The organism is Ruegeria sp. TASC047 (genome assembly GCF_059612445.1).
In genome coordinates this window covers 228,346-270,708 of the sequence record NZ_JBXWQP010000040.1, presented here as the reverse complement: position 1 = coordinate 270,708, position 42,363 = coordinate 228,346, and the positions used below count along the sequence as shown (strand labels likewise).

The window sequence follows — 42,363 nt, the reverse complement described above, 5'->3', positions numbered from 1 at the left end:
CTTCGGTCTCTTGTTTGCCATTCGTGGTCCTCCGTTTCCTAAACATAACGGTGGACCAGTTCAGTTGGGGAGGCTCACCCGCACGTTCGAGTGGCGGTGGCGTTGATTATGAATACCGGCCTTGATCCGTCCGATGCGCTTAAGCTGACCCGTCGCCAGATAGACGGCGACACGATCTGGGGCGTCAGGGGCAAGACGGGCCAGGAAGTTGCCGTTCCAATCGGTCCGACGCTGCAAGCGGCTCTGGATGCTGCGCCCACGCACGACGCCGTGACCGTCCTTGCCTCATCAAACAGAAAGCCTTGGACCTACAACGGCTTTTCGACGGTCTGGTACCGCTTCAAGAAAAAGCTGGAAGCTGAGGGCGCTGTGCAACCCGGCCTGACACTCAAGGGGCTGCGGCATACCGTGGCCACGACACTGCGAGAAGCAGGGCTTGAGGAACGCCAGATTGCGGACCTGCTGGGGCAAAAAACCCCATCGATGGCTCGCCATTATTCCCGATCCGCCAACTTGGCAGAGCGTAACCGGATAACGATGGAAACTCTGGAGAAGGAGAACGAACGCCGATCAAAAATTGTCAAACCCTTCAAGAAAACTGTCAAACCCTGAATGGTTCAAGGATGAATATTGAGCATTATCAAGAGTTTGAATGGTGCCCGGGGGCGGAATCGAACCACCGACACGAGGATTTTCAATCCACTGCTCTACCCCTGAGCTACCCGGGCACGGGAACGACGTTTGTCGTTGGGTGGAGGCGTTCTATGACTTGCTACCGGCAGTGTCCAGAGGCTTTTTTACATTTTTTCAGTGCGGTCGCATTGTATTGCGTTCGTCCGCATCGGCCTCGGTCTCAGGGTCGTCTTCGCGCTGAGACGGAACCGCGTAAGAGCCGTTCAGCCACTTGGCCAGATCAATGTCTGCGCAGCGTTTCGAACAGAACGGGCGGAACTTCCTTTGCGTTTCTTCTCCGCAGATCGGACAGCTCATTTCAGGACCTCAGCGACAGGTAACCGGCTGCGTTTGCGCTGCAACTCGAAATGCCCCAGAGGTGTCCATCCCGCCAGTATCGTCTCGTCCGGATCCGACTTGAAGGCCGCACGCAGGGCGGATTCGAACCCTCGTCGGTCTTTCTTGGGCATCGGAGCCAGATCCAGTGTGATCTGCCCCGCCAGCCCGCGCACACGCAATGCACGTGGCAGAGCTTTGGCACAAGCGAAGTTGGCTTTTGTTCCTGCCGCCAGCGACGTATCCGCGCCTGTGTTCACGTCAACGGCCACCAATGCGCGGGTCGGTTCGATAAAAAGATATCCGCCTCCGGGGAGAAGTTCGGAAATGCCACGGGCGACATCCAGCGCGTCCAGCACACCATGGGTTTCAAAACTGCCGGTTTTCGTCACAACCTCGGCAGGATCGGTCCAGTCGCGCCATGCCAGGATATGCGGGCTGTCACCTTCGCTCAGCAGTTCGACGTCGAACCCTTCGTCCGTCATCACTTGTTCAGCTTGCGCAAGCATGGCCGAAATGTCGTCGGCAATATCACCGGCATCCGCATCCATGCAGCAGGAGCGGAGGATCAACCCGTAGGGGCTGTCGCCCATTTGTTCATGAGCGATTTCAAGCAGTTGATCCCGCTTGTCTTCATCCTTGATGCTGCGCGAGATGTTCAGGCCCGGTGCGTCGGGTGTGACAATGGCAAAGCGGCTTTTGAACAGGATACGGTTGGTTACAGGAATGGCCTTGCCGGGCTCGGCATATCCGCCCACCTGCACCAAAAGCGTGGAACCCGGCGCCAACCCTTTGACTTGTCGCAGAAAAGCCGGGCCGTCGGGTGTGGTCAGGAACATACCGCCCTGCCCCTTTACCGGTCGATCGGCACGGGCGCGATAAATGGTGCCCGGTGCCGGCGCGTCGGCGGCGATCAGGAGATCATCAAGCTTTCCGTCGACCATCAATGCCGCGGCCTCGCGGCCTTGGATATGGTCCAGAACGATGGTGCGACCCTTCATGATGCCTCGCGATATAGTGGGTAGCCGATCCCTTGCAGCAAGGCGGCGGTCTCGGACAAGGGCAGCCCTACGATGCCAGTGAACGAGCCCGAAATCCATGGGATGAATGCGCCAGCAGGGCCCTGGATCGCGTAGGCTCCGGCTTTGCCCCGCCAATCACCGGTCGCCAGATAAGCGTTGATTTCAACGTCAGACAGGCGTTTGACCTTGACCTGCGAGACGACATCGCGTTGCAGGATGCGATCCCCGCGCCGAACGGCGACCGAAGTGATCACCCGGTGGCGGCGACCGGACAAAGCGTACAGGAACTCTGCGGCCTGACCTTCGTCCTCTGGCTTGCCCAGAATACGCCGCCCCAGTGCAACTGTCGTGTCCGCGCAAAGCGTGATGTCATCGCTATCCGATTGAACTGCCTTTACTTTTTCACGCGTAATGCGACTGCAATATGGAACCGGCAGCTCACCCTTCAGCGGTGTTTCGTCGATGTCAGGGGGGCGGATGGCATCGGGCTGCACGCCAAGCTGCGCCAGCAGGTCCAGCCGCCTTGGGCTGCCCGATCCCAAGATAAACGCCATCTCGGCAGGCGTTATTTGAAGCGGTAGTTGATCCGACCCTTGGTCAGATCATAGGGGGTCATCTCGACCTGAACCTTGTCGCCGGCCAGAACACGGATGCGGTTCTTGCGCATCTTTCCTGCCGTATGTGCGATGATTTCATGGCCGTTTTCCAGCTCGACCCGAAACGTCGCATTAGGCAGGAGTTCCTTCACGACACCGGGAAATTCGAGCGTATCTTCCTTGGCCATGTTGTCTCCATCATTAGGTTGCGCCCGCAGAATCTGCGGGGATGTGCGCTTAAATGAGCCTATTTTTCCCTTATTTCAAGGGCGGATTCATCTAAAGGATGGATAATGTGACCGTTTCGACTCGGGCGTCCTGCTCTGGCCAATGGGTCCGGTTCAGCACGTGGCCATCGGCGCGGACCTCGGCGATGGCGGACAGGTCGACATCCGCATAGGTCCAGCCGGGTTGGTTCAGAGTGCCTTCGGCCAGCACTCCGGTGGCCGGAAACCCCTTGTCCGGCGGGCCGAAAACGCCGCCCATGCCGGTGTTCATGTCCACAGCTTCGGACCAGCCGTTGGCTCCGACCAGTGACGACATGACCGTAACGCATTGATTTTCCAAGGCTCTTGACATCGCCCCGATGCGAACACGCCAATATCCCGACAGCGCTTCGGTGCAGGACGGAACAAGGATCATATCCGCTTGGCTAAGTGCGCGGCCCAGCAGGGGAAACTCGCTGTCATAACAGATCAGAACACCGATTTTACCCAGCGCGGTGTCGAACAGCTTGAGCGGACCACCCGGCGCAATGTCCCAGTCCTCGCGTTCAAAGCGGGTCATGATCTGCTTGTCCTGATGGTCGCGGCCACCGTCCGGGGCGTAGAACGCAGCGCGGTTCACCGGGCGGCCGGACCCATCCACAACCGGGGCCGATGCGCCCAGAATGTACGTTTTGTACGTGCTTGCGAGACGCGAGTGCAAATTTTGTACATCCTCGAACCGGTCCGAAACCGCGCGGATCGAGCGTTCAAGATCACCCGCCACCTCGGCACCATCGAGCGTCGACACCTCCATCGCGCCGTATTCGGGGAACACCAGCACCCCGGCCCCCTGCCCGGCAGCCTCGGCAACCCAACGGTCCAGCTTGTCCTCGTACTGCGCCCAGCTGTCGAGCCAGTCGAGATCATATGCGGCAGTTGCGACTTTCATTGATGGGATCCCCTGAGCCGATGTGTCGAGGCACTAAACCGTGAGAGCCGCCGCGTGTACAGATCAATCTGGTGTGGGGGATGGGTGAGAGGGGGATGGAGGAGCCCTAGGCAGCCGTCGCCACTAGAACAGGATGCTGCAAGTGCGTTTGACAGCACCGAGCCCGAAGGGGCCAAAGCCTCCTTGGTCGTTCTCGATCTCTAGGCACTTATTGCATTTGAACTGAACGCTAGAGACTGGCCAACGAAACAGGCGCCCAGTCGTCCCACCACGGCTTCGCCTGTTCGATTTCATAGGCCAGAGCGAAAAGCGTGTCCTCTCGACCGGTTGGTGCAACGAAATGGCTGCCAACGGGCAGACCTTCGTTGGTCAGCCCTGCGGGCACAGACATGCCAGGCAATCCAAGTGCGTTCTGGATCGGGGTGTAGGAGGTGAACCTTCCAACGCGCGCGAACATCTCCTCGAAAGGGACGCTCTCATCGAAAAGCGTGCCAATCGCCGGCGCAGGGCCTGGGTTAACCGGTGACAGGAACACATCAAACTCCGACAGCCATGCATCATATCTGGCGCCCAGATCACGCATGTACGCGTCAGCAGCTTCCTGGTCTTCAGGCGTGAACTTGCGTGCGAAGGCAGCCCATTCGCGGACGAATACGTCTAGCAGTTCCGTTTCTTCTGGCGGCCGGCCCGCCTTGGCCGTCGCAGCGTCGGCGAGGCCCACCATGCGGAAGCCGAAGATCTGGTTGAAGCGAAGCTCGAACTCGTCGTCCACGGGGCTTTGCGTGTCAATCACGCTATGACCGAGGTCTTCGCAGAGTTGCGCCATGTCTTCGATGATGCGCTGCACCTCGGGATCGGGCAGGTCGCCGTGATAATTGCGGAGGTCGAAGCCGATCCTGAGCCGGTCGGTGGACGGACCCGAGACGAAAGGGATCGGCGTGTGCGGCGCGGTCGGCGACCGATCCTGCCCTAACGCGAAGAGCATCGCGCTGTCGCGCACCGAACGGCTGACGCAATTGTCGGCCGCATAGGTCGTCTGGTCGCTGGAGCCCCACAGCATGCGCCGCCGGCTCGGCTTCAACCCGAAGACACCGCAGCAGGATGCAGGCATCCGGATGGACCCGCCGCCGTCGCTGGCATGAGCGAGCGGCACGATACCCGCCGCGACCGCAGCCGCGGACCCCCCGCTGGAGCCTCCGGAGGAATGGCCGAGGTTCCACGGATTGCGGCACGGTCCGAGCAGTTGTCCGTTCGTGACGGGAAGTGCTCCGACCTCTGGCATATTGCTCTTGCCGATCAGGTTCAGCCCGGCGGCCTCCTGGGCCAGCGCCAGCGGCGCAGACCTTTGCTGATAATTGTCGCGATACACGCGCGAGCCACTGGTCGTGTATTGCCCTGCAATATCGAGGTTGTCCTTCACCACAAACGGAACCCCTGCGAAAGGGCCCTGGGGGCGCATGTCCGCAGCCTTGTTTCGTGCTGCTTCGTACATCGGGGTCGTTATCGCATTGATACGCCCATCGAGCGCGAGAGCGGCGTCGACTGCGGCTTCGCAAAGCTCCGAAGGTTGCACTTCTCTTGATTTGACGAGGGCGGCGAGACCCAGCCCGTCCGTCGTCAAGAGCAGTTGCCGGATGTCCGAAACCTGCGCTGCAGCTTGTTTTCCGACAGTCGCGCACACGAGGCTCGCCGTCGTCGAGCCCAGAAAATCCCGTCTTGAAAGCATGATTTTCTCCGAATTTTCACGCCAGCCAGTATATCAATTACGCACAGACATGACCATTTTCCTGCTTGGCGATCAACAGGCAGCTAACCCCGTCGCACGGGAAACCTCGGATGACCGCAATGTCCCGCACTGCTGTCAATTAAGATGATCAACATTGCACCAGCAGCGAAGGACCGCTTGGTGGCCTCACTTCTTGCAACACACAGAAAAACCCTGCTCCCCCAACCCGAACCCTACAAATCCCTGATCCAGAACTGCAACGGCTTCAGCGTTTCTCCCTCTTCCCCGATATCCTTCCACGAGAATTGGGCGATTGCGCCGGGTAAGGGCTTGTATCCGCGGGCGCGCCAGAAGGTATCCAGCGGGCGGTAGTGGTCGGGGCGCAGCGGGTGGTCGGTAGGGCGTTGCACGCTGCAAAAGGCGCATTTGGCAAAGCCCAGAGCGCGGGCGTGCCCCTCGCGCGTGTCGAAGAATTTGTGGCCGACGCCCTGCCCGCGATAGTCCGGCAGCAGGACGGATTCAGCGCAATAGAAGATCTGCGACAGGTCCAGCCCGGTGTCTGCGAAGGCCGCGGCGAAATCGTCGGCGTGGTCGGTCAGCGGCGCACCGGTCGAGGCGCCGATCAGGCGGTCGCCATCGAAGGCGCCGACCACGATGGCCTGGTCGCTGTCGCGGTAGGATTGCAGGTATTTGCGTTCGTATTCCAGATCGCCGTCATAGAGATAGGGCCAGGCGTGAAATACCCTGATCCGCAGGCGGGCGACATCATCCAGAGCGGCCCCGAGTGCCGCTCCGGTCAGGGGGCGGACGTCACTGACGTCAGCCATTCGAGACCTGTTTGGTCCAGTCTGCAAGGTTATAGAAAGTGGTGACGCGGGTGATCTTGCCGTCCCTGAGATCAAAGAACGATCCGGCAGGCAGGCGGTAGGTCTGGCCGTGGGCGTCGGGCAGGCCCTCGTCGGTTTCCAGATAGGTGCCGTTGACGATGAACTCGGCCGCGGCGCGGGTGCCGCCCTGAGCCTCGAACACGACGATGTCGGTCAGGTTTTCGCGGTAGCAGCGGTTCATATGGGCGCAAAAGGCCGCGAACTTGTCCTTGCCGACGCGAATCTGGCCTTCGTTCACGTGATGGGCCACGTCATCGGAAAGGCAGGCCAGCATGCCATCGACGTCACCGGCGTTGAAGGCATCGAAATAGGTTTTGACGGTCTGGTTCATGTCCCCTCCGTTGGCTCGCCCCAGCGGTCTTTCAGATGCTGAATGATCTGGTCGCGGGTCTGTCGGTAGTGATGTAGCTTTTGTTCGCGGGTCTCGCCCATCCCGGTAGGGTCCATTATTGGCCAATAATCGACATCGAGGTGAAAAACACGGGTCAGTTCCAGCGCCTGACGCTGGCTGGCGGGTGAAAGCGCCACGACCAGATCGAACGAGCTGAGGTCGTCGCCCCATTCCTGCATCTCGTCGAAGGAGCGCGAGCGGTGGCGGGACAGTTCCACGCCGACCTCGTGGCAGACCGCGATGCTGAAGCCGTCGATTTCCAGATCGTTATGCACACCGGCGGACTGGACATAGGTGCCGGTGCCATAGAATTTCTTCATCAGCCCCTCGGCCATCGGGGACCGAACCGCGTTGTGGTCGCAACAGAACAAGACCGACTGCGGCAGAGGCTTCACGCGTCAGCCCCCAAAATGCAGAACGCAGATCAGCGTGAACAGGCGACGGGCAGTGTCGGTGTCGACATCTGCCTTGCCTTCCAGCCGTTCCTGCAACACGCGGCTGCCTTCGTTGTGGATACCCCGGCGGGCCATGTCGATGGTTTCGATCTGGCTGGGCGGCAGCGATTTCACCGCATCGAAATAGCTTTCGCAGATCTGGAAGTAATCCTTGACCACCTGCCGGAAGGGACCGAGCGACAGGTGAAACTCGGCCGCTTTTTCGTTGGCCTCGGTTTCAATGTCGAAGACAAGCCGTTTGTCGCGGATCGAAAGCTGGAGGCGATAGGGGCCCTCGGGCACAACGCGGTCGTCGCGTTTGGGCAGCGAGAAGCTGTTTTCTTCCAGCAGATCATAGATGGCGACCTTGCGCTCCTGCTCGATCTCAGGCGTGGGCGGCGGCAGATTTCTATCATCCAGTTCGATATGCGAGATGCGGGTCATCTTTACAGTCACATTCCTTGCGTCAGCACAGACCTATAGCAATGATATTCAACGGGCAACGCACAGAAACGCCATATGCGCCCGGTCTTTGCGTCATTTCAGCCATTCAGGCGGTTCAGGCGCGCGGTGACCGAGAGGCCATGCGCCTCGAGGCTTTCCGAGCGCGCCAGCTGTTCGGCAGCAGGGCCGATGGCACGCAGGGCTTCGGGGGTCATCTGGCTGAGCGTGGTGCGTTTGAGGAAATCCATCACGCTGAGGCCAGACGAAAACCGCGCCGAACGCGCGGTGGGCAACACGTGGTTGGGGCCGCCGACGTAGTCACCGATGGCTTCGGGTGTGTACTGACCCAGAAAGATGGCCCCGGCGTGGATGGTTTTTTCGCTCAGCGCGCGCGGGTCGGCCACGCACAGTTCCAGATGTTCCGGGGCAATGCGGTTGGACAAGGCTGCGGCCTCGTCCAAGTTGCGCACGGTAATCACCGCGCCGTAGTCGCGCCAGCTGGCCCCGGCGATGGCGCGGCGTTGCAGGGTTTCCAGCCGTTTTTCGACCGCCTGCGCGACGGACTGGCCGAATGCCGCGTCGTCAGTGATCAGGATCGACTGCGCGCTTTCGTCATGTTCGGCCTGGCTGAGCAGGTCCAGCGCGATCCAGTCGGGGTCATTGTCCTTGTCGGCGATGACCAGAATTTCCGAGGGGCCGGCGATCATGTCGATACCGACCTTGCCAAACACGCGCCGCTTGGCGGCGGCGACAAAGGCGTTGCCCGGCCCGGTGATCTTGTTGACCGGCGCGATGGTGTCGGTACCATAGGCCAGCGCCGCCACGGCCTGCGCGCCGCCGATGCGATAAACCTCGTCCACACCCGACAGCTGTGCCGCCAGCAGTACCAGCGGGTTCACTTGCCCGTCGGGCGTGGGCACCACGATGGCCAGCCGTTCCACACCCGCCACCTTGGCCGGGATGGCGTTCATCAGCACCGATGACGGGTATGACGCCAGCCCACCCGGCACATAAAGCCCTGCGGCCGAGACGGCAGACCAGCGCCAGCCGAGTGTTGCGCCCGTTGCATCCGTCCATTCCTGATCCTCGGGCATCTGCCTTTCGTGATAGGCCCGGATGCGGGAAGCCGCCAGTTCCAACGCCGTGCGATCTTCGTCCGAGACCTGCGCCACCGCATCCGCGATGTCCTGTGCGCTGAAGGCCAACGTTTCGGGCGTCAGCGTCAGCCGATCGAATTTGGCCGTCAGTTCGATCACCGCCGCATCGCCCCGGTTGCGCACATCGTCGATGATCTGCGCCACGACCGCATCCACATCCGCGCTGTCCTCGCGCTTGGCCGAGAGCAGAGTCCGGAAGGCGGGTTCGAAATCGGGCGATGTGGTATCTAGGAAAACGGGCATGATCTGGCACTCCGGGCGTTGCGCATTGGGACATATCGCCCGGAGCGCGCCGCCTCAACCCTCAGTCACCGGGGTGCAGCGATTTGCGCATCGGGTATTGCGGGATGCCGTGCCAGTCACCGGGCGGGCCTGCCGGTTGCCACCCCTGTTTCAGATAGAACGCGCGCGCCGTTTTGGTGGCATCCAGATGCGCCTCGGCACAGCCGTACACGGCCAGTTGCCGTTCCAGCCGGTTGAGCAGCGCACGCCCCACCCCCTGCCCCGTATGATCCGGATCGACATAGAGCAAAGTGACCGTCCCGGTTTCAAAAAGCCCCCCGGCAGCGGCCACATGCCCCCGGTGTTCGGCCAGCCAGATCTGCGATCCGGGCCTGAACCAGCCCCGGATCGTGGCGGGGTCCTTGTTATCGGTCCATTGCGCGATGGCCTGTGGGTCACCCTTATGATCGACCCCGCAGAGCTGCGTGATTGAGCGGATCAGAACCCGGCTGAGGTCGAACACGTCGAACACAGTGGCGGGGCGCAGTGCAATGCCTTCGGGCGTCGTTGAAAACGCCTGAGAAATCCCGCGCTTGTTCTGCATCTATTCGGGGTGATGCGGGGCCTGACCGGAGGGGGCCTGATAAGGGCGCGTCACGTCCTTGAGGGTGGCATCCAGCGCCTCGACCGTCAGGCGGATTGCGCCATCACCGGCCAGCGTCAGCAGGACATGGCCCGCGCCATCCTCGCCGGGTTCGAAAACGACCGACATCAGCGACATGATCATGTCGGTGTCACCGCGATCAATGCCCTGACTGGACACCGAGAGAACCGAACCGAAGACCAGCATCGATTGCACCCGTTCAAACGGGCGGTCGCGGCGGGCGGCGGCATCCTTGTCTTCCCAGCGAAAGCGGTTCAGCAGCAGGCCAAAGCGGCGCTGCGACGGTTGCCACTTCATCTCGGTCACCGGAAACACGGCATCCTGCGCGAGGGTCGAGATCACCTGAAGGTCATCTGCATCCTCGGCCCCAAGATTTAGCGGCGCCTCGCGCCCGTCTTCAAAACTTGCGTCTGTCATTGGCCCTTGATCCGTTCAATCTTTGCACCCACGCCTTCCAGCTTGCGCACCACATGTTCATATCCGCGGTCCAGATGATAGACCCGGCTGACCGTTGTTTCCCCTTCTGCCGCCAATCCGGCAAGGATCAGAGAGACCGAAGCCCGCAGGTCGGTCGCCATCACCGGCGCGCCTTTCAGACGCTCGACCCCGGTCACCGTGGCGGTGCCGCCATGCACCTCGATCTGCGCGCCCATGCGCACCAGTTCGGGGGCGTGCATGAAGCGGTTTTCGAAAATGCGTTCTTCGAGAACCGAGGTGCCTTCGGCCGTACACATCAGCGCCATCATCTGCGCTTGCAGGTCGGTTGGGAAGCCGGGGAAAGGTTCGGTCACCACATCCACCGCGCGCACGCGCCCGTTTTTGCGGGCCACTTTCAGACCGCCTTCGGTTTCTGAAACGCTGACGCCTGCCGCATCCAGCTTGGCCGCAAAGGAATCGACCAGCGACATGCGACCGCCCAGCAATTCCACCTCGCCACCGCAAATCGCCGGGGCCAGCATATAGGTGCCCAGCTCGATCCGGTCGGTGACAACCTGATGTGTGGCCCCGTGCAGGCGATCGACGCCCTGAATTTCGATGGTTGGGGTGCCTTCGCCAGAGATCTGCGCCCCCATCTTGCGCAGGCATTCGACCAGATCGACGATCTCGGGCTCGCGCGCGGCGTTTTTCAGAACCGTGGTGCCCTTGGCCAGCGTCGCCGCCATGACGATGTTTTCGGTGGCCCCGACCGAGGCAAAGCGCATCTGGTGCACGGCGCCTTTCAGACCGCCCGGAGCCTTGGCGTGCAGATAGCCGTCCTTCAGCTCGATCTCGGCGCCCAGCGCCTCGAGCCCTTCGACATGCAGGTCCATCGGCCGTGCGCCGATCGCGCACCCGCCGGGCAGAGAAACAACCGCCTGCCCGAACCGCGCCAGCAAGGGGCCCAGCACAAGGTTCGAGGCGCGCATCTTGCGTACGATGTCATAATCGGCGGTCTGGCTGGTCAGGCTGTGGCTGGACATTGCAATCACCTGACCGTCTTGCAACGACGACACCTCGGCCCCCAGCGATTGCAGCAGCGCGGTCATGGTCTTGATGTCGCTCAGCCGCGGCGCATTGGTCAGCGTCAGCGGTTCTTCGCTCAGCAATGTTGCGGGCATCAGTGTCAGGCACGCATTCTTGGCCCCCGCAATCGGTATCTGACCGTTCAGCGGGCCATTGCCCGTTACCAGAATCGAATCCATCTGCTCTTATCCCTCGTCCTTGTCAGGCTTGTCCCCTGCTGCCGCACGCGCCTTGGCCTGCGCCTTGCGACGCGCCATGTTGGCCTTCAGCGCCGCCTTCAGCCGCGCCTCGCGCGCATCGCCGGGTTTACCTTGTTTTTTGGGTGAATTTTTATCCGTCATGATCTTTCTCTACAGGAGGCGAAAAAAACCGTCCAGACACCCTTGCGCCGCGTTTCGTTTGAGTCTAATCACCCGCCCACAGCGCTGCTGTAGCTCAGAGGTAGAGCACTCCCTTGGTAAGGGAGAGGTCGAGAGTTCAATTCTCTCCAGCAGCACCATCCTTCATTTTCCTGTGAAAAAGCACGCTTTCATCCGGAAGGGTTTGGGTGTTCCGGCGTCTTTGGCTATTGGCGTGTCAGAGACTTTTGTGGTGTGCGTTTGGTTTATGGGCGGTTCGATACAGCACGGAGGCGTCGAGCGCTGTGCGTGGTAGTACCATGCGCTTGGCAAGGGGAGCCGCTGCGCGCCCGTTGCATCCCCCCGGCCAGTGGCTCTTTCAGGGCATTGAACCCTTTCCAGAGCCATAGATCGTTTCGTGGCGGTCGGGCTTAGTTCATGCCCAGCGCTTCTTTGTACATTTCGATGACGGCCTCTTGCTCGGCGATGTCATCCTTGTCCCTTTTTCTGAGGGAAATGATGCTGCGCAGGGCCTTTACGTCATAGCCGCGCGACTTGCTTTCGGCGTAGACCTCTTTGATCTGGTCGGCGATGTCTTTCTTTTCCATCTCCAGGCGCTCGATACGTTCCACAAACTGGCGCAGCTCGCCCGCGGTGACCTTGTAATTTGCTTCTGCTTCTTCAGACATGCTCATCTTTTTTGTTCCCGGTTATGGACCTGCAACCAGAAGAGGTCAGCCTGCGGCTGGCGGTGAACGGCGGTGACCCGATCATCGGGGGCACCTTCGAAGCACGCCTGTCCCAGAGGCTGAAACCCTGGTGTGGAATGCCGGATACAGTGCTGCCGCCCGGGTCGCAAGCACCCATTGGGCCGGCGCACTTGTATGACCCCAACCGATCCGTTAAGCGCGTGATCAGGTCACGAGGATATGCGGGGAACCATGTTCGAAATCATCACCTGGGGCGGTGCGGCCCTGTCTGTGGCCGGGCTTGCCGGTCTGGTCTGGTGCATTCTTCGCGTGATGCGGGCGCGCAAGGCCGGTCTGTCGGATGACGAGCTGCGCGCGGTGGTTCAGGGGGTTCTGCCCTGGAACCTGGCCTCGCTGTTTCTGTCGGTGCTTGGATTGATGCTGGTCATCCTCGGGATTTCCCTTGGATGACCATCCGGTTCACACCGGCAAGTTATCAAACTGCGCTTCAATCGCATCTTCGCACAAGGCCGCATCCAGACGACGCAGGCGCGAAGGCACCTCCATCCCCTGCTGCCGCATCCGGTCAACAATCTTACTCACACTCGGCTGAAGCGCCAAACGCGTTTCCAGACCCGCGTTCACAAGCTTACGTTCAAGCTGCTCGGCTTCGGAATAAAGACCAGTCGGTGTCATAACCATCCTCCCAAGTGGCGCCAGTATCCCCAATATACGTAACGGGATTACGACCCGCAGATAATATCGTAGCCTTGTGCGGGAAATTGCCTGCCATGGTCGAAGTTTCGGCAATCTGACGCGGATAGGTTAAAGATTAAGCCAGGATTTCAGCGGTTGCTTTGACCGGCATCAAATGCAGGTTCGATATTGCATCACATTCCAATTCACATATATGATATGCGTGACCGAAACGGAGAAGATCATGACACCGAAAGTGAAAGCGTTTTTTGACGAGCAGACCTTTACGGTTTCCTACGTGGTTCATGAACCTCAGGGGCGAGCCTGTGCCATCATCGACAGCGTGCTGGATTTCGACCATGCCTCGGGGCGGACGTCGACAACCTCGGCGGACAGGATCATCGATTTTGTGCGCGCGCAGGACCTTAAGGTCGAGTGGATTCTGGAAAGCCATGTCCATGCCGACCACCTGTCCGCGGCCCCCTATCTGCAACAGGAGCTGGGCGGCAAGATCGGGATTGGCGATCAGATCGTCACCGTGCAGGACACGTTTGGCAAGGTTTTCAACGAAGGAACCGAATTTCAGCGCGATGGCAGCCAGTTTGACGCGCTGTTCAAGGAAGGCGACAGTTTTCACATCGGCCAGATGCGGGGCGACGTGCTGCACACCCCCGGCCATACACCGGCCTGCATGACCTATGTGATTGGCGATGCGGCATTTGTTGGTGACACGCTGTTCATGCCCGATTTCGGCACGGCGCGCTGCGATTTTCCCGGAGGATCGTCGGCCACACTGTTCCAGTCGATCCAGAAGATTCTGTCGCTGCCGGACAATACCCGCATTTATGTCGGGCATGATTACAAGGCCCCGGGCCGCGACGAATACGCGTGGGAAACGACGGTGGGTGAGCAGAAGGCGCTGAACGTCCATATCGGACAGGGGCGCACCATCGAAGACTTCGTGGAAATGCGCGACGCGCGGGACGCCACGCTGGCCATGCCGCGCCTGATCCTGCCGTCTTTGCAGGTCAACATGCGGGCCGGTCAGATGCCCCCGGCGGATGAACAGGGCGATGTTTTCCTGAAACTGCCGGTCAACAAGCTGTGACGCGGGCACAACAAATCACAAAGGGAAATCCCACATGAATATAGAGTGGATCTGGGGGCTGTGCGGCGGTCTGGTGATCGGTCTGGCCGGGGCGGTTTACCTGCTGGGCAATGGCCGGATCATGGGCGCAAGCGGCATTCTGGGCGGCCTTGTCGATGGCAGCGCCAAGGGGAGCATGGCCGAAAAGCTGGCCTTTATTGCGGGGCTTGTCGGAATGCCCCTTCTTCTGCGCCCGTTGATCCTGCCCGAGGCCCAGACGCATCTTACCAGCAATCTGGGTGTTGTCATTCTGGCCGGGCTGCTGGTCGGTATCGGTACACGGATCGCCAATGGCTGCACCTCGGGGCACGGGGTGTGCGGGATCTCTCGGTTCTCGCTGCGCGGCATCGTGGCCACCGTTTTCTATATCCTTGCCGGGGGCGTCACCCTTGTGCTGCTGCGTCATGTGTTGGGAGTGATCTGATGCGCCTTTTCATTTCATTGATCGCCGGATCGCTGTTCGGCGCCGGGTTGCTGATTTCGGGCATGACAGACACCACAAAAGTTCAGGGCTGGCTGGATGTGTTTGGCAACTGGGATCCGACGCTGGCCTTTGTGATGGCCGGTGCCATCCTGCCGATGCTTGTGGCGTGGCGGATGACAACCGGACGGCAAAACGCCCTGACCGGCGGAGCCTTTCCACCCCCTGCAAAGCCCGAGGTTGATCGCAGGCTGATCGTGGGTTCGGTTCTGTTCGGGATGGGCTGGGGACTGGCCGGGCTGTGCCCCGGACCGGCAATGGCCTCGCTGAGCTATGGCGGGCTGGGCGGGCTGGTCTTTCTGGTTGCAATGGCGGCTGGGATGTTCGTGGCACCACCCCTGGGCGCACAACTGGACAGGGCGGCAAACGCGGCCTAAGGAATTGGCATGGAGATTCGTCAGATTACCCCCCGCTATGCTGTCTCGCCGCAGATCACGGTCGAGGATGTTCCGGCCATCGCCGAGGCTGGCTTTGCCAAGGTGATCTGCAACCGGCCCAATGCCGAAGTTCCCCCGGCCATGCAATCCGACGCGATCGGCGAAGCGGTGCGGGCCGCCGGTATGGAATATGAGGTGCTGGAGCTGACCCACCAGACGATGACGCCTGAGAACGTGAAGCGGCAGCGCGACATGGCGGAAAACGGCAGTGGTCCTGTTCTGGCCTATTGCGCCTCGGGCACGCGGTGTTCAGTGGTTTGGGCGTTGGGCCAGTGCGACCACATGAGCACGGACGACATCCTGAGTGCGACCGGCAAAGCCGGGTATCAGCTGGACAATCTGCGCCCCATGCTGGACCAGATGATCCGCGGCACTGGCGGCTGAGCGTCACTCAGTACTGCTGCCAAGGTCCGTCGGCCCCAGCCCCGCAAGCTGTGTGATTTCCGCGACCATCCGTTCGGAATCGTTCACGACCAGATCGCTATCTGTCAGATCTGACACCCCGGCCGGGACGGTCTGGGCGTACGCATCATGCTCAGCTGGTTCAACCGGATGATCCTGCAGTGGTGTTCCACTTTTGCTGGCGATGAAGTCCTGCGCGTCAGCGCCGGTCAGGGCCGGCAATGCAGCGGTTTCATTCAGCCGTACGGCCCGCAGGCCGCCGCATTGCCCAAGGCGACCGATACCGGCGCGTGTCCGGTCAATCGTCAGAACCTCGGTCCGGTCCAGACGCGCCCCGCGCAACGGCAGAATGTCCCCGATCCGCATTCCGGACAGGTCGGACAGCGGCAGCGACATGCGGCACAGCGCGGCGGTCAGTTCCGCCCGCATCACGCCTGAACACTGCTCCATACGCAGATCAGCCTTTTCCCCGTTATCTTCTGCTTCATCCGAGGCGGCGGGATGTTCAGGCAGAAACACAGATATGCGGCCCTGCTGCTCTCCGTTCGCCAGATCGACGGTCAGTTCAAAAATGCGGTACGCCTCTTCCGTCATCGCCAGTGACAGGGTGCGCAAATCCTTGGCGCGCGAGGTAAATTCCAGCCCTGCAAGGCAAATCTGATCGCTTGAGGCGTCGAACAAAGCGGCGGAACCGGTCAACGCGGCTTCGATCAAGGGGGCCACGATGGCGGCGTCGGTATCCGTGAACGTGCGTGCGCCGGGATCACCGGGCAGGACCTGACCAATGGTCTGGGCCTGAACAATGGCCGAGACCACATTCGGGTTGAGACAGGCCGCGGCGCGGCCTTCGGGGCCGTCAAACACCAGCAGCAGCCAATCCTGCCCCGCCGCGTCCCCCGGCACCTCCTGCGACTGACTGGATTGTTTTGCCCCGATAACCGCCAGCGGCAGGTTCAGCCGGTCGCCCGCCGCCCGTGCGAACCCAAGGCGCAGCGCCCGCAGAACCGAGCGTGGGCGATCCCCCAGATCCTTTTGCCCAACGGACAGTTTGCGCGCCAACGCGGAATTGACATCTTGTGACATGACGCCCGATCACCAATTGTTCCAGAACCTGGCAACCGGTTTACACCCTCGGGCGTTACCAAGTCCTTTATGGCCGCGTCACTGCGCCGCCTGCTGATAGGCCTGTGGCAGGCTGATCCGGAAGGCCGCGCCGCCCTGCCCCGGCAGATAGGTAATCTCACCCCCCAGCCGCTGCATGATTTCGCGGCAGATGGCCAGACCAAGCCCCGCTCCGCCAGCCTTGTCGCCGCCCACGCGGGCAAACTTTTCAAACACCATCGAACGCGCGCCCGGAGGGATGCCGCTGCCATTGTCGATGAAGTCGACGATGACTCGCCCGCCGACATCATGGGCGGAAATGACCAGCACCGGATCGTCCGCATCGCAGTATTTCTGCGCGTTCGAGATCAGGTTGATGAACACCTGCCCCAACCGATCCAGATCCGTATGCAGGAAAATACGCTCGGCCGTGCGGGTCCGGCGGACAGTGATCTTTCGGTCCGCCCCGGCCAGAGCGCTGGGCACGGCGCGGTCCAGAACCGAGCGCAGGCTGTCATCGCTGAGATTAAGGCTGACCTGCCCGTTTTCAAGCACGCTCAGATCCAGCAGATCATCGAGCAGCCGGGTCAGACGCAGGGCTTCGTCATGAATGATCGCGGCATAGCGGGTCTGCTCCTGGCGGCTGAGGCCATCGGTGTCGCGCATGATTTCCGAAAACGCCCGGATCGAGGTCATCGGCGTGCGCAATTCGTGACTGACCTGGCTCAGGAAGCTGTCCTTCTGTTCGGAAATCTGGGTGAGCTTGGCGTTGGCCTCGCGCAATTGCCGAGCGGTTCGGCTGAGTTCGGAGGACTTTTCCTCGAGCTGGCCGGAGTATTCCAGCAGTTGCGCGGATTCGTCTGCCACGGCCAGCAGATCCTCGACCGAGACCGACGATCCGCCCACGATCTGGCCGATCATCGCGTGGGCCATGGCCGCACCGACCGAGCCGCTGAGCTCGCGTTCCAGACGGTTGAGAAAGCCCGGCGTCGGCTCTGGCAGGTGCGAACGGCCACCCTGTTTTTGCGCCTCGGCCTGAAAGAACTCCTGCGTGGGGCCGGTGCCCAGAATGCGCTGCGTCATGATCATCAGGTCTTCGCTTTGCGCCACCGACCCGGACCACCCGCGCGGCGCGACCGAGTGATCAAAGACGTTGACGAACTGCGCCCCTTGCAACCGTTCCAACGGGCTGGGAAAGCTGAGCAGGGACGCGACGCAGAAGGCAAGCGTGTTCAGGGACAAGGACCACATCACCGTATGCACCATCGGATCGATCCCCTCGATCCCGAACAGGGCATGAGGGCGCAGCCAGCCAAGGCCGAACAAGCCGTTTTGCAGCACGGTTTCGGGCATCCACGCGCCGCCCATTCCCGGCAGCAGCAGGGTGTAAATCCACAGCACAAAGCCCACAGTCAGCCCGACCAGCGCCCCGGTCCGGGTCGCCCTGCGCCAGAACAGCCCCCCAACCAGCGCTGGCAGAATCTGCGAGATACCGGCAAAGGCGATCAACCCGATCGAGGCCAGCGCGGCACCGCCCCCGGACAGCCGGTAGTAGAAAAAGCCCAGCGCGATGATGGCGGCAATGGAAACACGGCGTGCCATCAGGACAATGTTGCGCACATCGCCCGATACCGAGCCGGTGCCTTCCTGCGTGTTCAGCCAGATGGGCATGACCACATGGTTCGACACCATTGTCGACAGGGCCATCGCACTGACGATGACCATCGAGGTAGCCGAGGAAAACCCGCCGATGAAGGACAGCATTGCCAGCCAGTCATTGCCTTGGGACAGCGGCACGGTCAGAACGAACAGGTCGGGGTTGGCGCCCTGGGGCAGCAGGTCCAGACCGACCACGGCGATGGGCACGACAAACAGGCTCATGAACAGCAGGTAGAGCGGGAAGGCCCAGGCGGCGGTTCTGAGATGGCCTTCGTCATCGTTTTCCACCACCATCACCTGAAACATCCGGGGCAGGCAGATGAAGGCGGCGGCCGACAGAAAGATGAACGTCGTCCAGCGCCCGGCATCGACGTTCCACTGGCCGATTTCCGAGGCATCGATCCGGTCCATCATCGGGCCGATGCCGCCCGCGATCCCCCACACCACGAAAACGCCCACGGCGATCAGCGCAAACAGTTTGACAACGGCCTCGACCGCGATGGCCGTGACCACACCGTGATGACGTTCGTTCACGTCCAGATTGCGGGTGCCGAACAGGATGGCAAACACGGCCAGTCCAGCCGCGACCCAGAACACGCTGGACCCTTCGCGATAGAGGCCTGACGGGTCAGCCTCGGCAAAGATCGAGAATGACAGGGTAATGGATTGCAGTTGCAGCGCGATATAGGGCGTGCCACCCAGCACCGCCAGAATGGTCACGCAGACCGCCAGCGTGTTCGACTTGCCATACCGGGACGACAACAGGTCGGCGATCGAGGTGACCCGCTGGCTGCGCCCGACGCGCACCAGCTTGCGCAGCCCCCACCACCAGCCGACCATCACCAGCGTCGGACCGAGGTAGATGGTGACAAATTCCAGCCCCGACCGCGCGGCGTTGCCCACCGCGCCATAAAATGTCCAGGCGGTGCAATAGATCGACAGGGACAGCGTGTAGATCACGGGTGAACGCAACCATTTGCCGCGCCCGGCCGCAGCCATGCGATCCGCGGCGAAGGCCACTGCGAACAGGAACACGACATAGGCAAGGCAAACCAGAATCAGAACGTTTATGGTGGCCATCACTCAGCGCCCGTGTCCGATCCCTCGCGCGCGGCCATGCGGCGGGCGGCCAGCCCAAAGACAAACCCGGCCAGGATCAGCGCGCCCCAGCAGAGGAAGATATAGTACATCGCCGAGGACAAGGGCACCGCCGCATCGCCGCCGGACGGGTCCGGCCACAGCAGCGGAAGGGCCAGCAGAGCCGCACCCAGAAAGGGCAAAATCCGGGCGGCATCCGTCAACCTGTGACGGCGATAGCTTTGACGTTCCAGAAAAAGCGAGGGGCGTGCGCCCGGTGGTTTGGTCTTGTTGCCCTCGCCGGACATCATAAGCGCGTCGCCTGCGCATGAAGGTCACGCACGGCTGTCAGAACTTCAGCATTGGAAAACGGTTTGGTCATGAAGCGGCTGACGCCTGCGTTTTCAGCCATTTCCCGGTCGCGCGACTGCCCCCGTGCAGTCAGCATCAGAACCGGCAAGCCTGCCAGTTCCTCCATTTTTCTGAGTTCCCGAAGGATATCCATACCGTTCTTGCCCGGCAGCATGACATCCAGAATGACCAGATCGGGCTGCGCCCCCTGGATCACCTGAACCGCATCCGTTCCATCGCCATGCGTTTCGACCTGCCATCCCTCGCGCGACAGCAGGAACCGGATAGCCTCGGCGATGTTCGGTTCGTCCTCAATCAGCAGAACCTTTCGGCTCATATGTTCAGTTCCTCCCATAACCGGTCTTCCATCCCGAGACCGGTTCCCGCCAGATTAAGCGGTCTGTCATGAACGTGTCAAAAACCTTCGCTCAAAATCGACGGCTCGCGCCGGGCCTTGCAATCGCGGTTTGGGCAGACACGGCAATTTGGCCCGACCTGAGTGACCGGCACCCCGTCTGACGGGTCCCTGACCGGGCGCACCACCATGACCGAGCGATAAGCCGGGTCCTGATCGTATCCCGACACCGCATGCGGCCACGCATAAGCGACGCATTCGAACACGGCCGAGGACCTTCCGGTCAGGACGACCTGCTTGCGCACAGGCACCAGCGGACGGCTGAGGGCCGTAAACAGCGGCCAGAGCGGGCAGACATCTCCGTGTCGGGGCAAGGTAAACCCCTGAATCGGCTTGAGAAACAGGATGCTTCCAGACGCATCGCACAGCACCATGCCGACCGGTTGTGACAGGATGCCATCTGGCAGAAAGGCCAGGCGCCTGAGGACGGTGGCAAAATCAACCGAGAACCGCTGCGCCAGTTCGATGGGGTTCGGATCACCCTGCTGAACAACCGCTTTGACGGCCTCCAGCGGCAGCGCCTGTGCGTCTGCGCGATAGATCCTGAGAACTTCGCGCGCGACGGTGCGCGCCGCCGAGGTATTGAGCCCGCTCAGGTCAACCGCGTCCACATCACCCCCGTCTTCCAGTTCGGAAATCGTGTAGGCGCGGGCTTCAAAGAAGGCTTCGACCTCTTCCAGGGGAACGGCACGCGGATCAACCGCCGAGTCGCTTTCGTCGAGGAAGGTCACCAGCGCCTTGGAACTGCCTGCCAGCCGTTCGGCATCCTGATGCAGGTTCTTGTGGAAACGCTCGCGCCATTCGGCCTCGATATCTTGGGTATCCGCAAGGATCGCGGCGGTCGAGCGTATGGCGGCGGCGGTTGACAGAACCTCGTGCATCGACGCGGCCAGTTGCGGGTCGTGCGTAAGGCGGTCGGACAGGGTTTCGACGTTCCGCTCCAAAGACACGACACGGCGATGCATTTGCGCCAGAACACCGGCCCAGCCGGGAAAGCGCCCGGCGAACTCCTCGAGCCCGTCAACCTCGGCCTTCTGCCCGACCGCATCCTCGGCCGCCTCGCGCAGGGCGGAAACCAGAGTTGCCTCGATCCCCTGTGTCAGGACCGAAGGTTCAACGCCCAGCGCCGCCGCGATATCGACCAGCAATTTGCCCCCGATCCTGCGGCGATTGTGTTCGATCAGGTTCAGATAAGACGCCGATACTCCGGCCTGCCGCGCCAGTTCCGCCTGCCGCAGCCCGGCAATCTGCCGTCTTTCGCGAATGCGACTGCCTGTCAACGTGTCGCGCATGCTTACTTTCCCTGAATTCAGACCCGTCGAATTTAACGCTCGCTTTCAGATTATAGCATCTGTTTCCATAGGTTAATCATTTCTTTTCAACTGAAATTTACAACTTTCACAAACTGGCGCAGACCACAGCATCGGGTTCGAGCGTCAATCTGGCGCAAGACATCGCATCCCCCCTTCATTTTCGCGCGCTTTCCCGGCACCATACACGCATGAGCGACCCCGCCTTTGAATACGCGCCGATCGGGCTTGTTGAGCTGGAAAACCGGATCATCCGGCGCTGCAACCTGCAATTTGCCCGCACCTTTGGCGGAGAAGAAAACGACTATCACAACATGCCGCTGTTGCACCTTTACCCTTCGGTCGCGGATTGGGAGAGGATCGGCGAACGCAGCCTGCAGGTGATGCGCGGCACCGGGTATTACACGGATGAGCGCGTCATGCGCCGCCGTAGCGGGGATCTATTCTGGTGCCGCGCCCGGGGCCGGTCGCTGACGCCCGACGACCCGTTCCGCCACGGTATCTGGAGCTTTTCCGACATATCCGAGGAACGACCGCTGGTTGAACTGACCATCCGTGAACGCGAAGTGGCCATCCTGTCCTGCCGCGGCCTGTCGGCCAAGGAAATAGGAGCAGAGCTGGGCCTGAGTTACCGCACAATCGAGGCTTACCGCGCCCGTTTGCTTGAAAAATTCGGCGCACGAAAGCTGTCTGAACTGGTCGCCAAATTATCGGGGATGCCCCTGTGACGCGTCCGACCCCTTAAATTACGAGTGAAACGCATGCCAGATGGTGCGAGTCGGCGCTTTTCATGCACCGCCGCTTAGCCTATAACCCTGCGTAATTTGATCAGAGCCCGCAAGGAACAGACGGGCCAAAGGGGAACCGTCGAGGATACTCATGACAGACACCAAACACGAAGCGGATGTGGCATTCATCAAGGCTCTGGCCGAGTTGCTGCGCGAAAACGATCTGACCGCGTTGCAGGTCAAACGCGAATACGGCGAAGAAGACAGCCTGAACGTGCGCGTCAGCCGTATGACACAGACCGTGGCCGCTCCGGTTCAGATGGCTGTTCCTGCGGCAGCGCCCGCCCCTGCTGCGGCACCGGCTGCGGCCCCCGCGGCGGCCCCTGCTGCTGCCGAGGATCCGGCCAGCCATCCGGGCGCTGTCACCTCGCCCATGGTGGGCACGGTCTATATGCAGCCGGAACCCGGCGCGCCCGCGTTCATTTCCGTCGGCGCGACAGTGTCTGAAGGCGACACGCTGCTGATCGTCGAAGCGATGAAGACCATGAACCACATCCACGCCCCCAAATCGGGCACCGTCAAGCGCGTGCTGGTGGGCGATGGCGACGCTGTTGAGTTCGGCACCCCTCTGGTCATCATCGAGTAAGGCGGGCCCATGTTCGACAAGATCCTGATTGCCAACCGAGGCGAGATCGCCCTGCGCGTCATCCGCGCCGCGCGCGAGATGGGGATAAAAACGGTTGCCGTCCATTCCACCGCCGACAGCGACGCGATGCATGTGCGCATGGCGGACGAATCGGTCTGCATCGGCCCCCCGCCCAGCCCGCAAAGCTATCTGTCGGTGCCCGCGATCATTTCGGCCTGTGAGATCACCGGCGCGCAGGCGATCCATCCCGGCTATGGCTTTTTGTCCGAAAACGCCGAGTTCGTGCAGATCGTCGAAGATCATGGCATCACGTTCATCGGCCCCACCGCGGAACATATCCGCGTCATGGGCGACAAGATCACCGCCAAGGACACGATGAAGGCGCTGGGTGTGCCTTGCGTTCCCGGTTCGGACGGTGGCGTTCCCACGCTGGCCGACGCCAAGCGCATCGGTGAGGAATTCGGCTATCCCGTCATCATCAAGGCCACGGCTGGCGGCGGTGGGCGCGGCATGAAAGTCGCGATGAACGCGAACGAGATGGAAAGCGCCTTCATGACCGCACGCGCCGAAGGCAAGGCCGCCTTTGGCAATGACGAGGTCTATATCGAGAAATATCTGACCACGCCGCGCCATATCGAGATTCAGGTCTTTGGCGACGGCAAGGGCAATGCGGTGCATCTGGGCGAGCGCGATTGTTCGTTGCAGCGCCGTCACCAGAAGGTCTTTGAAGAGGCCCCCGGCCCCTGCATTACCGCCGAAGAGCGCGCCCGGATCGGCAAGATCTGCGCCGACGCAGTGGCCAAGATCAACTATATCGGCGCTGGCACCATCGAGTTCCTGTATGAAAAGGGCGAGTTCTATTTCATCGAGATGAACACCCGCCTTCAGGTGGAACACCCGGTCACCGAAGGGATCTTTGGCGTCGATCTGGTGCGCGAACAAATCCTTGTCGCAGCGGGTGAACCGATGTCATTCGGTCAGGACGATCTGAAGATCAACGGCCACGCCATCGAGGTTCGGATCAACGCGGAGAAGCTGCCGAACTTTTCGCCCTGCCCCGGCAAGATCACGGCCTATCACGCGCCGGGCGGCCTAGGCGTGCGGATGGACTCGGCACTTTATGACGGCTATTCGATCCCGCCCTATTACGACTCGCTGATTGGCAAGCTGATCGTGCAGGGCCGCGACCGGGCCGAGGCGCTGGCGCGTCTGCAACGCGCGTTGGGCGAGTTGATCGTCGACGGCATCGACACCACCGTGCCCCTGTTCCACGCCCTGTTGCAGGAGCCCGATCTGCACAGCGGCGAGTACAACATCCACTGGCTGGAGCGCTGGCTTGCGGAGAACATGGAAAAATAAGGGCCAAGTGCCAGAGGGCCCGCGCCCTCTGGTCGCCCTATCACCGGCATGAGCCTGACCCCCGAACTGCTGCTGCACGGGTATTCCATCGGTATCTTCCCGATGGCCGAACACCGCGACGATCCTGAACTGTTCTGGGTTGATCCCAAGTTTCGCGGGATATTTCCGCTGGACGGGTTCCACATCTCGCGCAGTCTGGCCCGCCGCATCCGGAACTGCGGGTTCGGGATTTCAATCAACCGGGATTTTTCTGGCGTTGTTGATGGGTGCGCTGACCGGTCCGACACCTGGATCAACGCGGAACTGCACGCCCTTTATCGCCAGCTGCACCAGTCCGGTCATGCGCATTCTCTGGAAGTCTGGGACGGAGCGGCACTGGTGGGCGGCGTTTATGGCGTGACGCTGGGGGCCGCGTTCTTTGGCGAAAGCATGTTTTCGCGCCGCACGGATGCCTCGAAAATCGCGCTCGCCTATCTTGTGGACCGGCTGCGGCAAACCTGCTTTCACCTGTTTGACACGCAGTTCCTGACCGCGCATCTGGCGTCCCTTGGGGCGATCGAAATCCCGCGTGGTGCCTACAAGCAAGAACTGGAAGAAGCCCTGAACCAGAGCGCTGACTTTGCCGCGCCGATCACTCAATCCGCAGAAGGTGTGATACAGCGGATGACCCAAACGTCATACCGCGCATGATCCAGCGCATTCAGCGCCGGAGAGGTCGCAATCATCCAGCCATCAAACAGCTGGTCCGCTTTGCCCGTTTCCCAAATGGTCAGATAGGCGAAGGCATCGCCTGTCGGGTTATCCACCGGATACCGGCAATCCCCCAGCGCCACATCCAGCCCGAAAACAGCTTCGGTCTGACCTGTCTGCAATTCGATATCAACCGTCTGGCCACTGACTTTGTCGAGCCCCCGCAGCATGGCGCCGGGGCCAGAATTGACTTTCTGCTGCGCGGCGGCGCCGGTTCCAGCCAACAACAGGGCAATCAGGGCGGCGCGCATCATTCGCTGCCATCTCCGGCTACGAACTTGACCAGCAGCGAGATCAGGCTGACCGCACCCTGGGTATCCTGAATCTCATCGCCAGGTTCAAAAAAGAAGGGTGAACCACCGGGCATGACTTCGACAAAGTTTCCACCCAACAGCCCTTCGGACGAGATCACGATGGCGCTGTCATCGGGCACAAGCACGCCTTCGGCAACAGAGAAAGTCGTGTCGGCACGATAGGTATCCGGGTTCAGTTTGACCCCGGTAACGGTGCCGATTTTCACCCCGGCAAGACGGACATCCGTGCCAACGCCGACCCCTTCCAGCGACCGGAACGAGGCGCCCAGCTCATAGCCCGCAGCACCTTGCGACAGGCCGGTTGATTGGCTGGCATAAACGCCAAACGCGATGGCACCGGCCAAAACGACGCCTCCGACAAGAACTTCGGTCCAGTTATGGGTCGACATCTTCGCCTCGTTTATTCCGGGCTCCAGGCCTCGTAATCCCTGCGCTCAACCGGCTTGGCCCGCCGCAGCGACCCGGCAGGCGCATAGGCCAGCGCCGTACCTGTCAGGTTCTCCTGATGCGGTTTTTCCCAGGCTTTGTGCGGCAGTGGTTTGTCGGTCGGGGGTTCGTCCCAAGTGCGGTGCAACCAGCCGTGCCATTCGGGGTCAACCCGGCTGGCTTCGGCCTCGCCATTGAAAATCACCCAGCGCCTGCTGTCGTCGGCGGTGCGATAAAACACATTGCCTTCATTGTCTTCGCCCACTTTCACACCCTTGCGCGCCGTATAAAGCTGCGTGTTCAGTGTTGACCCGTTCCACCAGGTCACGGCTCGTAAAAGACTGTTCAGGATTCCCATCGGCTGCCTCCGGCATTTCGGTCGAGAGAAGGTATGGACCAAAGGCTCGCCAAGGTCCAGTGCCCCTTGGGCTTCCAGTGTCACTGCGGCAGGATGGCGGTCACTTCGATCTCGATCCGGTACTTCGGATCAATCAAACCGCATTCGATCATCGTCGCAGCCGGTGGATTGGCGCCAAACGTCTCGGCCAGAACCGGCCAGCACGGCGCGAACTCATTGTGGTCCGGCAACATGTAGGTGACCCGCACCACATCTTCAAAACCCGCGCCCGCCTCAGCCAGTGCCTTGCCGATGATGTCCAGCGCTGACCGGCATTGCGCCACCACGTCGTCGCCCTGCCCGACGGTCCCGGCGACATGAACCCAGCCGCCCGCAACCACCGCACGGCAATAGCCGACTTTCGCCTCAAACTCACCGCCCGAAGAAATGCGCTTCACTGTCATAAACCGTCACCTTTGTTGTTCGAAAGCTTGCTTAAGCTCCCGCTGCCTGATTGCGCATGCCTTCGCGTGCGAGCGACGGATCCCCAGCTTCATCTGGCTATAAATATCCCGGGGGAGATGCCCGAAGGGCAGCGGGTGCAGAGCCCCCTGAACCTGTTCAACTGAAGTCCCGCCGCCGCGAAATGACCGGCCTCAACCCGCCGAGGCCGATTCCTTGGCCGCATCGGCATAGATGAACAGCGGCTGCGCGTCGGACATCACCGCCTCTTCGTTCACCACAACTTCGCTGACATTTTTCATGCCCGGCAGTTCGAACATGGTGTCCAGCAGGATATCCTCGAGAATTGACCGCAGGCCGCGCGCACCGGTTTTGCGCTCGATGGCTTTCTTGGCAATCGCCTTCAGCGCGTCATCGGTAAAGCCCAACTCAACATCTTCCAACTCGAACAGGCGCTGGTATTGCTTGACCAGGGCGTTCTTCGGCTTGGTCAGGATGGTGACCAGTGCTTCCTCGTCCAAATCCTCCAGCGTTGCCAGAACCGGCAGACGACCGACGAATTCGGGGATCAGGCCAAATTTCAGCAGATCTTCAGGTTCCAGATCCTTGAATATCTCGCCCACGCCGCGCTCGTCATTGTCACGCACATCGGCGCCAAAGCCCATGGCCGAGCCCTTGCCGCGTTGCGCAATGATCCTGTCCAGACCCGCAAAAGCGCCGCCACAGATGAACAGGATGTTCGTGGTGTCCACCTGCAGGAATTCCTGCTGCGGGTGTTTGCGGCCGCCCTGCGGCGGAACGCTGGCCACGGTGCCTTCCATCAGTTTCAGCAGCGCCTGCTGTACACCTTCACCGGACACGTCGCGCGTGATCGACGGATTCTCGGATTTGCGCGTGATCTTGTCGACCTCGTCGATATAGACGATGCCGCGCTGCGCGCGTTCAACATTGTATTCACTGGCCTGCAAAAGCTTGAGAATGATGTTCTCAACATCCTCGCCCACGTAGCCGGCTTCCGTCAGCGTTGTGGCATCGGCCATGGTAAAGGGAACATCCAGTATCCGGGCCAGCGTTTGCGCAAGCAATGTCTTGCCACAGCCAGTGGGGCCGATCAGCAGAATATTGGACTTCGCCAGCTCGATATCATTGCCCGCCTTCTGGGCGTGGTTCAGACGTTTGTAGTGGTTGTGGACTGCAACCGACAGGACGCGTTTTGCGGTGGCTTGACCGATCACGTAATCGTCCAGCACTTCGCAGATATCCTTGGGCGTCGGAACGCCGTCCGAGGATTTCAGCCCGCTGGCCTTTGTCTCTTCGCGGATGATGTCCATGCAAAGTTCGACACATTCATCACAGATGAAAACGGTCGGGCCTGCGATCAGCTTGCGCACCTCATGCTGGCTTTTGCCGCAGAAGCTGCAGTAGAGCGTGTTTTTCCCGTCACCGCCTGAATTCGTCGCCATGATCTACCTTTCGGGCCTCATCCCAGCACCCCCGGCGGGGATGCGTTTTCGCCTGTTCGTGCAGCTTAGGCCAGCGCTTTGGCCGCTACAATCTCAAAATGGTTCCTGCACCGAAGGCGCAGGCTCCGAAACTCAGACCTCATCCGCGTCCATTTTTGCGCGATTTTCCACGATCTCGTCGATGTGGCCCCATTCCTTGGCCTCTTCCGGGCTCATGAAATTGTCACGGTCCAGCGCTTTTTCAACTGCCTTTTTTGTCTGCCCGGTATGACGCACATAGATATCATAAAGGCGATCCTTGAGTTTTTGCGTCTCGGCCGCGTGGATCATGATATCGCTGGCCTGACCCTGATATCCGCCGCTGGGCTGGTGCACCATGATCCGGCTGTTGGGCAGCGAAAAGCGCATCCCTTTCTCGCCACCGGCCAACAGAACCGATCCCATCGAGGCCGCCTGACCGATCACCAATGTGGAACATTTCGGCTTGATATACTGCATTGTATCGTAAATCGACAAACCGCTGGTCACCACGCCACCGGGCGAGTTGATGTAGATCGAGATTTCCTTGTTGGGGTTTTCCGCTTCAAGGTGCAGCAGCTGCGCCACGACCAGATGGCTCATGCCATCGTGAATCGGGCCGTTGATGAAGATGATCCGCTCTTTCAGCAGGCGGGAGAAAATATCATACGCGCGCTCGCCCCGGCTGGTCTGTTCAACGACCATGGGAACAAGCGTATTCATGTAGGTATCTACGGGATCGAACATTCGTAACCTGCCTGTTTTGCTGTGGATCGGGACATTATCCCAACAAGTGTTACCTGAGTCTTAGTGTTGGCTCCGGGGGGCTGCAAGGGGGTGTCGGTGAGAACGCGGAATGAATGTGGATCGCCGTCAATAAGATTGTCACACCTGCCGCTGTTCCGCAGCAGTACCCTATCCATGATTGCGCCCCGCTAAAGGGGCTGCGGGGAAAACGGCCGGGGGTTCCCCTTTTTTAATCACGGTTTTTTGATTCATACATATAGCAATAATTGATCGAAACATGTACTGAAGTGGCTCGCAGGCGACGAGCTTTACGTAACGGAAACTACGCCCGGTCAACGGGTTCACAAGGAACACATTCGATGGCACTTCCACAGCTGTCCCAGGACATGTCGCAACACGACCTGGATCGTATGGTCGATAATGCGACACGCGCGTCCAACTTCCTCAAGGCAATCAGTCACGAAGGCCGGCTGATGATCCTGTGCCACCTGGTGTCCGGTGAGAAGTCGGTTACCGAGCTGGAGGAGCTGTTGTCCGCCAGACAAGCCGCTGTTTCACAACAGCTTTCCCGCCTACGGCTGGAGGGGCTTGTGATACCGCGCAGAGAGGGCAAAACCATCTTCTACCGGTTGGCCGATGACCGCCCGCGCCGGATGCTTGAGGTGGTGTACGAGCTGTTCTGCGGTGAGGACAAAGGCTAGCTCTGGCTTGGTGTCGAGAAAGGTGCTACCGAATCCGTATCGAGCACTGAGGAGACACACATGATCCGCGTAATTCTGATTGGCCTGAGCCTGTTTGCACTGACCGCCTGCGAAACCGCCAAAGGCGCGGGCAAAGATATCGAAAAGGCCGGGGATGCAATCCAGAACGCAGCTTCGGACGTGCAGGAAAGCCTGTAATACGCGCTTATCTTGCGGGCGGGCCGGACATTAACGCAATATATGGTTGAAGAGTGCGCCCATACGCAGTAGTCTAGCCCTACAGGTGCATAGACGCGGCATTGCATATCTGACACTATATCGGGGCTCTTTCGCGCACGCAGAAGAGCCCCGTTCCCGTTCGGCAGGGGTGAGTGGTAGCCTGTATGAAACCGAATTTCGGCAAAGGAAAAGGCGTCAGGTGCGCAGACGCGGTCTTTGCATGTACCCTTTCGGATACGCCCTGACGCCTTACCGGGTCGACGTACCCCGAGGAGCACTCCGATCCAGTCGCCCCAGCCCCCTGAGAGGCTGTAGCCGCCGCTTTGTCCCCTAAGGTCCATCGCGACATGCATTGGCCGTCTGAGAAGATGGCCACCCGACCTGGGTCTGAGACCCATATCTGGCTGATCACCCACCGGTAAGCCTTTGCAGTTAAATGCAAATCCTAAGATCCGCCCTTCTCTGCCCAGACCCCCTTGGCCTTTGCGTCCCGCCCCGGTTCCGAAGACCCTGTGCGGTAAGATGACTGTTGCACCACACCCTGCATCCGACAAGAAAATAGCACTGCAGCATGAAAATTAGACGGGGATAAGATGTTGATATCCGGCGGGAGAATTTTGTGGATAACCTGAGAAATGCCCATCCCGCGAAGGGTTGAGGGCGGAAAAATCCGGACATAAACCTGACCCCCGAAATTCCTGCGATGCTGCGGGTGCAAAACGCTTCGCGCGGGCCGTTAGGGCAAAATTGTGCGATTTGTACAACGCTCGGACCCCCAATCTTACGAATCGTACAGACGGAGATTCGCCGATGCGCTGCACCATTTCCTATGCCCGCGCCCATCTGGGGCCGCTGATCACCCGTGCCCAGGACCCGCGCGAGGTGATCATCCTGACCCGGCACGGCAAGCCGCTGGCCGCGCTGGTCTCGATGGCCGAGGCCAACCGGATCTGGCAGTTGCAGGATGATGAGGAGATCGGATGGAAGCACCCGCTGTCGGGGCTGCGCGGGATGTGGTCGAAAGGGCGCAACATCCCCGGCATGGAACCGGGTCCGGACGGCCGTTACGTCACCGCGCGCGAGGCCGCGCTGAAGGTCCGCGAGATCCAGATGACCCGCGCCGAGGAGCGCCGCATTCTTGCGCGGGGCGGTCTGGACCCTGTCGCAGGCGGTGAACTGGCCGCTCGGCCTGTCTCCGCACGATGGAGACGCTGGTTCCGTTTCTGAGAAGCGTTCCGGCCCGGCGGTGGTACCAACACCCCCTCCGCCGCAATCCGTGAGCAACGGCGGTTCATACCCCTTAACAACCCGACCGGGCCGGAAACGCTTCAGTTCACCTGACGGGCCGGAACGGGGTCGAAAACAGTCCCGGTGCGCAGGCTACGGAAATCTCTGATCTGATGATCGGCACCCCCTTTGGGATGCGGGCCGTGCTGGCCTGTGACTGAGATTGGATGCGCGCGCGGCGGTTGCAACCTGCATGAAGGAAACTTCATCAAGGGTTTATGCGCGGGAAAGGTGGACAAGAAGTAAACCCCATCCTGCCCGGTATTGTGCATTGCGTTTTTCCTTCCAACACCGCGCGCCACAACTTAAACAGGGGTTTCACGCAACTGCCCTCATCCGGGGGCGTCCGATCCAACTTGAAAAGCCCCAGACAGAACATGCGATTTCCAAAGCGACAACATCGAGAGTTCAAGAGCGTTGTGCGCAGGTTCCGCAACGAGTTTTCGCTGTTCGTGCTGGAACAAAGCCGCGGACAGGTGCTGTGCGGGCCGATGAAGGGGTTTCGCTTTGTCGAAAACGCATTCTGGGGCGGGCATTCGGATACGGCCACGAAAATCTTTGGCCTGTATGAGCAGCAGAACCTGAAGGTGCTGAGCAACTCGGACAAGCCGGTGCTGGTGGATATCGGCGCGGCGGACGGCTTTTGGGGCGTCGGGCTGGTGGCTGCCGGGCAGTTCGAAAAAAGCGTGTGCTTTGAGGTTTCGGCAAAAGGCCGGGATGTGATCCGGGAAACGGCGGAGCATAACGGCGTGGGCGACCGCGTGACGGTGTTTGGGGATGCGCTGACGGACACGTTTGAAAATATCGCAAGCGTGGCCCCTGACCCTGCGGACATCTTCTTTCTGATCGATATCGAGGGCGTCGAATTCCGCCTGTTGACCGAAGATTTTCTGACGCATTTCCGCAGATCGGAATTCCTGATCGAACTGCACCCCCAGATGGTCGAGGATGGCGATGCGAAACTGAAAGCGATCGAAGCGTTCTGCGCCGGGTATTTCGATGTCGCCTATGTGGACGGAAGCGTGCGCGACACATCCGAGATGGATGAAATTATCCGGTTGGGGGATGATTTCAAATGGCCGATCCTGTCCGAGGGGCGCGGTTTTCCGATGCAATGGTTGCATTTGGTGCCGCGCGGGTGAGGTGTGGGTTAGGCGGTTGATCAGCGAACGGAGGGCGGCGCCGGCCCGAAGGGAGGCGCAAACGCGCCGCCCGTTTTGCCGAAGGCAAACCTATGGTTTGACGGGGGCGGGTCGGCGCGGCCCGGCGGTGCCGCCGGGCGGGTGGGTTGTTTTGAGAGTGGTGTTGGGTGACGTGACGGTTGTAAACACCCATCCTACGGTTGCCGACAGTCAGGATCTCTTTAGTTCAAAGGTTTCTGAATCCAATTCAATCCTAGATACGGGCACTTTGTCCCCACATATTCTTTCGATCTTGGAAAGCAGATTAGCAGACACTCGCATTCCAACCAAAACTTCACTTAACAAGAGTGAAGGAACTTTTTGGTAAGAACTTGGACCCTCGAACCTTTTTTGTATCCTCCACTCTTCTTCGTATTCCCAGACTTTTGGCTTTGTTAGAACTAGGGCCTCGAAGGCCTGATCGCCCTGACGAATTAGAGAAGCATCCGAAATCTTGGACTGCTCCATCCAACATATCAAGTTGCTAGTTCTTAGCTTGGGTCGACGCTCCACATAGCTTACTTTCAACGGAATATCGTCACCAGTATCCATGGCAACTTGCCACGTTGGCTCAAAGCCGAGCACTACTCCGTTGTGACCCGCGCCGTAGTGGGCCCACATCAAGGGATTATTCCAGTTTTCGGAGAGACAAATAATCCGAGAGTGTGCCCGCACTGTGTCAACAAATCTAAGAAGCGTGGCATTTGACTTAGAAATATTCTCAAGTGTGACGCTGAATTCTTGCTTTTGCTTTCGCCGAAGTTCGGCTCGCTTAAGGTTCGGAAAATGCTCGCGAAGTGTATCGAGCGAAACTAAAAACCTTTTGCCAATTTTGCTGTAGAGCTGAAACAGTTCTCCATCTGATGAAGCTACAAAATTGGGGTTGCAATCAAATGGATCATTTTGGGTTTCAATCGAAGAAAAAAACTGCTCTTGGCGCTCTATAACTGCACGCAATTCGTCTTCAAAATAGGCTGTTGAACAAGATCGGTAGCGATAAAGTCGCGCCGGTATCGAATACTCTGTCATATTACAACAAGCTTGCTTCCATCATTTTTCGATCGCTTTTTGAAATTTCTCAAACCCACTGTGTGGGCACGCAGTTGGCTGCGCCAACCGCTTTCGCCCACCGTCACTTAAAATGGACAGCCTTAGCTGTCCATTTTAAGTGCTGAAATAAACGCCTCCTGCGGGATATCGACCTTCCCGAACTGGCGCATCTTCTTTTTCCCCGCCTTCTGCTTGTCCAGCAGTTTGCGTTTCCGGGTGGCGTCGCCGCCGTAGCATTTGGCGGTCACGTCCTTGCGCAGGGCGGACAGGGTCTCACGCGCGATGACCTTGCCTCCGATGGCGGCCTGGATCGGGATCTTGAACATGTGGCGCGGGATCAGGTCCTTGAGCTTTTCGCACATCGCGCGGCCCCGCATCTCGGCCCGGTCGCGGTGAACCATGGTCGACAGCGCATCGACCGGTTCGTCATTCACAAGGATCGACATCTTGACCAGCGCGTCCTGACGGTAGCCGGTCATCTGGTAGTCAAAGCTGGCATAGCCCTTGGTCACCGATTTCAGGCGGTCGTAGAAGTCAAAGACGACCTCGTTCAGGGGCAGGTCGTAGACGACCATGGCGCGCTGGCCCGCATAGGTCAGGTCCATCTGGATGCCGCGGCGGTCCTGGCAGAGTTTCAGCACGTCGCCGAGATATTCGTCGGGCACCAGAATGGTCGCCTTGATGCGCGGTTCCTCAAGGTGGTCGACCTTGGACAGGTCGGGCATGTCGGCGGGGTTGTGCAGCTCGATCATCTCACCGTCTTTCATGTAGACGTGATAGATCACGCTGGGCGCGGTGGTGATGAGGTCGATATCGTACTCACGCTCGATCCGGTCGCGGATGACCTCGAGGTGCAGCAGGCCCAGGAAGCCGCAGCGGAAGCCAAAGCCAAGCGCGGCCGAGGTTTCCATCTCATACGAGAACGAGGCGTCGTTCAGCGCCAGCTTCTCGATCGCGTCGCGCAGGTCTTCGAATTCGGCGCTGTCCACCGGGAAGAGGCCGCAGAACACCACCGGCTGCGCGGGTTTGAAGCCCGGCAGTGCGACTTCGGTGCCGTTGCGGTCATTGGTGATGGTGTCGCCGACGCGGGTGTCGCGGACCTGCTTGATCGAGGCGGTGAGAAACCCGATCTCACCCGGGCCGAGGCTGTCGATCATCTGCATTTCCGGGCGGAAGACGCCGACGCGGTCGACATGGTGCAGGGTGCCGTTCGACATGAACTTGACCCGCATCCCCTTCTTCAGCGTGCCGTCCATGATGCGGACCAGAACGATGACGCCCAGATAGGCGTCGTACCACGAATCCACCAGCATCGCCTTGAGCGGCGCGTCCAGAGTGCCCTGCGGCGCGGGCAGTTTGTGCACGATCGCTTCCAGCGTCTCGTGGATGCCCTGCCCGGTCTTGGCGCTGACCTGAATGGCGTCGCTTGCGTCGATGCCGATCACGTCCTCGATCTGTTCGGCCACGCGGTCACAGTCGGACGCGGGCAGGTCGATCTTGTTGAGGACCGGCACGATCTCATGATCGGCGTCGATGGCCTGGTAGACGTTGGCCAGCGTCTGCGCCTCGACCCCCTGGGTGCTGTCCACAACCAGCAGCGAGCCTTCGACCGCGCGCATCGACCGGCTGACCTCGTAGGCGAAATCCACGTGGCCGGGGGTGTCGATCAGGTTCAGCACATATGTCTCGCCATTATCGGCGGTATAGTCGATCCGAACGGTGTTGGCCTTGATGGTAATGCCACGCTCGCGCTCGATATCCATGCTGTCGAGCAGCTGTTCCTTCATGTCACGATCCTGCACTGTCCCGGTCTCCTGGATGAGCCGGTCAGCAAGGGTGGATTTGCCATGGTCGATATGCGCGACGATGGAGAAATTGCGGATATGAGCGAGGTCTGTCATGGAGTGGGGATATGCGTCGGAAATGGGCTGTGGTCAATGGGCATCAAGTGATTGGCTCCATCAATACCACGATCACGAAGCGACCTATGCCAGCTGGCAAAAAGCCTTTGATCAAATGACATTTGTATGACTTCCTTTGGCGCAGAGGTTTACCGCAAGGGTGCTGCAAAAATGGCTTGGTTTCGCAATCGATATGTCTGCCCGGAATGTAATAGATTTTGGGACGACGAGTGGTCGAGCATGTGCGATGACCGCTGTGGAGACAGTGACATAAAGGGAATAACGCCATTCGAAAGTGAAGACTTGAGCGCCATTGTCGAACGCTCGGGACCGGACCAGTTCTCAATCCTGATTTCGAGTGAAGATGCTGGAGAATCCGCCAACTACGTGCGGGCGATGTCTTTTAAGGTTCGAAGCTGGCCAACGAACGAACGGCAGAAAGCTGAAATCTCCAAGGCAAGTCCGTGAGAACAGGATTTGAAGAGACGCAGACAGCTTTCAAAAGCGCCAGCCAAACCGCTCGCGTTGTCACGGAACGTTGGGCAAAAACTTGGATGTTCTGTCCAAATTGCGGCAACTCCCATCTCTCACAGTTTAGCGCAAATCGGCCCGTCGCCGATTTTTACTGCGAGCAATGCGGTGACGAGTTCGAACTAAAAAGCCAAAGCCGCGCCTTTGGTAAAAAGGTAGCAGATGGAGCGTATTCATCGAAGATTGAACGTCTCAGTTCCGACACTTCTCCAAATCTGATCCTGTTACAATACGATCTTCGTGAACAGAAAGTCGTAAATCTGAATGTTGTTCCGAAGCATTTCTTTACAATCTCGGCGATCGAAAAACGAACTCCTCTAAAGCCCACAGCAAGAAGAGCGGGTTGGGTTGGATCTAACATCCTATTAAACAAGATTCCGCCGTCCGGGATAATAGGCATAGTGAAGGGCGGCTTGGTACGGGAACGGAGCATTGTACTACAAGACTGGAAACGATTAGAGTTTCTGAGACACCAGAGCATACAAGCCCGTGGCTGGCTTCTGGATGTGTTAAATTGCGTGGATAAAATCGGGCAGCCGCATTTATCTTTACCTGATATTTATGCGTTCGAAGGTGCACTCCAAGCAAAGTACCCAGACAACAATAATGTTAGAGCCAAGATACGTCAGCAATTACAAAAGCTTCGGGACAACGGGCATATAGAGTTCCTGGGGAAAGGCGATTACCGCCTCAAGTGAGGCCGGTTTGAGATCAAACCAGTCGCGAAAAGCTCAGAGCTTCACTTTCTCACAACGTATGATCAAAGCCATCGAAGACTGGCTGCCATACTTGCACTGACCAATGCCGGGCTGAAGCCCGGCCTACGGGGGTGGTGGGACTGTATCGTTTCCGGATCGTGCAATCACTTTTTCGCAACGTATGATTGATCCGCGCGCCCGTTTGATTCATACTCCGCCGCAGACCGAGAGGGGCGCAAGACCCGTCCGGGCAGGCAAAAACGAGGCTCGAGTATGAAACAGTTCCTCATTATCGCATTTTGTGCGGCATCGCTGACGGTGGTGGCTCAGGTCGCGGATGCGGCGCAGATCAGGCAGGCGTGCATGGCGTCGGACCGCTCGGCCGCGACGCGGGACCGGTGCAGCTGCATTCAGCGTGTGGCGGATCAGGCGTTGACGCGCAGCGATCAGAAAACCGTGGCGAAATGGTTCAAGGACCCCCATCAGGCGCAGGTGCTGAAGATGTCGAAAACCGCGCGCGATGATGCGCTGTGGGATCGGTACCAGAACTTTGGTCAGATGGCGCAGGCGATCTGCAGCTAACCCGTTCAGAATGCTTGACCTGATCCACGCTGCGCCCCAGAAAGGCGCAGCGAAAGGTGTATTGCATGGTAATGAAAGGGCTGACCCTGCGGGGCCTTGAAGTGTTCGAGGCATTGGCGCGGACGGGATCGGTGGCGCAGGCTGCCGAGATCACGGGGCTCAGCCAGCCATCCGTTTCGCAGCAATTGCGCAATCTGGAAAACGCGCTGGGGACCGAATTGGTCGATCACGGGCGGCGACCGATGCGGCTGACGCAGGCGGGGCGCAGCTTCCTTGCGCGGGCCGAGGCGGTTCTGTCCGAGCTGCACATGGCCCAGAGCGAGCTGTCGGTCATGGATCTGGGGCATCTGACCACGCTGTCGATCGGGCTGATCGATGATTTCGACAATGATCTGACGCCGCGGCTGGCCACCTTGCTGGCCGACAGCCTGACCCGGTCGAAATTCAAGCTGATCACCCTGTCGAGCCTTGATCTGTTCGAGGCGCTGGCCGAGCAGCGCCTACATATGGCGGTCACCGCCCATAGCGGCGAAGTGCTGGAGGGGGTGGTCGAATACCCTCTGGTCCGGGATCCGTTCATTCTGGTGGCCCCGCAGGGATCGGGGGGCGTCGAGGCCGTGCAGGAGCGGCTTCCGTTTCTGCGCTATGCCCGCGAACAGCTGATCAGCCGCCAGATCGAGGCGCATCTGGCGCGCCGCTCGCAGGTGTTCGAGGAACGGTTCGAGATCGGCTCGCACATGGCGCTGATGGCCATGGTGGCGCGGGGTCTGGGCTGGGCGATCACCACGCCGCTGGGCTTCATGCGCGCGGCGCGGTTCCATGAGGGGCTGGAGGCGCACCCTGCCCCGTTCGGGGATTTCTCGCGCAACATATCGCTGCTGGCGCGCACCGAGTGGTCCGATCAGGTCCCGCAGGAGGTTGCGAGTATGACCCGGCGTCTGATGCAGAACCAGATCGTGGACCCGGCGCTTGCCAAGCTGCCCTGGCTGAGTGGCCAGTTGCGGGTGACCGGCGGCTAGGTGTCCAGATGGGCGGCAAGCCCGTCAACCGCTGCTTCGATCAGGTCCAGAGCACCGTCGAAATCCCGCGTGTAATACGGATCGGGTACATGATCGGCACCGGTCTGAGGGGCGAAATCCGTCAGCAGGCGAACCGGCGTGCCGTTACCCGGCGGGCGCAGATCTTCGATATCGGCGATGTTTTGGTCATCCATGCCGATGATCAGGTCGAACCGGTTGAAATCCGCGACGGTGAACTGGCGCGCGCGCAGGTCGCCGAGGTCGATGCCTCTGCGGATTGCGGCCTTCTGCATCGGGCCATAGGGCGGATTGCCCTTGTGCCAGCCCATGGTTCCGGCACTGTCGGTTGCATGATGCGGTGCGCGGGCGCGAAAGACGCCTTCGGCCGCGGGAGAGCGGCAGATATTGCCCAGGCAGACAAAGAGGATACGGTGTGTCATGCACCAAGCTGTACCGCGCGGAGGAGAAATGGAAAAGATCGTGATTCTGACCGGGGCCGGTATATCCGCCGAAAGCGGGTTGAGCACCTTTCGCGATGAGGGTGGATTGTGGGCCCAGCACCGCATCGAAGATGTCGCCACACCGGAAGGATTCGCCCGCGACCCCGCACTGGTTCAAGGGTTTTACAATGCGCGGCGGGTTCAGGCCTCCAAAGTTCAACCCAATGCCGCACATGAAGCACTGGCCCGGCTGCAACGGGACTGGCCCGGAGACGTCGTGATCGTAACCCAGAACGTGGACAGCCTGCACGAGGCGGGCGGCGCAAAGGATGTCATCCACATGCACGGAACTTTGGCGGGCGCGCTGTGTTCAGCCTGTGGCCATCGCTGGACTGCCCCGCCCGAAATGGCGGTTGGAGAATCCTGCCCCGCCTGTGCGCGGCCCACGGCCCGGCCCGATGTGGTCTGGTTTGGTGAAATGCCCTATTTCATGGACGAGATTTATGACCACCTGAGCAGCGCGTGGCTTTTTGCCGCCATTGGCACCTCGGGTCAGGTTTATCCGGCAGCAGCGTTCGTGCACGAAGCACAAGCGGCGGGCGCTCGGACGATCGAGATCAATCTGGAACCGTCGCCGGGCGCATCCGGGTTTGATGAAAGAGTTGTCGGCAAAGCGACCCAGACAGTTCCGCGATGGGTCGGGCACCTGCTTGCGCCGCATAGTTAAAGTACAGACAACACTCGCTTAATTCGGTTAGAATGCCCCGAAACGACTGGAGGACAAGACATGACGGATCAGGACCCCCGGACCGGTGAAATTCTGGGTGAAGGCAGCATGGCCGGGCGCGACATGCTGGGAGAGCAGCTTTCCAGCCTGTGGTGGACCTTTCTGCTGCGCGGAGTATTGGCCGGGCTTGTCGGTATTGCAGCGCTGTTCTGGCCGTCTGGCAGCATCGCGTTGCTGCTGCGGCTGGTTGGCGTGCTGCTGATCCTCGATGGTGGCCTGACACTTTTGGGCGTTGGGCGTCGCGGGGTAATGGGCGGCGCTGCAATCGGTGCGCTTCTGATCGGGCTTGTCCTGCTGATCTGGCCGGAAGGCACGGTCAAACTGGCCTTTTTCCTCATGGGCGCATGGGCGCTGATTATCGGGATCGGTTCGCTGGCGGCATCTGGGCAAATGCACGAGAGAGACCCTCAACGCGGCTCCATGCGCGCCTCGGGTTTTGTCGCGCTTGTGGTCGGGCTTGTTTTGATGATCTGGCCGGCGGTCGCGCTTGCAGCACTTGGATGGGGCATCGCCTTTTCGGCACTGGCCATTGCCGCGGTCATGTTCTGGCTGGCGTCCCGATTCCGCCAGGCCGGTGACCGTGTCGGTATGAAAACCATCAACAAATAGCACTGTCCGCAGCCGCATGGAAAACAGGCCGGGCAAAGCCCGGCCTGACGCATGGATGAGGGCCGCAGCGCGGCCGGAAGACAGGCGCTGCCCTAGTTCGAATGTGATCCGTGGCCGCCTTTGTCCTGACGCTCCAGATCCACGGGGATCTCGATCTCGACCTCGCCTGCCTTTTCAAAGATCAGCGTGACCGGCACCATGGCGTCCTGTTCGAACGGGGCCGTCAGCCCCATGAACATCACATGGTCGCCGCCACGTTTCAGCATGTGGGTTTCACCGGCCGGAATGGCAAAGCCTTCTTCGACATGCACCATCTTGGCCACGCCGTTTTCATCGACCTTGTGGGTGTGCAATTCCACGCGCGCTGCCGCGTCCGAGGTTGCACCGATCAGCCGGTCATCGGCGTCGCCCTGATTGTGGATCATCATGAACGCGGCTCCGGCGATGGCGGTCTTGCCCGAGGACCGGGCATAGGCGTCGTCAACCGTGATGGGGCCTTCGGCAAAGGCGGGGATGGCCAGCGACACGGCGGCCAGAGTTGCAAGCAGAGTGGTTTTGAGGGACATCGCGCCTCTCCTGTATAAAGGTTTGAAAAGGGTGGGTTTCAAACGCTGACAGGAGGCGCGCGGGCCGGGGTTGCGGGAACCGGCAGGGCGATCTGGTTGCCCAGATGCCGCAGCGGTGACGGCTGCGCCTGTTCCGGTGCGGCTGGCAGTGCCGGTTCGGCAACTGCAACGGCCCCCAGCAGGGATATCGCGTAGTCCGGGCAATAATGCGGCGGTGCAGTCGGTTGCCCGTTTTCGTCCATATAGACGACGACCGGGCCGGTGCCCGTACACAGCACCATCTGGCCCACGGCATTGTCCATGCCGCGCGACATGGCCAGCCCCTGCCCGGTCAGAACCAGCAGCAGGGACAGCGCATAAGGCAGAAATCTGGTAACAACAGGTCTCATCCTGACCCAGCTATAGGTCAGCAGCGGGAAAAGCTTCAAGCGCCAAAGGGTCGCGCTTGAAGCTGTTTTTCAATAATCCAGTCCGGGTCTTTTCACCCTGTCTGTAGTGAAGCTGGTATGAGACCGGTTCACCCAGCGCTGCATCCGTGTGCAGGTTGCAATCGCCTTGCGGAATACCGCGGCCAGAAACAGGAAAAGATAAAAACTTTTTAACGTCATAATGTGGCCCCCGCCTGATGAATGACAGTGACGTTAGGTCAGATTCGCAATCCTGTATGTGAAGAAGTTCACCAATGGCAAAAAATTAGTTCCAGATTGAGAACAATGGGGGCCGAAAGGGGCTGGCCCAACAGAAAAGGCCCCGCACCGAGAGGGTGCAGGGCCCGAAATTCTGGTAAGTGAAAGACCTTAGGCCGAAGCTTGCGCCTTGGCGATTTCTTTCTTCACTTTCAGAGCGTTTGCCGACAGCTCATCATCCTTGGCTTTAGCCAGGAACGCGTCCAGACCACCGCGGTGGTCAACCGAACGCAGCGCAGCCGCCGAGATGCGCAGCTTGACGCCACGGCCCAGAGTTTCGGACTGCAGGGTAACGTCATTCAGGTTCGGCAGAAAACGACGACGAGTTCTGTTTTTGGCGTGGCTGACATTGTTGCCAGTCATCGGGCCTTTTCCGGTCAGTTCGCAACGGCGCGACATGGTTTCTTCCTTTGTTTCTGGAGGCCGGGCTGGATACCCGCGGCCAAATCACAAGGGGCGCAACCCGAAGTCGCGCCCGAAAACTGGTTGGATGCGTGTAGTGGGAATCGCACGGAGGGTCAAGACGGGCTGCGCGAAATCTTTCATTTTGCCTGCCATGCAGGAATGGCCCGGACGGGCCATGCCGTTGGCAAGAGTATTTGGCAAAAGGTGAAACGTCTATGACGGCCCTTTAGCCGAGCGTGTCCAGAAGCTGACCGGCAGCGACCGCCGGGCTGAGTCGCCCTTGCGAGACTTCGTCGTTCAGGCGCTCCATCTCGGCGCGGGCCTGCGGTGTGTCGAGGCGGGCGAGAAGGGCGTGGCGGACCTCCTGATCGAACCAGTAGCGGGCCTGGGCAGCGCGGTTGGCCTCCCAGATACCGGTGTCGCGGCGCCATTTAGTCAGGGTTTGCATTTCGTCCCAGGCCTGTTCCAGCCCGTGTTCTTCGACGGCGGATACGGTCATCGCCTTGGGGAAGCCTTCGGGGTCCTGTGGGCGTTTGCGCAACAGCCTTAGTGCGCCGGCATAATCCGCGCAGGTGCGGGTGGCGGTGGCTTTCAGGTCGCCATCGGCCTTGTTGACCAGAATGATATCGGCCATTTCCATGATGCCGCGTTTGACGCCCTGCAACTCGTCACCGCCCGCCGGGGCCAGCAGCAGCAGAAACAGGTCAGACAGTTCGGACACCACCGTTTCCGACTGCCCCACGCCCACGGTTTCGATCAGCACCACGTCATAGCCTGCGGCCTCGCACAGGGCGATGGCCTCGCGGGTGCGGCGGGCGACCCCGCCAAGGTGGCTCTGGCTGGGAGAGGGTCGGATGAAGGCGTTCTGTTCGCGGCTCAGGCGTTCCATCCGGGTCTTGTCGCCCAGGATCGAGCCGCCCGAGCGGGCCGAGCTGGGGTCGACCGCCAGAACCGCGACGCGCAGCCCCTGCCCGGTCAGCATCATGCCTAAGCTTTCGATGAAGGTGGACTTGCCCACGCCGGGCGTGCCGGACAGGCCGATGCGCAGCGCCTGACGGCCCGAACCGGCAAGCTGTGCCAGAAGGTCGCTGGCCTGTGCCCGGTGATCGGCGCGGTTGCTTTCAACAAGGGTGATCGCA

55 protein-coding genes and 2 tRNA genes (1 of these 57 only partly in view) are annotated in these 42,363 nt (G+C 60.2%); 21 read left to right on the top strand and 36 right to left on the bottom strand.

Translation table 11 applies throughout. The features are described from left to right. Positions 1 to 90: 90 nt before the first annotated feature. Positions 91 to 612, top strand: coding sequence for a tyrosine-type recombinase/integrase (locus tag AC2FLO_RS16690; protein WP_496811725.1), 522 nt, complete (start codon positions 91 to 93; stop codon positions 610 to 612). A gap of 41 nt (positions 613 to 653) precedes the next feature. Here AC2FLO_RS16690 and AC2FLO_RS16685 read toward each other — a convergent pair. From AC2FLO_RS16685 to AC2FLO_RS16610, 16 genes are all read right to left on the bottom strand, one after another. Further along, positions 654 to 728, bottom strand: a tRNA-Phe gene (locus AC2FLO_RS16685). 79 nt (positions 729 to 807) lie between these two features. Beyond that, positions 808 to 990 carry a DNA gyrase inhibitor YacG gene (locus AC2FLO_RS16680; protein WP_496752976.1) on the bottom strand — a complete coding sequence of 61 codons (183 nt, stop codon included), beginning with the start codon at positions 988 to 990 and terminating at the stop codon, positions 808 to 810. Next, the gene (locus tag AC2FLO_RS16675; protein ID WP_496804114.1) at positions 987 to 2,009 is read right to left on the bottom strand and encodes a ribonuclease E/G; all 1,023 of its coding nucleotides are present in this window, start codon (positions 2,007 to 2,009) and stop codon (positions 987 to 989) included. Before AC2FLO_RS16675 ends, AC2FLO_RS16680 begins: the two co-directional genes overlap by 4 nt. Continuing rightward, a complete protein-coding gene (locus AC2FLO_RS16670) occupies positions 2,006 to 2,584 on the bottom strand; it encodes a Maf family protein (protein WP_496752978.1) in 579 nt (192 codons plus the stop codon). The genes AC2FLO_RS16675 and AC2FLO_RS16670 overlap by 4 nt, the downstream gene beginning before the upstream one ends. An 11-nt stretch (positions 2,585 to 2,595) precedes the next feature. Next, positions 2,596 to 2,814 (bottom strand): translation initiation factor IF-1, encoded by a 219-nt coding sequence (gene infA, locus AC2FLO_RS16665; protein ID WP_005978431.1) that lies wholly within the window; start codon positions 2,812 to 2,814, stop codon positions 2,596 to 2,598. Between the two features lie 91 nt (positions 2,815 to 2,905). Beyond that, complete coding sequence (locus tag AC2FLO_RS16660) at positions 2,906 to 3,781, bottom strand: carbon-nitrogen hydrolase family protein (RefSeq protein WP_496752979.1); 876 nt, start codon at positions 3,779 to 3,781, stop codon at positions 2,906 to 2,908. 229 nt (positions 3,782 to 4,010) lie between these two features. Then, positions 4,011 to 5,507 carry an amidase gene (locus AC2FLO_RS16655; protein ID WP_496752980.1) on the bottom strand — a complete coding sequence of 499 codons (1,497 nt, stop codon included), beginning with the start codon at positions 5,505 to 5,507 and terminating at the stop codon, positions 4,011 to 4,013. A gap of 233 nt (positions 5,508 to 5,740) precedes the next feature. Beyond that, on the bottom strand, positions 5,741 to 6,334 hold the full coding sequence (locus tag AC2FLO_RS16650) for a GNAT family N-acetyltransferase (protein ID WP_496752981.1): 594 nt from the start codon (positions 6,332 to 6,334) through the stop codon (positions 5,741 to 5,743). Continuing rightward, positions 6,327 to 6,725 (bottom strand): ketosteroid isomerase-related protein, encoded by a 399-nt coding sequence (locus tag AC2FLO_RS16645; protein WP_480488382.1) that lies wholly within the window; start codon positions 6,723 to 6,725, stop codon positions 6,327 to 6,329. Before AC2FLO_RS16645 ends, AC2FLO_RS16650 begins: the two co-directional genes overlap by 8 nt. Then, entirely contained in the window at positions 6,722 to 7,180 is a 459-nt protein-coding gene (locus AC2FLO_RS16640; protein ID WP_209505795.1) for an arsenate-mycothiol transferase ArsC, read from the bottom strand. Before AC2FLO_RS16640 ends, AC2FLO_RS16645 begins: the two co-directional genes overlap by 4 nt. A gap of 3 nt (positions 7,181 to 7,183) precedes the next feature. Then, positions 7,184 to 7,663: a UPF0262 family protein gene (locus AC2FLO_RS16635; protein WP_171722821.1), complete on the bottom strand. Its 480-nt coding sequence runs from the start codon at positions 7,661 to 7,663 to the stop codon at positions 7,184 to 7,186. A gap of 98 nt (positions 7,664 to 7,761) precedes the next feature. After that, positions 7,762 to 9,063 carry a histidinol dehydrogenase gene (hisD, locus tag AC2FLO_RS16630; RefSeq protein WP_496752982.1) on the bottom strand — a complete coding sequence of 434 codons (1,302 nt, stop codon included), beginning with the start codon at positions 9,061 to 9,063 and terminating at the stop codon, positions 7,762 to 7,764. Positions 9,064 to 9,124: 61 nt separating this feature from the next. Next, positions 9,125 to 9,646: a GNAT family N-acetyltransferase gene (locus tag AC2FLO_RS16625; protein ID WP_496752983.1), complete on the bottom strand. Its 522-nt coding sequence runs from the start codon at positions 9,644 to 9,646 to the stop codon at positions 9,125 to 9,127. After that, positions 9,647 to 10,123, bottom strand: coding sequence for a DUF2948 family protein (locus tag AC2FLO_RS16620; RefSeq protein ID WP_496752984.1), 477 nt, complete (start codon positions 10,121 to 10,123; stop codon positions 9,647 to 9,649). Continuing rightward, complete coding sequence (murA, locus tag AC2FLO_RS16615; protein ID WP_496752985.1) at positions 10,120 to 11,388, bottom strand: UDP-N-acetylglucosamine 1-carboxyvinyltransferase; 1,269 nt, start codon at positions 11,386 to 11,388, stop codon at positions 10,120 to 10,122. The genes AC2FLO_RS16620 and murA overlap by 4 nt, the downstream gene beginning before the upstream one ends. A gap of 6 nt (positions 11,389 to 11,394) precedes the next feature. Beyond that, positions 11,395 to 11,550 carry a hypothetical protein gene (locus AC2FLO_RS16610; protein ID WP_209505784.1) on the bottom strand — a complete coding sequence of 52 codons (156 nt, stop codon included), beginning with the start codon at positions 11,548 to 11,550 and terminating at the stop codon, positions 11,395 to 11,397. A gap of 83 nt (positions 11,551 to 11,633) precedes the next feature. Here AC2FLO_RS16610 and AC2FLO_RS16605 point away from each other — a divergent pair. Beyond that, positions 11,634 to 11,708 (top strand) — tRNA-Thr (locus tag AC2FLO_RS16605). A gap of 270 nt (positions 11,709 to 11,978) precedes the next feature. On the opposite strand, the gene AC2FLO_RS16600 is transcribed toward AC2FLO_RS16605, so the two are convergent. Beyond that, on the bottom strand, positions 11,979 to 12,242 hold the full coding sequence (locus AC2FLO_RS16600) for a DUF2312 domain-containing protein (RefSeq protein ID WP_267366625.1): 264 nt from the start codon (positions 12,240 to 12,242) through the stop codon (positions 11,979 to 11,981). A 246-nt stretch (positions 12,243 to 12,488) separates the two neighbouring features. Between AC2FLO_RS16600 and AC2FLO_RS16595 the strand changes: the two genes are divergently transcribed. Then, complete coding sequence (locus AC2FLO_RS16595) at positions 12,489 to 12,707, top strand: hypothetical protein (protein WP_267366623.1); 219 nt, start codon at positions 12,489 to 12,491, stop codon at positions 12,705 to 12,707. Between the two features lie 9 nt (positions 12,708 to 12,716). On the opposite strand, the gene AC2FLO_RS16590 is transcribed toward AC2FLO_RS16595, so the two are convergent. Further along, on the bottom strand, positions 12,717 to 12,932 hold the full coding sequence (locus AC2FLO_RS16590) for a hypothetical protein (RefSeq protein WP_209505776.1): 216 nt from the start codon (positions 12,930 to 12,932) through the stop codon (positions 12,717 to 12,719). A gap of 244 nt (positions 12,933 to 13,176) precedes the next feature. Here AC2FLO_RS16590 and AC2FLO_RS16585 point away from each other — a divergent pair, with 244 nt between their 5' ends. From AC2FLO_RS16585 to AC2FLO_RS16570, 4 genes are read left to right on the top strand one after another with little or no spacing between them, the layout of a single operon-like run. Next, on the top strand, positions 13,177 to 14,040 hold the full coding sequence (locus tag AC2FLO_RS16585) for an MBL fold metallo-hydrolase (protein WP_496752986.1): 864 nt from the start codon (positions 13,177 to 13,179) through the stop codon (positions 14,038 to 14,040). Positions 14,041 to 14,074: 34 nt separating this feature from the next. Continuing rightward, positions 14,075 to 14,503, top strand: coding sequence for a YeeE/YedE family protein (locus AC2FLO_RS16580; RefSeq protein ID WP_267366620.1), 429 nt, complete (start codon positions 14,075 to 14,077; stop codon positions 14,501 to 14,503). After that, complete coding sequence (locus tag AC2FLO_RS16575) at positions 14,503 to 14,937, top strand: DUF6691 family protein (protein ID WP_267366618.1); 435 nt, start codon at positions 14,503 to 14,505, stop codon at positions 14,935 to 14,937. The genes AC2FLO_RS16580 and AC2FLO_RS16575 overlap by 1 nt, the downstream gene beginning before the upstream one ends. Before the next feature lie 9 nt (positions 14,938 to 14,946). After that, positions 14,947 to 15,381, top strand: a complete 435-nt coding sequence (locus AC2FLO_RS16570; protein ID WP_496752987.1) for a protein tyrosine phosphatase family protein — start codon at positions 14,947 to 14,949, stop codon at positions 15,379 to 15,381. 3 nt (positions 15,382 to 15,384) lie between these two features. Here the strand turns inward: AC2FLO_RS16570 and AC2FLO_RS16565 are convergent, their stop codons facing one another. The 5 genes from AC2FLO_RS16565 to AC2FLO_RS16545 all read right to left on the bottom strand — a co-directional run bounded on the left by AC2FLO_RS16565 (position 15,385) and on the right by AC2FLO_RS16545 (position 21,294). Next, positions 15,385 to 16,482: a FliM/FliN family flagellar motor C-terminal domain-containing protein gene (locus tag AC2FLO_RS16565; protein ID WP_496752988.1), complete on the bottom strand. Its 1,098-nt coding sequence runs from the start codon at positions 16,480 to 16,482 to the stop codon at positions 15,385 to 15,387. 78 nt (positions 16,483 to 16,560) lie between these two features. Beyond that, complete coding sequence (locus AC2FLO_RS16560) at positions 16,561 to 19,239, bottom strand: ATP-binding protein (protein WP_267364699.1); 2,679 nt, start codon at positions 19,237 to 19,239, stop codon at positions 16,561 to 16,563. Further along, positions 19,239 to 19,547, bottom strand: coding sequence for a hypothetical protein (locus AC2FLO_RS16555; RefSeq protein WP_480495074.1), 309 nt, complete (start codon positions 19,545 to 19,547; stop codon positions 19,239 to 19,241). The genes AC2FLO_RS16560 and AC2FLO_RS16555 overlap by 1 nt, the downstream gene beginning before the upstream one ends. Then, a complete protein-coding gene (locus tag AC2FLO_RS16550; RefSeq protein ID WP_480484506.1) occupies positions 19,544 to 19,924 on the bottom strand; it encodes a response regulator transcription factor in 381 nt (126 codons plus the stop codon). Before AC2FLO_RS16550 ends, AC2FLO_RS16555 begins: the two co-directional genes overlap by 4 nt. 77 nt (positions 19,925 to 20,001) lie before the next feature. Then, the gene (locus AC2FLO_RS16545) at positions 20,002 to 21,294 is read right to left on the bottom strand and encodes a helix-turn-helix domain-containing protein (RefSeq protein ID WP_496752990.1); all 1,293 of its coding nucleotides are present in this window, start codon (positions 21,292 to 21,294) and stop codon (positions 20,002 to 20,004) included. 209 nt (positions 21,295 to 21,503) lie between these two features. Between AC2FLO_RS16545 and AC2FLO_RS16540 the strand changes: the two genes are divergently transcribed. The 4 genes from AC2FLO_RS16540 to aat all read left to right on the top strand — a co-directional run bounded on the left by AC2FLO_RS16540 (position 21,504) and on the right by aat (position 24,735). Beyond that, entirely contained in the window at positions 21,504 to 22,040 is a 537-nt protein-coding gene (locus tag AC2FLO_RS16540; protein ID WP_496752991.1) for a LuxR C-terminal-related transcriptional regulator, read from the top strand. A 151-nt stretch (positions 22,041 to 22,191) separates the two neighbouring features. Beyond that, positions 22,192 to 22,686: an acetyl-CoA carboxylase biotin carboxyl carrier protein gene (gene accB, locus AC2FLO_RS16535; RefSeq protein WP_496752992.1), complete on the top strand. Its 495-nt coding sequence runs from the start codon at positions 22,192 to 22,194 to the stop codon at positions 22,684 to 22,686. A 9-nt stretch (positions 22,687 to 22,695) separates the two neighbouring features. Further along, positions 22,696 to 24,045, top strand: coding sequence for an acetyl-CoA carboxylase biotin carboxylase subunit (gene accC / locus AC2FLO_RS16530; RefSeq protein WP_480488403.1), 1,350 nt, complete (start codon positions 22,696 to 22,698; stop codon positions 24,043 to 24,045). Positions 24,046 to 24,093: 48 nt separating this feature from the next. Next, the gene (gene aat / locus AC2FLO_RS16525) at positions 24,094 to 24,735 is read left to right on the top strand and encodes a leucyl/phenylalanyl-tRNA--protein transferase (protein WP_480586300.1); all 642 of its coding nucleotides are present in this window, start codon (positions 24,094 to 24,096) and stop codon (positions 24,733 to 24,735) included. On the opposite strand, the gene AC2FLO_RS16520 is transcribed toward aat, so the two are convergent. The 6 genes from AC2FLO_RS16520 to AC2FLO_RS16495 all read right to left on the bottom strand — a co-directional run bounded on the left by AC2FLO_RS16520 (position 24,681) and on the right by AC2FLO_RS16495 (position 28,562). After that, a complete protein-coding gene (locus AC2FLO_RS16520) occupies positions 24,681 to 25,049 on the bottom strand; it encodes a DUF2155 domain-containing protein (RefSeq protein WP_480488407.1) in 369 nt (122 codons plus the stop codon). The genes aat and AC2FLO_RS16520 overlap by 55 nt on opposite strands. Then, positions 25,046 to 25,498, bottom strand: a complete 453-nt coding sequence (mlaD, locus tag AC2FLO_RS16515) for an outer membrane lipid asymmetry maintenance protein MlaD (protein WP_267364689.1) — start codon at positions 25,496 to 25,498, stop codon at positions 25,046 to 25,048. Before mlaD ends, AC2FLO_RS16520 begins: the two co-directional genes overlap by 4 nt. Positions 25,499 to 25,509: 11 nt before the next feature. Continuing rightward, positions 25,510 to 25,893, bottom strand: coding sequence for an NADH:ubiquinone oxidoreductase subunit NDUFA12 (locus tag AC2FLO_RS16510; protein ID WP_267364687.1), 384 nt, complete (start codon positions 25,891 to 25,893; stop codon positions 25,510 to 25,512). Positions 25,894 to 25,973: 80 nt separating this feature from the next. Continuing rightward, positions 25,974 to 26,336 carry a RidA family protein gene (locus AC2FLO_RS16505; RefSeq protein WP_496811724.1) on the bottom strand — a complete coding sequence of 121 codons (363 nt, stop codon included), beginning with the start codon at positions 26,334 to 26,336 and terminating at the stop codon, positions 25,974 to 25,976. Positions 26,337 to 26,528: 192 nt separating this feature from the next. Continuing rightward, on the bottom strand, positions 26,529 to 27,797 hold the full coding sequence (gene clpX / locus AC2FLO_RS16500) for an ATP-dependent Clp protease ATP-binding subunit ClpX (RefSeq protein ID WP_209505741.1): 1,269 nt from the start codon (positions 27,795 to 27,797) through the stop codon (positions 26,529 to 26,531). Positions 27,798 to 27,929: 132 nt separating this feature from the next. Next, positions 27,930 to 28,562: an ATP-dependent Clp protease proteolytic subunit gene (locus AC2FLO_RS16495; protein ID WP_209505739.1), complete on the bottom strand. Its 633-nt coding sequence runs from the start codon at positions 28,560 to 28,562 to the stop codon at positions 27,930 to 27,932. Between the two features lie 359 nt (positions 28,563 to 28,921). Here AC2FLO_RS16495 and AC2FLO_RS16490 point away from each other — a divergent pair, with 359 nt between their 5' ends. From AC2FLO_RS16490 to AC2FLO_RS16475, 4 genes are all read left to right on the top strand, one after another. Then, entirely contained in the window at positions 28,922 to 29,263 is a 342-nt protein-coding gene (locus tag AC2FLO_RS16490) for an ArsR/SmtB family transcription factor (RefSeq protein WP_480473625.1), read from the top strand. 60 nt (positions 29,264 to 29,323) lie between these two features. Beyond that, positions 29,324 to 29,461, top strand: coding sequence for an entericidin A/B family lipoprotein (locus AC2FLO_RS16485; RefSeq protein WP_209505735.1), 138 nt, complete (start codon positions 29,324 to 29,326; stop codon positions 29,459 to 29,461). Between the two features lie 777 nt (positions 29,462 to 30,238). Next, entirely contained in the window at positions 30,239 to 30,709 is a 471-nt protein-coding gene (locus tag AC2FLO_RS16480) for a type II toxin-antitoxin system Phd/YefM family antitoxin (RefSeq protein WP_496752994.1), read from the top strand. 437 nt (positions 30,710 to 31,146) lie between these two features. Then, positions 31,147 to 31,911 (top strand): SAM-dependent methyltransferase, encoded by a 765-nt coding sequence (locus AC2FLO_RS16475; protein WP_496804112.1) that lies wholly within the window; start codon positions 31,147 to 31,149, stop codon positions 31,909 to 31,911. A gap of 210 nt (positions 31,912 to 32,121) precedes the next feature. Here the strand turns inward: AC2FLO_RS16475 and AC2FLO_RS16470 are convergent, their stop codons facing one another. Next, on the bottom strand, positions 32,122 to 32,979 hold the full coding sequence (locus tag AC2FLO_RS16470) for a DUF2971 domain-containing protein (protein ID WP_496804111.1): 858 nt from the start codon (positions 32,977 to 32,979) through the stop codon (positions 32,122 to 32,124). Between the two features lie 122 nt (positions 32,980 to 33,101). Then, positions 33,102 to 34,901, bottom strand: a complete 1,800-nt coding sequence (lepA, locus tag AC2FLO_RS16465) for a translation elongation factor 4 (RefSeq protein ID WP_267367287.1) — start codon at positions 34,899 to 34,901, stop codon at positions 33,102 to 33,104. Positions 34,902 to 35,027: 126 nt separating this feature from the next. Between lepA and AC2FLO_RS16460 the strand changes: the two genes are divergently transcribed. The 4 genes from AC2FLO_RS16460 to AC2FLO_RS16445 all read left to right on the top strand — a co-directional run bounded on the left by AC2FLO_RS16460 (position 35,028) and on the right by AC2FLO_RS16445 (position 37,731). Continuing rightward, positions 35,028 to 35,369 carry a hypothetical protein gene (locus tag AC2FLO_RS16460; RefSeq protein ID WP_496752997.1) on the top strand — a complete coding sequence of 114 codons (342 nt, stop codon included), beginning with the start codon at positions 35,028 to 35,030 and terminating at the stop codon, positions 35,367 to 35,369. Then, complete coding sequence (locus tag AC2FLO_RS16455) at positions 35,366 to 36,130, top strand: DpnI domain-containing protein (protein ID WP_496752998.1); 765 nt, start codon at positions 35,366 to 35,368, stop codon at positions 36,128 to 36,130. Before AC2FLO_RS16460 ends, AC2FLO_RS16455 begins: the two co-directional genes overlap by 4 nt. 273 nt (positions 36,131 to 36,403) lie before the next feature. Further along, positions 36,404 to 36,712, top strand: coding sequence for a hypothetical protein (locus AC2FLO_RS16450; RefSeq protein WP_496752999.1), 309 nt, complete (start codon positions 36,404 to 36,406; stop codon positions 36,710 to 36,712). Between the two features lie 65 nt (positions 36,713 to 36,777). Continuing rightward, positions 36,778 to 37,731, top strand: coding sequence for a LysR family transcriptional regulator (locus tag AC2FLO_RS16445; RefSeq protein ID WP_496753000.1), 954 nt, complete (start codon positions 36,778 to 36,780; stop codon positions 37,729 to 37,731). On the opposite strand, the gene AC2FLO_RS16440 is transcribed toward AC2FLO_RS16445, so the two are convergent. After that, positions 37,728 to 38,171, bottom strand: a complete 444-nt coding sequence (locus AC2FLO_RS16440; protein WP_496753001.1) for a low molecular weight protein-tyrosine-phosphatase — start codon at positions 38,169 to 38,171, stop codon at positions 37,728 to 37,730. The two genes, AC2FLO_RS16445 and AC2FLO_RS16440, sit on opposite strands and share 4 nt — an antisense overlap. Positions 38,172 to 38,199: 28 nt before the next feature. Between AC2FLO_RS16440 and AC2FLO_RS16435 the strand changes: the two genes are divergently transcribed. Together AC2FLO_RS16435 and AC2FLO_RS16430 are read left to right on the top strand one after the other, a co-directional pair. Continuing rightward, on the top strand, positions 38,200 to 38,898 hold the full coding sequence (locus tag AC2FLO_RS16435) for an NAD-dependent deacylase (RefSeq protein ID WP_480586273.1): 699 nt from the start codon (positions 38,200 to 38,202) through the stop codon (positions 38,896 to 38,898). A 60-nt stretch (positions 38,899 to 38,958) separates the two neighbouring features. After that, positions 38,959 to 39,567, top strand: coding sequence for an HdeD family acid-resistance protein (locus tag AC2FLO_RS16430; RefSeq protein ID WP_496753002.1), 609 nt, complete (start codon positions 38,959 to 38,961; stop codon positions 39,565 to 39,567). 92 nt (positions 39,568 to 39,659) lie between these two features. Here the strand turns inward: AC2FLO_RS16430 and AC2FLO_RS16425 are convergent, their stop codons facing one another. From AC2FLO_RS16425 to meaB, 4 genes are all read right to left on the bottom strand, one after another. After that, positions 39,660 to 40,133, bottom strand: coding sequence for a copper chaperone PCu(A)C (locus tag AC2FLO_RS16425; protein ID WP_496753003.1), 474 nt, complete (start codon positions 40,131 to 40,133; stop codon positions 39,660 to 39,662). Positions 40,134 to 40,171: 38 nt separating this feature from the next. Beyond that, positions 40,172 to 40,522 carry a hypothetical protein gene (locus tag AC2FLO_RS16420; RefSeq protein ID WP_496806811.1) on the bottom strand — a complete coding sequence of 117 codons (351 nt, stop codon included), beginning with the start codon at positions 40,520 to 40,522 and terminating at the stop codon, positions 40,172 to 40,174. Between the two features lie 408 nt (positions 40,523 to 40,930). Continuing rightward, on the bottom strand, positions 40,931 to 41,218 hold the full coding sequence (rpmB, locus tag AC2FLO_RS16415; protein ID WP_008756960.1) for a 50S ribosomal protein L28: 288 nt from the start codon (positions 41,216 to 41,218) through the stop codon (positions 40,931 to 40,933). Positions 41,219 to 41,450: 232 nt separating this feature from the next. Then, a protein-coding gene (gene meaB, locus AC2FLO_RS16410) for a methylmalonyl Co-A mutase-associated GTPase MeaB (protein WP_496753004.1) crosses the window boundary here: on the bottom strand, positions 41,451 to 42,363 show its 3' portion. The gene runs 59 nt beyond the window's last position; only the last 913 of its 972 coding nucleotides appear in the window; its start codon lies beyond the right edge, outside the window — the gene reads right to left on this strand; its stop codon occupies positions 41,451 to 41,453.

Bases quoted from the DNA above. Each gene is read 5' to 3' on its own strand.
- lepA (WP_267367287.1), bottom strand. From the start codon at position 34,901: ATGACAGACCTCGCTCATATCCGCAATTTCTCCATCGTCGCGCATATC.
- AC2FLO_RS16460 (WP_496752997.1), top strand. From the start codon at position 35,028: ATGACTTCCTTTGGCGCAGAGGTTTACCGCAAGGGTGCTGCAAAAATG.
- AC2FLO_RS16425 (WP_496753003.1), bottom strand. From the start codon at position 40,133: ATGTCCCTCAAAACCACTCTGCTTGCAACTCTGGCCGCCGTGTCGCTG.
- accB (WP_496752992.1), top strand. From the start codon at position 22,192: ATGACAGACACCAAACACGAAGCGGATGTGGCATTCATCAAGGCTCTG.
- AC2FLO_RS16430 (WP_496753002.1), top strand. From the start codon at position 38,959: ATGACGGATCAGGACCCCCGGACCGGTGAAATTCTGGGTGAAGGCAGC.
- AC2FLO_RS16420 (WP_496806811.1), bottom strand. From the start codon at position 40,522: ATGAGACCTGTTGTTACCAGATTTCTGCCTTATGCGCTGTCCCTGCTG.
- AC2FLO_RS16510 (WP_267364687.1), bottom strand. From the start codon at position 25,893: ATGGGAATCCTGAACAGTCTTTTACGAGCCGTGACCTGGTGGAACGGG.
- AC2FLO_RS16620 (WP_496752984.1), bottom strand. From the start codon at position 10,123: ATGACAGACGCAAGTTTTGAAGACGGGCGCGAGGCGCCGCTAAATCTT.
- AC2FLO_RS16575 (WP_267366618.1), top strand. From the start codon at position 14,503: ATGCGCCTTTTCATTTCATTGATCGCCGGATCGCTGTTCGGCGCCGGG.
- AC2FLO_RS16580 (WP_267366620.1), top strand. From the start codon at position 14,075: ATGAATATAGAGTGGATCTGGGGGCTGTGCGGCGGTCTGGTGATCGGT.
- AC2FLO_RS16655 (WP_496752980.1), bottom strand. From the start codon at position 5,507: ATGCTTTCAAGACGGGATTTTCTGGGCTCGACGACGGCGAGCCTCGTG.
- AC2FLO_RS16475 (WP_496804112.1), top strand. From the start codon at position 31,147: ATGCGATTTCCAAAGCGACAACATCGAGAGTTCAAGAGCGTTGTGCGC.
- rpmB (WP_008756960.1), bottom strand. From the start codon at position 41,218: ATGTCGCGCCGTTGCGAACTGACCGGAAAAGGCCCGATGACTGGCAAC.
- AC2FLO_RS16565 (WP_496752988.1), bottom strand. From the start codon at position 16,482: ATGTCACAAGATGTCAATTCCGCGTTGGCGCGCAAACTGTCCGTTGGG.
- AC2FLO_RS16670 (WP_496752978.1), bottom strand. From the start codon at position 2,584: ATGGCGTTTATCTTGGGATCGGGCAGCCCAAGGCGGCTGGACCTGCTG.
- AC2FLO_RS16520 (WP_480488407.1), bottom strand. From the start codon at position 25,049: ATGATGCGCGCCGCCCTGATTGCCCTGTTGTTGGCTGGAACCGGCGCC.
- AC2FLO_RS16505 (WP_496811724.1), bottom strand. From the start codon at position 26,336: ATGACAGTGAAGCGCATTTCTTCGGGCGGTGAGTTTGAGGCGAAAGTC.
- AC2FLO_RS16625 (WP_496752983.1), bottom strand. From the start codon at position 9,646: ATGCAGAACAAGCGCGGGATTTCTCAGGCGTTTTCAACGACGCCCGAA.
- AC2FLO_RS16600 (WP_267366625.1), bottom strand. From the start codon at position 12,242: ATGAGCATGTCTGAAGAAGCAGAAGCAAATTACAAGGTCACCGCGGGC.
- AC2FLO_RS16610 (WP_209505784.1), bottom strand. From the start codon at position 11,550: ATGACGGATAAAAATTCACCCAAAAAACAAGGTAAACCCGGCGATGCG.
- AC2FLO_RS16680 (WP_496752976.1), bottom strand. From the start codon at position 990: ATGAGCTGTCCGATCTGCGGAGAAGAAACGCAAAGGAAGTTCCGCCCG.
- mlaD (WP_267364689.1), bottom strand. From the start codon at position 25,498: ATGTCGACCCATAACTGGACCGAAGTTCTTGTCGGAGGCGTCGTTTTG.
- AC2FLO_RS16450 (WP_496752999.1), top strand. From the start codon at position 36,404: ATGAAACAGTTCCTCATTATCGCATTTTGTGCGGCATCGCTGACGGTG.
- AC2FLO_RS16570 (WP_496752987.1), top strand. From the start codon at position 14,947: ATGGAGATTCGTCAGATTACCCCCCGCTATGCTGTCTCGCCGCAGATC.
- AC2FLO_RS16440 (WP_496753001.1), bottom strand. From the start codon at position 38,171: ATGACACACCGTATCCTCTTTGTCTGCCTGGGCAATATCTGCCGCTCT.
- AC2FLO_RS16650 (WP_496752981.1), bottom strand. From the start codon at position 6,334: ATGGCTGACGTCAGTGACGTCCGCCCCCTGACCGGAGCGGCACTCGGG.
- AC2FLO_RS16445 (WP_496753000.1), top strand. From the start codon at position 36,778: ATGGTAATGAAAGGGCTGACCCTGCGGGGCCTTGAAGTGTTCGAGGCA.
- AC2FLO_RS16675 (WP_496804114.1), bottom strand. From the start codon at position 2,009: ATGAAGGGTCGCACCATCGTTCTGGACCATATCCAAGGCCGCGAGGCC.
- accC (WP_480488403.1), top strand. From the start codon at position 22,696: ATGTTCGACAAGATCCTGATTGCCAACCGAGGCGAGATCGCCCTGCGC.
- AC2FLO_RS16490 (WP_480473625.1), top strand. From the start codon at position 28,922: ATGGCACTTCCACAGCTGTCCCAGGACATGTCGCAACACGACCTGGAT.
- AC2FLO_RS16595 (WP_267366623.1), top strand. From the start codon at position 12,489: ATGTTCGAAATCATCACCTGGGGCGGTGCGGCCCTGTCTGTGGCCGGG.
- AC2FLO_RS16585 (WP_496752986.1), top strand. From the start codon at position 13,177: ATGACACCGAAAGTGAAAGCGTTTTTTGACGAGCAGACCTTTACGGTT.
- hisD (WP_496752982.1), bottom strand. From the start codon at position 9,063: ATGCCCGTTTTCCTAGATACCACATCGCCCGATTTCGAACCCGCCTTC.
- AC2FLO_RS16645 (WP_480488382.1), bottom strand. From the start codon at position 6,725: ATGAACCAGACCGTCAAAACCTATTTCGATGCCTTCAACGCCGGTGAC.
- AC2FLO_RS16435 (WP_480586273.1), top strand. From the start codon at position 38,200: ATGGAAAAGATCGTGATTCTGACCGGGGCCGGTATATCCGCCGAAAGC.
- clpX (WP_209505741.1), bottom strand. From the start codon at position 27,797: ATGGCGACGAATTCAGGCGGTGACGGGAAAAACACGCTCTACTGCAGC.
- murA (WP_496752985.1), bottom strand. From the start codon at position 11,388: ATGGATTCGATTCTGGTAACGGGCAATGGCCCGCTGAACGGTCAGATA.
- AC2FLO_RS16485 (WP_209505735.1), top strand. From the start codon at position 29,324: ATGATCCGCGTAATTCTGATTGGCCTGAGCCTGTTTGCACTGACCGCC.
- AC2FLO_RS16560 (WP_267364699.1), bottom strand. From the start codon at position 19,239: ATGGCCACCATAAACGTTCTGATTCTGGTTTGCCTTGCCTATGTCGTG.
- AC2FLO_RS16495 (WP_209505739.1), bottom strand. From the start codon at position 28,562: ATGTTCGATCCCGTAGATACCTACATGAATACGCTTGTTCCCATGGTC.
- AC2FLO_RS16660 (WP_496752979.1), bottom strand. From the start codon at position 3,781: ATGAAAGTCGCAACTGCCGCATATGATCTCGACTGGCTCGACAGCTGG.
- AC2FLO_RS16470 (WP_496804111.1), bottom strand. From the start codon at position 32,979: ATGACAGAGTATTCGATACCGGCGCGACTTTATCGCTACCGATCTTGT.
- AC2FLO_RS16545 (WP_496752990.1), bottom strand. From the start codon at position 21,294: ATGCGCGACACGTTGACAGGCAGTCGCATTCGCGAAAGACGGCAGATT.
- AC2FLO_RS16590 (WP_209505776.1), bottom strand. From the start codon at position 12,932: ATGACACCGACTGGTCTTTATTCCGAAGCCGAGCAGCTTGAACGTAAG.
- AC2FLO_RS16555 (WP_480495074.1), bottom strand. From the start codon at position 19,547: ATGATGTCCGGCGAGGGCAACAAGACCAAACCACCGGGCGCACGCCCC.
- aat (WP_480586300.1), top strand. From the start codon at position 24,094: ATGAGCCTGACCCCCGAACTGCTGCTGCACGGGTATTCCATCGGTATC.
- AC2FLO_RS16635 (WP_171722821.1), bottom strand. From the start codon at position 7,663: ATGACCCGCATCTCGCATATCGAACTGGATGATAGAAATCTGCCGCCG.
- infA (WP_005978431.1), bottom strand. From the start codon at position 2,814: ATGGCCAAGGAAGATACGCTCGAATTTCCCGGTGTCGTGAAGGAACTC.
- AC2FLO_RS16540 (WP_496752991.1), top strand. From the start codon at position 21,504: ATGAGCGACCCCGCCTTTGAATACGCGCCGATCGGGCTTGTTGAGCTG.
- AC2FLO_RS16550 (WP_480484506.1), bottom strand. From the start codon at position 19,924: ATGAGCCGAAAGGTTCTGCTGATTGAGGACGAACCGAACATCGCCGAG.